Source organism: Phycicoccus sp. CSK15P-2, from assembly GCF_016888005.1.
Taxonomy (GTDB): Bacteria; Actinomycetota; Actinomycetes; order Actinomycetales; family Dermatophilaceae; genus Phycicoccus.
Window position 1 is genome coordinate 1 of sequence record NZ_JAFDVE010000008.1, and the last position, 57,671, is coordinate 57,671.

Sequence of the window (57,671 nt, forward strand, 5' to 3'; positions counted from 1 at the left end):
GGGTCTGCAACGTGCCTTTTTTCGGGGGTCACCGCGGGGGGGCCCCCCCCGAAGTTCGGGGTGCGCCACCGGAGGTTCCGGCACCAGGCGAAAAAGGGGAGGCGGGGGCAGGGGTCAGGGACGGGGCCTGCCGAGCTTCCAGTAGCCGCAGTAGAAGACCATCCGGCGGTCGGTGCCGTGCCGCACGAGGGCGCTGCGGGCGCCGGCGGCCAGCGCAGCCTCCCCGCAGGCCCAGCCGTAGGCCACCGGCGCCCCGCCGCGAGCCAGGTGCCGGTCGAGCGCAGGGACGACGACACCACCGGGGCGTGAGCCGTCGCGTACGTGCACGTGGGCGTGGCCGAGGTCGTAGGCGTCGAGCACGACCGGGTCGGCGACCTCGACGTGGACCTCGACACCACGCTGCTCCGCCGCGGCCGCGCCACCGAGCGAGTCGAGCACCGCCGCGACGGACGGCACGGCGGTCTCGTCGGCCACGAGCACCTGCCGCCCCGGGACCTCCGTCCCGCGGTAGAGCGCGCCGGCGGTCCGGACGCCGACCCGGTCCCCGGGCCGGGCGCGGACCGTCCAGGCCGAGCCCGGGCCGGAGTCCCCGTGGGTGACGATGTCGACGTCGATCCTGGCGGCGGCCCGGTCGTGGGCGCGGATCGTGTACCACCGCAGGTCGGGGCGCACCGAGGCGTCCATCCGTGCCACGGCCGCACGGACGTCCGGGTCCACCGGGTCGGGCAGGACGAGAGGGCGCCCCGGTCGAGGCATGACGAGACCGACGTACTCGTCGGGACCGCGCGGGTGCAGCTCGGCGAGCCCGGGGCCCTCGATGACGACCCGGCGCATCCCGCCGCCGAGGTCGTGGACGTCCGTGACCGTCGCCGGGAGGAGGACGGGATCGTCCTGCAGCGGCGGTGAGACGTCGGGACGCCGTCGGACGCGGTCCAGGACACTCATGTCGATCTCCTTCGGGGGATGACCACCGGGGTGCCGGTGTCGGGGTCGGTGAGGACGTGGGCGCTGACACCGAAGACCTGCTCGACGACCTCGGGGGTGACGACCTCGCCCGGCGGGCCCTCGGCGACGACGCGCCCACCGCGCATCGCGACGAGGTGGTCGGCGTAGCGCGCCGCCATCGCGAGGTCGTGGAGGACCATGACGACGGTCGTGCCGGCGTCGTCGCACAGCCCACGGACGAGGTCGAGGACGTCGAGCTGGTGGGCGAGGTCGAGGAACGAGGTGGGCTCGTCGAGGAGCAGCACCGGCGTCGCCTGGGCCAGGACCATCGCGAGCCACACCCGCTGACGCTGGCCGCCGGAGAGGCTGTCGACCGGGACTCCCGCCAGGTCGACGAGGTCGGTGCGCTCGAGCGCGGCGAGCACCGCCTCCTCGTCGGCCCGTGTCCAGCTGCGGAAGATGCCCTGGTGGGGGTACCGGCCGCGCTCGACGAGCTCGAGGACGCCCACGCCCTCCGGGACGACCGGCTGCTGGGGCAGCAGCCCCAGACGGCGCGCCACCTCGCGGGTCGGCAGCGCCCCGATCTCGTCGCCGTCGAGGAGGACGGTGCCTCCTCGGGGCCGCAGGAGACGACCGAGTCCGCGCAGCAGGGTCGACTTGCCGCACCCGTTGGGACCGACGACGACGGTGGTCCGTCCGGTCGGGACCTCGAGGCTCACGCCGTCGACGACCACCCGGTCGTCGTAGCCCAGGCTGACCGTGTCGGCGACGAGCCGGGCGGGTGGACGGCCGGCGGCCGGCACATCGGCCCGGGCGGCGGGGGCGGTCGCGGTCATCGTGACTCCTGGGTGGAGGAACGGGAACGGAGCATCCAGAGGATGACGGGGGCACCGAGGGCACCGGTGACGACGCCCACCGGGAGGGCCGTGCCGGGCACTGCGGTCGCCGCGGCGTAGTCCGCCGCCACGACGACGACCGCGCCGACGAGCGCCGCGACACCGACGGCCGGGCGGCCCGGCACGAGCCGGCGGGCTATCGGGCCGCTGAGGAACCCGACGAAGGCGACCGGCCCGACCACCGCCGTGGCAGCCGCGACGAGGCCGACGACCGTCACGGTCACCCCCACGCGCAGGCGCAGGACGTGCACCCCGAGGGCTGCGGCGAGGTCGTCGCCCAGCCCGAGGACGGGGAGCCGGCCGGAGAGGACGAGGAGCACGGGCAGGAGGACGGCGTCGACGACGAGCATCCGGAGGATCTCGGCCCAGGTGACCGAGTTGAGGCTGCCGCTCAGCCAGACGAGTGCGTCCTGGGCCTGGTAGATGCTGGCCCGCACGAGGAGCCATTGGATGACGGCGAGCAGGCCGGCGGCGAGGGCCACGCCCACGAGCACCATCCGTCCGGTCGCCGCGCCGTGTCCGCCGGCCTGGCCGAGCAGGAGCGCGGCGACGGCGACCGCGCCGGCCAGGGCCGCGAGGGTCACCGGCGTGCCCCGGAGACCACCGAGCACGAGGGCGGCGACGGCGGCCGCGCTGGCGCCGACGGTGACCCCGAGGATGTCGGGGCTCGCGAGCGGGTTGCGGAGCATGACCTGGAACGCGCCGCCGGCGGCACCGAACGCGGCGCCCGCGAGCACCGCCATGACCGCCCGCGGAAGGGTGGACTCCATGAGGACGAAGGACGCGCCGGGGATGTCGGTGCCGCCGAGGATGCGCACCGCGTCGGGGAAGGAGATGCGGTAGTCCCCGAGCAGTGCTCGGACGAGCACGAGCCCCACGAGGAGGAGGACGAGGACTCCGACGACGAGCGCGCGGCGGCGGCGCGGACCACGGCGGGCCCGGCTCAGGGCCTCCTGCGCCGGGTGCACGTCGGTCCCGGCGGCGGTGGCTCCTGCGGTGGCGAGGCTCATCACATCCCCTTCACCCGGCGCACGACGAGGACGAGGACGGGCGCGCCGAGGACCGCGCAGACGATCCCGGCCTGCACCTCGGACGGGGGCGCGACCACTCGTCCGACGATGTCGGCGAACACCACGAAGGCCGGCCCGACGACGGCCGAGACGACGAGGACCCGCCGGTGGTCCACCCCGAGGAGGGCACGGACCAGGTGGGGGACGACGAGACCCACGAAGGCGATGGGCCCGGCGAGGGCCGTGGCCGTGGCGGCGAGGAGCACGGCCCCACCGGCCGCGAGCCCGCGGTGCAGCACGACGCGCTGGCCGAGGCCGCGCGCGAGGTCGTCCCCGAGCGCGACGGCGTTCAGGGTCGGCCCGGCCGTCAGCGCCAGGACGGCTCCGAGGACGAGGAACGGTGCGACGTCGAGCACCTGCCCGGCGTCCCGCCCGGCGACCGAGCCGACCTGCCAGAACCGGAAGCTGTCGAAGGAGCCTCGGTCGGTGACGAGGACCCCGCCGATGAGGCTCTGGGCGAGGGCCATGACGGCGGCCCCGGCGAGCGCCATGGACACCGGCGCCTCGGACCGCGGTGCCATGAGCGTGAGGGACTGCACCAGGAGGGCGACGACGACGGTCCCCACGAGGGCCGCGACGACGTAGCCCGTCACGGACGTGAGGCCGAGGAAGCGGATCCCGAGGACGACCGCCAGCGCGGCGCCGGAGTTGAGCCCGAGGATGCCTGGCTCGGCGATCGGGTTGCGGGTCAGTCCCTGCAGGACGGCGCCGCTGAGCGCCACCGCACCACCGACCGCGAGACCGATGAGGGTCCGGTCGACGCGCGCCGCGACGACGGCGGCGGCACCCGGGTCGGCCGGCCCACCGGTGACCACGGCGAGGACGACGCCCGGGTCGAGCCGCTGGACCCCGACGAGGAGCGAGGTGAGGACGGCGAGCGCGACGAGGAGCGCGCCGCCTCCCAGTGCGGCGGCCAGGGGCACGCGTCCGGACCCGGGGCCCCCCCCCCGGGGGGGGGGGCGGGGGCGGGCGGGGGGGGGGGGCGGCGGGGGGGGGGGGGCCCGGGGCCGCCCCCGCGCCACGAGGGCTGCGGGCCGGGTCCGGACGGGTGCCGTGGCCGTCACTCGGCGGGCGTCCCGTTCAGCGCGGACACGAGCTTGGGCAGGAAGACGTCCACGGCGGTCGAGACCGACAGCGGGCTCGGCAGGGACATCGACAGTGCCGTCGCGTTGTCGGCGCTCGCGACGTAGTGGTCCTGCTTCAGCGCCGGGATCTGGCCGATGAGGTCGTTCTTCTTGAGCATCTCGGGCCCGGTCTTCTCGTCGGCGTAGAAGACGATGACGTCGGCCTCGAGCTCCGAGGCCTTCTCGGCGGAGAGGTTGACGGAGAAGGCCTCCGGGTCCTTGGCGCTGAGCTCCGCGACAGTCGGGGAGTCCTGGAAGCCGAACTCGCGCAGCATCTGCGGGCGCAGGTCCGAGGTCGTGTACAGCCCCACCGTGGAGAGGTCGGTGGGCGTGAACCACGCCCAGGCGGCGGTCTTGCCCTGGATGTCCGGGTTGGCCTCGACGGCCGCCTGGATCTTGGCCTCGGTGTCGGCGACGAGGCCGGCGGCGTCCTCGGACCGTCCGACGGCCTTCCCGATCGTCGTCACCTGCTCCTGCCAGGGCGTTCCCCAGGGGGCGACGGTGTAGGCGACGGTGGGCGCGATCTTGGTGAGCTTGGTGTAGTCCTCCTCGGAGATGCCGCTGCTCAGCCCGAGGATGAGGTCGGGGGCGGCTGCGGCGATGTCGTCGAAGGGGATGCCCGCGGAGTCGTCGTACCGGGCGACGTCGGCGGGGTCGCCACCGATCGCGGCCAGCTGGGCGTCGAACCAGTCGGTGGACTTGCCCTCGTTGCCGCCCCACGTGATGGCGGGGGCGCCGACGGGCACGATGCCGAGCGCGGCAAGGGTGTCGGCGTCGGCCCATCCGACCGTCGCGACGCGGGTGGGGGCCTGCTCGACGGTCGTCGCGCCGTGCGCGTGGTCGACCGTGACGGGGAAGGAGTCCCGGGAGATCGAGGGCTCGACCGACGACGGGGTGTCGGTGCTCCCCCCGGTGGGACCTGTCGAGCAGGCGGTGGCGGCGAGGATGAGTGCGGCGAGAGGGGCGGCGGCGAGCAGCCGGCGGCGCGATGGCACGATGGACTCCAGTCGATGAGGTCACTTACTTAGGTGAGCCTCACCTTACTCACATGCCGGGCGCCGTCGTCAACCCGCTCCCATCGCGGTCACTCCGGTGCGGACCACGCCTGGCGCAGCGACAGCCGGCCGCCGGTCTGCAGCAGGCTCCGCCGGTAGAGCCGCTGGGCGACACCCACGATGGCGACCGCCGTCGCCATGAGGAGGACCAGCGCCACGACCGCCTCCCACCAGGCCGCCCCGCCCTCGAGCAGCCGGGTCGGCATGAGCACCGCCGAGAACGGTGGGACGAACGACAGGACCGTCCGGGCGGTGCCCTCGACGAGCATCGCGGCGAAGAACACCGCGAGCACGAGCATGAGCAGCGGTGCCGTCGTGCTCTGGATGTCCTCGGTACGCGACGCCAGGGCCCCGGCCGCGGCCCACAGCGCCGCGAGTGCCGCGAAGCCGGCCACGAAGAAGACGAGGTACCAGGCCACCGGGCCGGTCACGACGGTCACGAGCCCGGAGTACTCGGTCAGGGCGATCCCCACGAGCCCGATCCCGGCGTAGAGCACCATCTGGAGGATCGCGATCAGGCTGTTGCCGACGATCTTCCCGGCCAGCAGGTGCCGGACCGGGATGGACGTCGTGATGATCTCGACCACGCGGCTCTGCTTCTCCTCGACGACGCTGTTGGCGATGACGTACCCGAACGACAGCGCCGCGATGTAGAAGAGGAACCCGAAGGCGAAGCCGACGAACTCGGCGAGCCGGCTCTGCCGGGCGTCCCCTCGCAAGAGGCTCGTCGAGACCTCCGAGCCGGCCTCGAGCTCGGCCGTGGTCGTGCCGAGCGCCTCCGCCTGGCGTTCCAGGACGGCCGTCCGCACGACGTCCTGGGTGACCCGGGTCAGGCCGGCGTTCTCGCTGTCCTCGGTCGTCAGCACCCAGCCGTCCTCGCCCAGGTGCAGCCAGGCGTCCGCGTCACCCGCGAGGACGAGGGACCGCGCCGCGGCGTCGTCCGCGGCCGGCTCGACGTCGACGGCCACCGTGTCCTCGGGGGCCTCGGCCGCCACCCGGTCGGCCATCTCCCGGTCCCCCGGCGTGGCGGTGACGGTGTACTCCGAGGTGCGCGAGGCGTCGTAGACCTGCCAGCCGGTGAACCCGCAGATGAGCAGGATCGTGAAGAGCGTCCCGAAGAGGAACGCCTTGTCGGTGAGCCGCACGACGATCTCGCGGCGTGCGACGAGCAGCCACGGGGCCGTCGCGGCCTCGGGGGTCGTGGCGGGCGCGTCGGTCCGGACGGGCCGGGTCGTGGTCGTCATCGGGTGGCCACCTCTCGGTAGATGTCGGCGAGCGCCGGGCGGACGAGGGAGAACTCGTGGACGGCCCCGCGTGCGGTGGCGTCGCGGAGCACGACCTGCTCGGCGCCGTGCTCCACGACCTCGAGCAGCGCGCTACGGCCGTCGAGGTCGACGACGTGCACCCCCCGCACCTCACGCAACCACCCGGTGTCGTGCTCGCACGTCATCCGGTACCGCACCGGCCCCTGGGACCGCAGCTCGTCCGCCCCGCCGGCCGCGACGACCCGTCCGTCCGCGAGGATGACGAGCCGGTCGCACAGCTGCTCGACGAGGTCGAGCTGATGGCTGGAGAACAGGACGGGGACGCCGGTAGCGCACCGTTCGCGCAGCAGGTCGGCCATCGCGTCGACGGCCGTCGGGTCCAGACCCGAGAAGGGCTCGTCGAGGACGAGAGCCGTGGGGCCGTGCAGGAGCGCCGCGACCACCTGGACCCGTTGCTGGTTGCCGAGGCTCAGCTCCTCGACCCGCGAGCGGGCCCGGTCGGCCAGCCCGAAGCGCTCGAGGTGCTCCTCGGCGGTGCGCCCCGCCTCGCCCGCCGACATGCCCTTGAGCTGACCGAGGTACACGAGCTGGTCCAGCACCCGCTGCTTGGGGTACAGGCCGCGCTCCTCGGGCATGTACCCGAAGCGGCGCTGGTCCTGCGGGGTGACCGGGCGCCCGTGCCAGCGCACCTCGCCGGCGTCGATGCCCAGGACGCCCATGACCATCCGCATGGTCGTCGTCTTGCCCGCGCCGTTGCCCCCGACGAACCCGGTGAGAACGCCGCCGAGGACGTCGAACGACACCCCGTCGACGGCCGTGACGTCGCCGAAACGGCGGGTGAGCTCGCTGATCTCCAACATGCTCCCGACGCTAGGGCCCGTCGGTACCCTGCGGGATCCACCCGCAGGTGGGTTCAGCCCTCCGCCGCGGTGATGAGGCCGGCCTCGTGGGCGAGGACGACGGCCTGCACCCGGTCGCGGACCTGGAGCTTGGCGAGGCAGTTCGACACGTGCGTCTTGACGGTCGCCTCGCCGAGGAAGAGCCGGGCGGCGATCTCCCCGTTGCTCAGCCCGCGCCCGACGAGGACGAGGACCTCGCGCTCGCGCTCGGTGAGCCGGTCCAGCCCGGGGGGCGGCGTGCGGGACGGCGCGCCGCGCCCGGACGCCATCCGCTCGATGACCCGGCGGGTCACCTCGGGGGCGAGGATGCCCGAGCCGTTGCCGACGACGCGCACGGCGTCGACGAGCTGCTCGGGCTCGGCGTTCTTCAGGAGGAAGCCGCTGGCGCCGGCGTCGAGGGCGTCGAAGAGGTAGTCGTCACGGTCGAAGGTCGTGAGGATGACGACGCGTCCGAGGTCCTCCGCGACGAGCCGGCGGGTGGCCTCGATGCCGTCGAGCACCGGCATCTGGACGTCCATGAGGACGACGTCCGGACGGGTGCTGCGGGCGACGACGACCGCCTCCGCACCGTTCGCGGCCTCGCCCACGACCTCGACGTCCTCCTCGACCGACAGCATCATCGCGAAGCCGGAGCGGACCATCGCATGGTCGTCGACGAGCAGGACCCGCAGGCGGGCGGGCGTCCCGGCCTGCGCGGGCGCGTCCGGGCCGGCGCTCACCTGGCGCTCCGCAGCGCGTTGCCGCGCACGCGGCCGGTTCCGGGCCGGTCGGACGCATCGTCCGCCACCACGCTCTCGGAACCCCACGGGAAGCGCACCCGGACCCGGTACCCACCCGTCGTACGCGGCCCGATCTCGACGACGCCACGATGGGAGGCGGCACGCTCGCGGATGCCGAGCTGGCCCAGGCCGCTCGACGGCGCCCCGGACCGGGGGCGGCCGTCGTCGACGACCTCGACCTCGACGAACCCGGGAGAGCCCTCCTCGACCCGGACGACGACGGACACCGTGGCCGCGGTCGAGTGCTTCTCGACGTTGGTCAGGGCCTCCTGGACGATGCGGTGCACGGAGTGCGCGAGAGGGCCGGCCACGCGGTCGGCCGCCCCGGGAACGGACTCGACGAGGTCGAAGCCCACCCGGCGCCCGGGGGTGCGGGCCGCCTCGACGAGCACCGGCAGCTGGCCGAGCCCGGGCTGGGGCGTGCGGTCGTGCGGCAGGGCGTCCGCGGGCTCGACCTCCCGCAGCGTGCCGAGCAGTCCGCGCATCGAGGAGACCGCCTCACGCGAGGAGCCCTCGATGCCGGCGAGCGCACGACCGGCCGCCTCCGGGTCGCGGGACATCACCCGCCGGGCCGCGGCCGCCTGGATGCCGATGACCGAGACGTGGTGGGCGACGACGTCGTGCAGCTCGCGGGCGATGCGCAGCCGTTCCTCGGTGACGGCACGGGTGCGCAGCTCGTCGGCCTGCCCCGCGATGGTGCCCGCCTGGTCGACGAGCAGGGCCCGGTCACGAGCGCCGCGCCACTGCATCCGCCCCATGACGACGGCGGCCCCGAAGTAGACCACGTTGATGAGGACCGTGAGGAGGACGGCCGCGGGGACCGGAGGCAGCAGGCCGTACCGTTCGGCGGCGTGGTGCTCGTCGTCGAGGAAGTTCTGGATGGCGCTTCCCACGGCGAACTGGAGGGCGATCCAGGTGAACATGACGACGAGGATCATCCCGACGACGGCGATCATGAGCCGGCGGTCCCGAGCCCAGGCCACCCCGCTCATGATCGCGACGAAGTAGACCACCTGCAGGGTCGCCTGCGCCATGACCATGGGCATCGTCACCCCGACGACGACCATGTGCAGCGACGCCGCCACGGCGACGACCAGGGGCCACCGGCGCCGTCCGACGAGCAGCACGGAGCCGGTGACGACGGCGAGCCACTGGACCCACCAGGGCTGCGTGACGTCCTCGAGGGCACCGGCGCTCCGGACGAGCTCGAGGGCGTCCAGCCCGAAGGCGGCGACGAGCCCCGCCGTCACGACGTCGCGGCGGCCGACCTCGGGACGGGGCCGCTGCCACGGGTCGTCGGTGCCGAACCACCGCCCGACGCGGCCCGCGACCTCGCCCGGTGACACAGCCATGCGGTCAGCCTAGGGTCGGCCCGGACGCGGCGTCCTCCCCCCGACGGCTGAGCCGGGCTCCACCGTGCCGAGGAGGCCGGGCGGTCCCGGGCGTGCTCGCGGCGGCTCGGGAGCCGGGTCAGCGCACGGGGGTGAGGACGTCGAGGCCGACGTACGGGCGCAGCGCCTCGGGCACGACGACCGAGCCGTCCGCCTGCTGGTGGTTCTCGAGGATGGCGACGAGCCATCGGGTCGTGGCCAGCGTGCCGTTGAGCGTGGCGGCGACCTCGTTGCCGGTCTCGCCCTTGAAGCGGGTGTTCAGCCGGCGGGCCTGGAAGGTCGTGCAGTTCGACGTCGAGGTCAGCTCGCGGTACCGGCCCTGGGTGGGCACCCAGCCCTCGCAGTCGTACTTGCGCGCGGCCGGGCCGCCGAGGTCTCCGGCCGCGGTGTCGATGACCCGGAAGGGCACCTCGACGGCCGCGAGCATCTCCTTCTCGAGGCGCAGCAGGTTCTCGTGCTCGGCCTGGGCGTCCTCGGGGCGGCAGTAGACGAACATCTCGATCTTGTTGAACTGGTGCACCCGGATGATGCCGCGGGTGTCCTTGCCGTACGACCCGGCCTCGCGGCGGTAGCACGTGGACTGCCCGGCGTACCGGACCGGGCCGCCGCCGAGGTCGACGACCTCGCCCGCGTGGTAGCCGGCCAGGGCGACCTCGGAGGTGCCGGTGAGGTAGAGGTCGTCGGCCTCGAGCCGGTAGACCTCGTCGGCGTGGTGGTCGAGGAAACCCGCGCCCGCCATGACCTCCGGTGTGACGAGGGTCGGCGTGACGAGGGGGACGAACCCGAGGCCGACGGCCTTCTGCATCGCCATCGTCAGCAGGCCCATCTCGAGGCGCGCACCGGCACCCTTGAGGAAGTAGAACCGGGAGCCGGACACCTTCGCGCCGCGCTCCATGTCGATGGCGTCGAGTGCCTCGGCGAGCGCGAGGTGGTCCTTCGGCTCGAAGCCCTCGCCGGCGAAGTCTCGCGGCGTGCCGACCTCCTCGAGCACGACGTAGTCGTCCTCCCCACCGGCCGGGACCTCGGGCTCGACGACGTTGCCGAGGGTGCGCATCAGCGCGTCGAGCTCGGTCTGCGCGGCGTCGGCGTCGGCCTGGAGGCGCTTGACCTCGGCCGAGAGCTCCTTGGTGCGGGCGAGCAGCGCCTGCTTGTCGTCGCCCTGGGCCCGTGCCACCTGCTTGCCCATCGACTTCTGCTCGGCCCGCAGCCGCTCGAACGCGGTGAGGGAGGAGCGGCGGCGCTCGTCGGCGGCCAGCACGGCGTCGACGACGCCGGCGTCCTCACCCCGGGCGCGCTGGCTGGCACGCACCGTGTCGGGGTCCTCCCGGAGCAGCCTGATGTCGATCACCCGGCGCACTCTACCGACGCCGCGGGGGCCCGCCCGAGCGGATTCGGCCGCACCTCGGCACCGCACGGCACCTCGGCGGAGGACCGGTCAGGAGTTGTCCACAGATGTGCCGGACCCCGTGGTGCGGACGGGCGGGCCCGCGACAGACTTCCCGACCATGAGCACTGGGGACACGACGACGAGCACACCGGCCGGCTGGTACACCGACCCCTCCGACGGCACCCGCTCCCGGCAGTGGGACGGAACGGCCTGGACCGACCTGGTCCGGCCCGGACGGACCGCCTCGGGGCGCCCGGCCCTCACCGACGGGTTCTTCCGGCTCGGCACGACCGTCCAGGTGCTTCTCGTCGTCACCGGGGTCGCGTCCGGCCTGACCGGCATCGTCTCCGTGTGGGCGTACCAGCTGCTCAGCGGCTGGGCCGACGACCCCTCCCGGGTGGACGAGGATCTCGCCGGCCGGCTCGACGTGCTCGTCGCACTCCTGTCGCTGGCCCGGTACGGCCTGTTCGCCGCAACCGGCATCGCGTTCGTCACCTGGCAGTACCGGGCCTACTGCTCGGACCGGGTCGACCCGAGGATGCTGCGCCGGGGCTCCGGGTGGGCGGTCGCCGGGTGGGTCGTCCCGGTCGTCTCCTTCTGGTTCCCGCGCCGGTCGATGCTCGACCTGTGGCGCGGCAGCAGGGCGACGCGCGGCCTCCCGCCGGACGACCTGCCGTACACCCGGTTCGACACGTGGTGGGGGACGTGGCTGACCATGACCGTCCTCGGGTACCTGTCGGACCGTGTCGCCCAGCGCCCCGAGACCCTCGGAACCGTGAGCACCGTGCGTGCCCTGGCCGTGTCCGAGGCCCTCTCGGCCGCGGCCGGAATCGCCGCTGTGGTCGCCGCGGCCCTGGCCGTCGGGGTCGTCCGGGGCATCACCGAGACCCTCCGCCGGCCCGTCACGTCGTCCCCGCTGCCCGCCCTGGACACCACGGGGCAGCACGGGTAGGTCCGGCGTGAGCGGTCAGTCGGGCCGACCGGTGACGAGCAGGCCCGTGCCGAGCCCGACCATCATCAGCCCGCCGGTCCCGCCGACCCGCTCGAGACGGCGTGGCGAGGAGGCGAACCACTCCCGGAAGCGCGAGGCCGCAAGGGCCACCGAGCCGTCCATCACGAGGGCGACGGCGACGAAGACGGCACCGAGCGCCACGAGCTGGGACCACACCGGGCGGGCGGGGTCGACGAACTGCGGGAGCAGCGCCATGAAGAAGACGAGCGACTTCGGGTTCGTCACCCCGACGACGTAGCCCTCGCGCAGGGCGCGCCGCACCCGGGTCGCCGGCAGCCCCTCGGCGAGCGCGGCGGCCAGGCCGCGCCGGTCCCGCAGCGCCTGGACACCGAGCCACACGAGGTAGAGGGCGCCGGCGACCTTGAGGACGGTGTACGCCGTCGCGCTCGACGCGACGACCGGGCCGAGGCCTGCCGCGATCGCGACGATCTGGGTGAGGATGCCGCCGGCGTTGCCGGCGACGGTGAGCAGCGCCGCGCGGCGTCCGGCCGCGAGCGCCCGGCCCACGGTGAAGAGGACCGACGGTCCGGGGATCGCGACGATGACGACGGACGCGAGGAGGAAGCCGAGCAGTGCGGCGGTGGTGGGCACGCCGTCAGTGTGCGCCCGCGCGGTGCGTGCGCGCACCACCGTTCCGCGGAGTGACGCCGCCGGGCCGGCGCGCGGATGACCCACTCCTGGTCAGGAGTTCGCCGTCCCGACCGCGGGAGTTCACCCACGGGAGCCCCTGTGCCGCAAGGGTGTCTGCGGCCCGCTCGATGTCCCCTGCCGCGGGCCACTCCCCGGCCGTCCGCGGCCCCTCCCGTCCAGAGAGAGACTCCATGTCATCGGTCCTGCCCTCCCGGCGCGCGCTGACCGCGCTGCTGGCGACGAGCCTCACCGCCGCCCTGCTCGGCATCGCTCCGGTCACCCCGGCCGACGCCGCCTCCCGCCTCTCCCCGTTCGACGCCGTCGACCAGTTCATCGGCACCGAGCTCGACACGTCGGAGAACAAGAGCAACGACGCGTACGGCAACACCTTCCCCGGCGCGGCGCTGCCGTTCGGGATGGTGCAGCCCAGCCCGACGACGTACAAGACGGACGAGCCGAACGGCCTGGTGCGGGAGAAGGGCGGCTACGAGTACACCGCCGACCAGATCCGCGGGTTCGGGCTGACCAGGTACTCCGGCTCGGGCTGCCACCTGCGCTTCGGCGGCTACGACATCCCGACCATCCCGTACAGCGGCGAGCTCGTGGACGGCACCCTGCCGGTGAGCCCCGACACCGACGTCCGGCGCTACTTCCTGGACTTCGACCACGACGACGAGGTCGCCGAGCCGGGCTACTACGCGGTGCGGACCGTCGACGGGACGAAGACCGAGCTGACCGCGACGACACGCAGCGCGGTCAGCCGCTTCGACTTCGAGGACAACGCGACGCTGATCGTCGACGCCTCCGGGCCGAACAACCGGACGTTCGGGACGCACGTCGACATCGACCCCCGGACCCGCACGGTGAGCGGGTGGACGCACGTCGCCGACATGTGCGACAACGGCAACTCCTACCGCCTCCACTTCTCGACCACCTACGACAAGCCGTTCACGTCCTACGGCACGTGGAACGGCGGGACGATGACCCGCGGGAGCCGCAGCGTCGAGAAGGTCGCCGAGGACACCTCCGTCGACTACCGGCACGACACCGGCGCCTGGCTGACCTTCGCCGACGGCGCCCGGGTCACCGCCCGTACCGGCGTGAGCTTCGTCAGCGTCCGGAACGCCGCCGTCAACCGGGTGGTCGAGTCGCAGCTGCGCAGCTTCGACGGTGTCCGCTGGGCCGCCCGCAAGCACTGGGAGCAGGCGCTCGGCACGGTCGACGCCACGGGCGGGTCGGCCGAGGACCGCACCGAGCTGTACACGGCCGTCTACCACTCTCTGCTGCACCCGAACATCCGCGACGACGTCAACCGCGAGTACCTGGGCTACGACGGGAAGGTGCACCAGGCCGCCTGGGGCCGGCACTTCTACATGAACTTCGCCGGCTCGGGCTGGGACATGTACCGCAGCCAGGCGCAGCTCATCGCCCTGCTGTACCCGGAGGTCGCCGCCGACGTGCTCCAGTCGATGGTCCTGCTGCACGAGCAGACCGGTGGATGGCAGCCCGGGGCGGCGCGGATGCAGGGCGACAACCTGCCCGTGATCATCGCGACGCTCGACGACATGGGTATTCGGGACTACGACCGGAAGGCCGCGCTGAAGGGCATGGTCGAGGCCCAGCAGCTGCCGGCGACGAAGAGCGACCGCTCGGACGCCCTCCAGTACTTCTCCACCGGCTTCGTCGAGAACCGCAAGGGCGACTTCGCGACGAGCCGCGTCCTCGAGTACGCCACCGACGACTTCGCCATCGCGCAGCTGGCCGGGTCCCTCGGGGAGGACGCGACGCACGACCGGTTCATGGAGCGCGCGCAGAGCTGGCTGCAGGTCTTCGACCCGACGACCCGGCACATCCGCCCGCGCTCGCGTAACGGCTTCGACCGGGGGTTCGACCTGCGGGGCCGGGACGGCACCGGCGGCGGGCAGTTCAACCAGTCGACGGGATACCAGTACGGCTGGAACGTTCCGCAGAACATGGCCGAGCTCATCGAGCGCCGCGGGGGCGCCGAGGCCGCCGAGGACCAGCTCGACACCCTGATGGAGGAGCTCGACGCCGGGGCCTACACGAAGACCGGCAACTACCTCTCCAACGAGCCGGCCTTCATGACCCCGTGGGTCTACCACTGGCTCGGGGCGCCGGAGAAGACCGCGGACATCCTGGCCCGGGCCGACGTCGAGCTCTTCGACACGACACCGGCCGGGCTGCCCGGCAACGACGACCAGGGGGCGCTGAGCGCCTGGTACGTCTTCTCCCGGATCGGGATGTTCCCCGCCGTGTACGGCACCGGCGACATGCTGCTCACCGCCCCGGCGTTCGAGCAGGTCGAGATCGACCCGGTGGGCTCGCGCCGGACGATCCGGGTCAGCGCGCCGAAGGTGTCGGACGAGCGCCGGTACGCCACCGGCCTCCGGGTGAACGGGCGGAGGCAGTCGGCGTCCTGGGTGGATGCCGACTTCGTCCGCCGTGGCGGCCGGCTGGACTTCACCGTCTCCGGCACGCCCGGTCGCTGGGGCACCGGCGCCCAGGACCTCCCCCCCTCGTACGGCGAGGGCGTGGACGCCCGCAACAACGTGGGCACCACGCCGGACGGCGTACCGATGATGGGCTCGCTCGACATGAGCGACTGGTCGCTGTCCCGCGAGTCGCTCGCCGCAGCGGGCGCCGGCCCCGGCGACACCCTCGAGTTCCAGGCCGGGCTCACCTTCACCTGGCCCGACGTCGACCCCGGCCGACCCGACAACTGGGTCCCGCACGGCCAGCGCCTCGACGTCGAGGACCAGAAGGCTGCGAGCCTGTCCTTCCTCGGGCTCGCGACGAACGGGCCGTCCACCGGTGACGCGGTGGTCGAGTACACCGACGGCACGACCCAGCGCGTCCCGGTCTCCCTCGCCGACTGGGGTGCGGACGGCCGGGCGCAGGCCAACACCGCCCTCGTCGAGGTGAAGGGACGGAACAACGCGAACGGCAGCTCGGGCGGCGGCACCTTCCGGGTCTTCGCCACGCGCCCCGCAGCGCTGGACGCGACGAGGACGGTGGACGCCGTCGTCCTGCCCCAGGCCTCCTACGACGGGGTCATGCACGTCGTCGACCTCGCGCTCTCCGCCGAGGAGTGGGAGGACCCGGACGCCCCGAAGGGGACGCCGGAGCGGGTCGTGCTGACCCTCCCCGAGGACGCCTCGACGGGCCAGTACGTCACGTGGCGCACCCGCAGCGTGCGGACGCCGGACGGCGTCGTCGAGGTCCGGTCCGCGGGCGGTGGGGCGGTCCGCGTCGTCGACGCCGAGGAGCAGACCGAGCGCACCGTCGGGGGCTACCCCGCACGGAGCCACTCGGCACTGATCGACGGACTGACGCCCGGGACGACCTACGAGTACCGGGTGGGCTCGGCCGCCGCGTGGTCCGACTGGCACTCGTTCACCACGGCCACGGCCGGTGAGGACCCCTTCACGTTCCTGTACTTCGGCGACGCCCAGGAGGGCATCGACGACTCGTGGCGGGAGACCGTCCGGCGCGCCCGCGAGGCCGAGCCGGACGCCGACCTGTCGCTCTTCGCCGGAGACCTCATCAACACCGCGACGGCCGAGAAGGAGTGGAACGACTGGTTCGACGTCCTCACCGACGTCGGGGCCGCCACCGAGCACAACGCGGTCGCCGCGATGGGCAACCACGAGATCGGCGGCGACCCGCTCGCCCCGGTGTACCGGGACAGCTTCGAGTACGCCGCCAACGGCCCCGAGGCCTCGGACGCCGGCGAGTACGAGGCGACCTTCGGGGCGCACCTGGCCGGTGTGATGAAGGACAGCGTGTACTTCACCGACCACCAAGGCGTCCGGTTCGTCACGATGAACGCCAACCGCGACGACATCTGCACGATCGCGAAGCCGGCCGGGATGACCGACTACGACTGCGGCACCGCCCGGACCGCGTGGATGACGATGCAGGCGTCGTGGCTGGACCGCGTGCTCGCCGACAACCCGAACCGGTGGGCGGTCATGCTGACCCACCAGCCGATCTTCTCGACCGGCGTCACCGGTGGCGGGCTGCGCGACGAGGACGACTGGCGGCGGCACATCGGGCCGGTGCTCGAGCGGCGCAACATCGACCTCGTGCTCCAGGGCCACGACCACACCTACGGCCGCGGCCACATGAACCGCAACGAGACGGCGACACCGGGCCTGACCACGGGGCCGGTCTACGTCAACGCCGACGGCGGCTCGAAGATGTACCAGCTGTCACCGGAGGACGACAACGTCTGGACCCGCAACAACGCCGAGGCGGTGCGCCGGGCCCAGGACACCTCCACGTACCAGGCGATCCACGTCGACGGCGACACGTTGCGGTACGAGTCGGTCGTCACCTACGTCCGCCCCGGCGGCGAGGCCTACACCGAGGTCGGTGACGTCCTCGACTCGTTCACGGTCACGAAGTACGACGACGGGGCGAAGTGGGTCGCCGAGGCCGGCGTCGAGGTCCCCGGCGACGAGGTCGCCTCGCAGGTGCGTCCGCAGCCCACCCTGGGGCTGGCCGACACCTTCGACCCCGCGACGTTCGCCCCCGTGGCGCGCGACGACGACTTCTCGGCCGACCCGCTGGGCGGCTACGAGGTCGTCGCCGGCGGCGGGGAGGCCCTGCCCGAGGTCGGGGTGGACACCGGCAAGGGCGTGCTGACGGCCACGGCGTCGACGCGGTCCTGGGCGAACCTCCGCCTGCCCGAGGAGGCCGGGGACCGGTGGGCGCTCGTCGTCGAGCCGACGTCCTTCGCCGGGACCGGTGCGGCCGAGGACAGCCTGTTCCTCGGCTCGGGTCTGGACGGGTCGCACCAGGTGCTGCACTGGTACAACCACACCCGCGGCGAGGCCGGGTTCGACTTCGCGAACGGCTCCGGCAAGACGGTGGGCCGCGGCAACCAGCGGCTCACCTGGCAGGCGGGTGACCGGCTCGCCCTCGTCGCCGAGTACGGCGAGGTCAGCTCGTGGGTCGAGCACGACGGCACGTGGCGCCGGGTGAACCTCGCGCTGCTCGCCTACGGGGTCGACGAGGCGGACCTCGCCTCCTGGCACCCCACCGTCGGGCTGCGGCTCGACCCGGGGTCGATCACCCTCGACCGGGTCACGCTGCTGGCGGGCGAGTAGGACCCGCCCGGCACCCGGCCCGGCCCCGCGACCGCGGGGTCGGGCCGGTCCGCGTGTGGGCGGTCGGGGACGGCCCCGTGCGAGGGGGTCGGCCGCGCGCGCCGGCCACGGGCTCACGCGGCGGACGGGACCCCGCGGCGGGTGTCGAGCCAGCGCATCGCCGGCGTCGCGAGCACGCCGTGCACGAGCACCGAGAGCGCGATCGTGAAGCCGACCGTGGACCACATCCACCGCTCCTCGGTGAACGACGCCGTGCCGGCGGCGAACGCGAGGTAGTAGATGGAACCGATCCCCCGGACCCCGAAGAACCCCACGACGAGGCGCTCCCGGTGGTCGAGCCCGGCCGTGCCCCGCCGGGTGCGGTGGCCGAGGTAGGCGACGTAGCCCGCGACCGGGCGGATGACCGCGACGAGCGCGACCCCGACGACGACCCCGCGCCAGTCGAGGTTCGCGAACAGGCCGTTGGTGAACGCGAAGCCGAGCCCGAGCAGCAGGATGAGGGTGAGCAGGACCTCGAGCCGCTCGACGACCTCGTGCATGTGTCGGTGGTACTCGTGGTGCCGCTCGACGGACCGCAGCGTCACGGCGCAGGTGAAGACGGCGAGGAACCCGTAGCCGTGCACCGCCTCGGCCAGCCCGTAGGCGAGCAGGAGGGCCGCGAGCGAGAGCAGCGGCTGCCCGGTCTCGGCGAGCCGCAGGCGGCGCGCCGGGGCCCGGAACGCCAGCCGGGCCAGCAGCCAGCCGAGCGCGGCGCCGACCACCACCCCGAGGACGACCTTCCCGACGAGCTCCCAGCCGAGCCAGCGCCACACCCCGCCGATCGGGGCCCCGGCCGCGAGGAAGACCGCCGCCCAGACGAAGGGGAACGCGAGACCGTCGTTGAGCCCGGCCTCGCTCGTCAGCGCGAAGCGCACCTCGTCGTCCTCGTCGATGTCGTCCCCGCCGGTGGCGTCCTCGAGGGTCGGGCCCTGGACCTGGACGTCGGAGGCGAGCACCGGGTCGGTCGGGGCGAGCACGGCCCCGAGCAGCACCGCGGCCGGCAGCGCCACGCCGAGCGGTCCCCACGCGAGCAGGGCCACCCCGGCGATGGTGAGCGGCATCGTCACCCCGAGCAGCCGCCAGGTCGGCGACCACGACCCCCACGAGGCACGCAGCCGGGGCCGCAGCGGCCGGTCCAGCGCGAGGCCGACCCCCATGAGCGCGACGAGGACGGCGACCTCGGCCAGGTGCTCGATCCACGGCCGCAGCGCGACCGGGTCGATCGTCACGTTCTCCGTCGCCGGAAGCAGCCCGACGAGCATCCCCCCGACGACGAGCACGATCGGCGCCGACAGCGCCCAGCGGTGGAGCACCTGGGGCAGGGCGGCGGCGAGCAGCAGGGCCGCCCCGAGAAGGACGTAGACGAGCGTCGGGCTCACTGCCGGGCGACTCCGACGTCCCAGAGGTGGTGGGCGAGGTCGTGCATCCCGTACTGGCCCAACGTGCGCACGGTGAACCGCGAGCCGTCGGACCGCCGGCCGGTGCGCTCCCACTGGTCGCCGACCACCCCGACGAGCACCTGGGCCCAGCGGGCCGCGGCGTCGGCGAGCTCGCTGCCCACCACGGCCGGGTCCTGCTCGCCGTAGCGAGCCTCGACGGCGGTCCGGTCCTGGTCCCAGTTGTCGAAGGCGGGGTCGTCCTCGGCCAGCATGAGCCGGAGCCGCTGCTCGAACAGCCGGCACACGTCCCGGACGTGGCAGGCGTACTCGAGCGGCGACCACGTCGCGGGCTCGGGCCGGACGCCTGCGTCCGGACGCTCCAGCACCTCCGGCCACGCGTCGGTGAGCGACAGCACCTCGCCGGCCAGTGCCTCGGCCCGGATCACGGCGCACGCGAAGCCGCACTCGGGACACGGACGCTCCAGCGTCCACGTCCAGTCCTTCGTGTCCGGGACGACGGGGTCGGGCGCGGCGTCGGTCATGGTCCGAGCCTACGGCGGACGAACGGCCTTCACCTGGCCTCCTGTACCTTCTCGACTGTGTCAGGCGAGACGTGGACGTGGATCGGGGTCGGCATCGCCGTCGCGCTCGGGGCCCTCGGGCTGTTCCTGCTGGCCTCCTCCCAGGAGGAGGGACGGCACGCCCGGCCCGGCCGGCCACGCCGTGACGTGTTCCGCCGACACGGTGAGGAGGCGCCGGCCCGCAAGCGTGTGGCGGTCGTCGTCAACCCCGTGAAGTTCGAGGACCTCGACGCCGTCCGCGAGACCCTCGCGAAGGTCTGCGACGAGCACGGCTGGGACGAGCCCCTCGTCCTCGAGACGACCGAGCACGACGTCGGCTTCGGCCAGACGCGCGAGGCCCTCGAGCAGGGGGTCGACCTCGTCTGCGCGCTCGGCGGTGACGGCACGGTCCGGGCGGTGGGTGAGGAGCTCGTGGGCTCCGGCACCCCCTTCGGCCTCCTGCCCGGCGGCACCGGCAACCTCCTCGCCCGCAACCTCGAGCTGCCCGTCGACGACATCGGCAAGGCCCTCGCCGTGGCCCTCACCGGGCGCAACCGGCACATGGACGCCGCGTGGATGACCCTCGACCCCGAGGACCTCGACCTCGAGGACGGCGCCGGCGAGAACTCGACGTCCGGGGAGCGGCGGCACGCGTTCTTCGTCATGGCCGGGGTGGGTCTCGACGCCGCGATCATGGACAGCACGAGCGAGCAGCTGAAGAAGCGCATCGGCTGGACCGCCTACGTCCCGGCCGGGCTGAAGAACATGTTCGCCGACCGGTTCACCGCGACCCTGACCGTCGACGACGGCACCCCCGAGAAGAAGCGCTCGCGGATGGTCGTCATCGGCAACTGCGGGCGGATCACCGGAGGCATCGACCTCATGCCGGAGGCCGAGCCGGACGACGGCACGCTCGACGTCATCGTCCTCGGGCCGCGCGGGCCCGGGGCCTGGGCGTCCGTCGTGGCGCGGGTCGTGACGAAGCACAACGGCACCGACAAGGCCCTGGAGCGATACCGCTGCCAGTCGGTCGGCGTCGAGGTCGACGAGCGTCAGCGCGTGCAGGTCGACGGCGACATCATCGGCGAGGCGAGCCGGCTGCGGGTCGAGATCGAGCCGCGCTCGCTCATCGTCCGCACCGCGAGCGGCCGCGCGGCGGGCTGAGGCGGGGCGGGAGCGCACCGCGCCCGACCGTCCCGGAGCCGGCGGTGGCCGGCGTCGGTCAGGGCTTCTTCTCGCGCCACTTCCGCTCGAACGGCAGGCGCCAGGTGAACGGCGCGATGAGCTGGTGGATCTGGTTCGGCCCGTACGTGCCCTGCGCGTACGGATGCACCGGCGGCGGGTTGTCGATGAACGGCTGGCTGATCTCCCACAGCCGCTCGATGCCGGTGGCGGACGTGAAGAGCGTGCGGTCGCCGCGGGCGGCGTCGTAGATGAGCCGCTCGTAGGCCTCGAGGACCGAGCCGGCCCAGTCGGTCTCGTGCATCGCGAACTGCATCGAGAGCTTGTCGAGCCGGAAGCCGGGCCCGGGCCGCTTGCCGTAGAACGACAGCGACATCCGGGACTTGTCGGCGAGGTCGAAGGTCAGGTGGTCCGGACCCTGGTCGCCGACGCCGGACCCCTTGGGGAACATCGACTGCGGCGGCTCCTTGAAGGCGATCGAGATGATCCGGGCACCCTCGGCCATCCGCTTGCCGGTCCGCAGGTAGAAGGGCACGCCGGCCCAGCGCCAGTTGTCGACGAAGCACTTGAGGGCGACGAACGTCTCGGTCTCGGAGTCCTCCGCGACGCCCGGCTCGTCGTGGTAGCCGGTGTACTGCCCGCGCACGACGTCCGGGGGCTGGATCGGCTGCATCGAGCGGAACACCTTGTTCTTCTCACGGCTGATCGCGTACGGCTCGAGCGCGGTGGGGGGCTCCATCGCCGTGAAGGCGAGGATCTGGAACAGGTGCGTCACGACCATGTCGCGGTACGCGCCGGTCGTCTCGTAGAAGTCGGCCCGCTGGGCGAGGCCGAGCGTCTCGGGGACGTCGATCTGGACGTGCGAGATGTTGTTCCGGTGCCAGATCGGCTCGAAGAGCCCGTTGGCGAACCGGAAGGCGAGGATGTTCTGGGCCGGCTCCTTGCCGAGGAAGTGGTCGATCCGGAAGATCTGCTCCTCGTCGAAGACCTCGTGCAGCTCGGCGTTCAGCGCCACCGCGGAGGCGTGGTCGTGGCCGAAGGGCTTCTCCATGACGACCCGGGAACGTTCTGCGAGCCCGGCGTCCCCGATGGTGCGGACGGCCGCGAGCGCCGCCTTGGGCGGCACCGCGAGGTAGTGCAGCCGCAGCTCGACGTCCCCCGGCAGCTGCTCCTCGGCACGCTGCACGGCCTCGCCGAGCTTCTCGGGTCCGGCGGACAGGGGGACGTAGTCGAGCCGCTGGGCGAACTCGCGCCAGTCGGTGTCGCCGATGTCACGGGTGCTGAACTCGCGCACGGCACTCATCGCGAGGTCGCGGAAGTCGTCCGCCGACATGTCGTCGAGCGAGGTGCCGACGACCCGGAGGTCGTCGAGGAGCCGGGACTGGAAGAGGTGCAGCAGCCCGGGGATCAGCTTGCGCTTCGCGAGGTCGCCGGTGGCGCCGAACAGGGTCACGGTCGTGGGCGCGGTCATGGGACCACCCTGGCGCGCCCGGACCGGATCCCGCTACCCCCTGCCCGGCCGAGGCCGCCGGCCGCGGCTCAGGCGCCGAAGAGCTGGGTGCCCCAGTCCTCCACGTCGCCGAGGCCGGGCGGGCAGGCGAACACCGCCGAGCCGGTGTGCTCGACGTACTCGTTCATCAGGTCGGAGCGGGCCAGCGCCTGCTGCATCGGGACGAACTGGGTGTGGGCGTCCCGCATGAACGCGATGAAGAACAGCCCGGCGTCCAGGTGTCCCTGGCCGTCCGTGCCGTCCGTGAAGTTGTAGCCCCGGCGCAGGATGCGTACTCCGCCGAGCGTCGACTCGTGGGCGAGCCGGACGTGCGACTGCACCGGGATGAGCGGTTCGCCGTCGGCGCCGGTGTCGTCGAGGGGCAGGTCGGCGAACTCGTCGGTCCGGCCGATGGGCGCCCCGATCTTCTTGTCCCGCCCGAAGATCTGCTCCTGCTCCTGCAGCGGCGTGCGATCCCAGATCTCGATGTGCATCCGGATCCGGCGCGCCACGAGGTAGGAGCCGCCGGCCATCCAGCCCGCCTCCCCGGGGACGTCGTCGGGGGCGACCCAGACGTGGTCGTCGAGAGCCGCGGTGTCCTCGGCCTTGATGTTGGCCGTGCCGTCCTTGAACCCGAAGAGGTTGCGCGGGGTCTGCTGGGCCGTGGACGTCGAGGACGTCCGGCCGAAGCCGAGCTGGCTCCACCGGACGGCGACGACGCCGAAGCCCATCCGGACGAGGTTGCGCACGGCGTGCACCGCGACCTGTGGGTCGTCCGAGCAGGCCTGGATGCACAGGTCGCCGCCGGAGCGCGCGGGGTCGAGGTCGTCACCGGGGAAGGCGGGGAGGTCGTGCAGGGCCTCCGGCCTGCGGCCCGCCAGCCCGAACCGGCCGTCGAAGAGGGACGGGCCGTAGCCGACGGTGACGGTGAGGTGTCCCGCGGGCAGGTCGAGCGCCTCACCGGTGTCCTCGGGGGCGCGGTACGGCCCGCCGCCTACCGTTCCGCCCGGCGCGGCCTCGGCGCCGAAGCTCATCCGCTCGGCCGCGCGGGTCCACGCGGTGAGGAGCTCGCGCAGCTCGTCGGCGTCGTCGGTGACGACGTCGAGGGCGACGAAGTGCAGCCGGTCCTGGGCCGGCGTGACGATGCCCGCCTGGTGCGCGCCGCGGAACGGCACGGTCATCGCGTCGGCGGCCGGCGCGGACGCCGCCGCGGCGGACCCCGGGCGGGACGCCCAGGACAGGCCCGCCGCGGCACCGGCGACGGCCGTCCCCGCGCCCACCGCGAGCACGGTGCGGCGGGTCGAGCCGGGCGGCGGGTCGGTCATCCGGCGACCACGCCCGCGACGGTGGAGACGGGCTCGGCGAAGGCGTCGAGGGCCTCGCTCAGCTTCTTGACCTCGGCGTCCGTGAGCGCGGTGTAGAGGACGAAACCGTCACCCTCCCGGTGCGTCTCGAGGAGCGAGCCGAGCGCCTCACCGCGCTCGTCGATCGTCGCGACGAGCTCGGGGTCCTGCTCCTGGAGGTAGGGCCGCAGCGCCTGGATCGCGGCCTTGGAGCCCTCGAAGTTGGCCTCGAAGTCCCAGAGGTCGGTGTGGCTGTAACGCTCCTCCTCACCGGTGATCTTGCCCGTGGCGATCTCGTCGAGGAGCGCCTTGGAGCCGTTGGCCAGCTGGAGCGGGTTGAGCTCGACGCTCTTGGCCTTGCCGACGAGCTCGGTGACATCGGTGAGCAGCTGGTCGGCGACCGCGGACGAGTCGTCCTGCAGGCCGTCCTCCCAGAGGTCCTTCTCGAGGCGGTGGTATCCGGTGAACTCCATCCCCTCGTCGATGACGTCCTCGCGGCCGTCGATCTTCGGGTCGAGGTCGCCGAAGGACTCGGCGACGGGCTCGATGCGCTCCCAGTACGAGCGGGCGACGGGGTAGAGCGCCTTGGCCTCCTCGACCTTGCCGTCCTTGACGAGCCCGACGAACTCGGTGGTGCGGTCGAGGAACGCGTCGGACTGGCTGGCGACGTAGCGCTGGTACTCGGTGACCGCGTTCTGCAGGTTCTCGTCGTCGGTCTTCGGCGCGGCGGACTCGCCGGTCACGGTGAAGGTGGATCGGATGCCGTCCCCGACCATCCCCGGCTTGCAGGCGGTCTCGTACTCACCCGGCTCGGCGAGCTCGACGAGGAAGCTGCGGGTGAGACCCGGGCCGATGTTCTCGACCTCGCCCATGATCCGGTCGCCCTCGGCGTAGACGTAGAACTCGTTGACCTTCGAGCCCTGGTTCGTCACGGAGAACTCGACGGTGCCCGCCGGGGCCTCGCTGCGCTCGACGTCGCAGGCGGAGTCGGACGCGGCGACCGTGATGGGTCCCTCCCCGGAGGCCGACCCGTCGTCGGCCGGCTGCGAGCACGCCGTGAGGGCGAGCGCGAGCGGGAGGGCGGCGAGAGCGGTGCCGGCGCGCGGCGGTCGGGGCATGACGGAACTCCTGGGGTCGTGCGGTGGTGGTGGTCGGGTGTGGTGCGACGGTCAGGCCGCGGCGGTCTCCCGCGACGGTGCGGGCCGCTCCGGCGCGGCGGCGGTGGTGCCGCGCGTGGGGCGGAGGAAGAGGAAGAGGACGGTGCCGACGTACGCCACCCAGGCGATGGCCTGGAGGACGGTGGTCTGCGGGGTGAAGTTGAAGATGCCCTTGAGCAGGGCGCCGTACCAGGAGCCGGCGTCGACGGTGCCCGAGACGTCGAACGCCAGGGTGTTCAGACCGGGGAGGACGGCCGCCTCCTGGAGGTCGTGGATGCCGTAGGCGAGGATGCCACCCGCGACGACGACGAGCGGGATGCCGGTGTACCGGAAGAACTTCGTGAGGTTGATCCTCAGCGCGCCCCGGTACATGAGCCAGCCGAGGAGGACGGCCCCGCCGAGGCCGAGGGCCCAGCCGAGCAGCGGCACGTTGTTGCCCGCTCCGGCGGCCTGTGCGGTGGCGTAGAAGAAGATCGCGGTCTCGAGGCCCTCACGACCGACGCCGAGGAAGCCGACGAGGGCGACCGCGAGGGGGCCGAGGTCGAGGGCGCGGTCGAGGCGGCCCTTGAGCTCGCCGCTGATCGTGCGCGCGGCGGACTTCATCCAGAAGACCATCGCGGTGACGAACCCGACGGCGACGATGCTCGCCGTGCCACCCACGGTCTCCTGTGCCTCGAACGACAGGCTGCGGGTGCCGAACGTGAGCACGGCGCCGAGCACGACGGAGAGCGCGACCGCCGTGGCGACACCGGCCCAGACGTACCGCACGCCCCACGTGCGCTGCGTCTTGACGAGGAAGGCCAGGAGGATGACGACGACGAGCGCCGCCTCGAGACCTTCGCGCAGCCCGATGAGGGCGTTGCTCACGAACATCCGGGGCTCCTGGAATTAGGCAGACCTTACCCAACTGAGGTAACCCTAAACTCGTCCCGCGAGTCAAGTCGGTGTCACGGGTGGCGACGCCGCCGGGACCGGGGCGTCGCGAGCGCGATCTCGGCCTCCGTCGGGACGCGTTCCACGCGCGCCTCCGGCGGCAGGAGCCCGACGATCGCCGCCATGATCCGCTGGGTGTCGGCCACCGGCGAGGCGCCGTCGAGCCGGAGCGGCGGGCCGACCCGCACCCGGACGGTGGGCGGACGGGACAGCCGGTGCATCCGGGGCAGCCGGCTGCTGCGCGGCCAGACCTGCTCGCTGCCCCAGATGCCGAAGGGGACGACGGGTGCGCCCGTGGCGGCGGCCAGGCGGGCGGCGCCGGTCCGTCCCTTGAGGAGGGGGTCGAAGAACCGCTCGCCGCGCGGGATCGTTCCCTGCGGCAGCAGGCAGACGATCTCGCCGCGCTCGAGCGCACGGGTCGCGGCGTCGAGGGACTCGACACTGCCGGAGGCACGGTCGACGGGGATGCCGCCGAGGGCGTGCGCGGCCCGGCCGATGACGGGGAGGTCGAAGAGCTCTCGCTTCGCGAGGATGCGGCCGGTGCGCGAGGTGTGCCGCATCATCTGGATCATCGTGGGGATGTCGAAGTAGCTGCGGTGGTTGCCGGCGAGGACGGCCGGGCCGGTCGCGGGGATGTGCTCGGCACCGGTGACCTCGAAGCGGGCGTAGGGCCACACGGCCGGCGGGCAGAGGGCGAAGAGGGCCCGTTGCGGGCGCAGGACCACCGGCCGCCCCGAGGCGGGGTGGGGGTCTGCGGCGGTCACAGCACGACTCCGTGCATGAGCGCAGGGTAGCGGGCGGCATCATGGGGGCATGGCCGACGCGAGCGGGAGGACGGCGTTCGTCCTCGGCGGTGGCGGGGTGCTCGGCGCCACCCAGGTGGGGATGGCGCGGGCGCTCGCCGAGGCGGGCATCCGTCCGGACCTCGTCGTGGGGACGAGCATCGGGGCGCTCAACGGGGCGTTCGTGGCGGCCGACCCCGGCGTCGGCGGGGCGGCCCGGCTGGCGAAGGTGTGGGATGCGGTGGTGCGGGACCGGGTGTTCGTCGAGAACCCGGTGCGGCAGGTGGCGCGGGCGGCGCGGTCCCGCACCCACCTGCTGGGGAACGGACCGCTGCGGCACGTGCTCGAGGAGTACCTGCCCGTCGACCGGTTCGAGGACCTGGCGGTGCCGTTCCAGTGCGTCGCGGCGCGGATCGAGGACTCGGGGGCGTGCTGGTTCGACTCCGGGGGTCTCGTCGCACCGGTCGTGGCGTCCTGCTCGGTGCCGGGGCTGTTCCCTCCCGTGGAGATCGGGGGCGCGCACTTCCTCGACGGCGGGCTCGTCCATTCGATCCCGGTTGGGCGGGCGGTCGAGCTCGGGGCGACCCGGGTGTTCGTCCTCCAGGTGGGTCGGGTGGAGCAGCCGCTCCGGCCGCCGCGTCTGCCGTGGGAGGTGGGGATGGTGGCCTTCGAGATCGCCCGGCGGCACCGTTTCGTCCACGAGATGGCGGCGATGCCGGCGGAGGTGGAGACCCACGTGCTGCCGAGCGGGTCGTCGTCGAGCCCCAACGTCCCCGTGCGGCAGATGACCCGCGCCCGCCTGCGTCGCCGCGCCGAGCAGGCCCACGAAGCGAGCACGGAGTACCTCGCCGGCCTCTGAGCGGCAGCGGGTGGGGTGTGCGCGGACGGCGCGGACCGCCACCGGCCGGACCCGGGCGGAGACACCCTCGGTCCACGGACGTCCACGTGCTCCCGTATCCGAACCACCCCCCGACTCGACTCCAACCGTCCTGACACCCCGAGCTCTCCCGACCCTCCCCGTTTCCCGACGTCCACGTGCTCCCGCACCCGAACCACCCCCCGACTGCCTCACCTCCCGGAGCACATGTACGTCTGCTCCGGAAGGCCGACGATGCACACGCCACACGCCACCGGGACCAGGACGGAACCGGCCCTCGTCTCGGAGCACATGTACGTCTGCTCCGGATGGTGGGTGGTCGGGGGGGTTACAGGGTTCTTCGCGCGGCCGGGTGCGCCCGGGTCGGGCGACCGGACGTGGCCCGAATACGGGAGCATCTGGACGTCACCCCACCGACCCCATCTCGGGACAGCCCGGGGTCCGTGAACGCCTGGTCAGCCCTTGCACCCGGCACCCGGCACCCGGCCACGGCCCACAGACCTCGGCACCCGGACCCCGGACCCCGGACCCCGGACCCCGGACCCCGAGGCCGTGCCGAGAGCGCAGACCCACCCCGGCAGCCACACCCCGAGGCGCTCACCATGACACGCTCACCACGACACGCCCACCGCGCGAAGCTCGGCGACCACCACCCTCCGCCACCACACCGTCCCTAGGCTTCCCGCATGGGCGCGACGAGCATCCCCCCGCCACCACCGGCGGTGCGCCGGGTGTTGCACCTCGCCTGGCCACTCGTCGGCGTGGCCGTCACCGGCCTGCTCGTCCCGGTCGTCGTCGCCGGCGCGTTCCACGCGCTCGTCGACCGCCGCGCCCGGGTCTTCCGGGTCGCCTGCCTCGCCGTCATCCTCGTGTGGCTCGACATCCGCATCCTCGTCCAGTGCTGGGTCATCTCCGCCGGCCACCCGGACGAACGGTCCGAGGAGTGGCGCGCCGCCCACGAGGACCTCCTCGAGGCTGCCTTCGACTCCCTCATGTACTACGCCCGCCGCTGGCTCGGCCTCGAGATCCGCCTCACCGACCGGATGCACTTCGGCAGCCGGGACGAGCCGCTCCTCGCCCTCGCCCGGCACGCCGGCCCGTTCGACTCGCTCGCCGTCGCCTGGCTCATGGCCCGAACCGCGGACCGCGTGCCCCGCATCGTGCTCGCCGAGGCGCTGCGCTGGGACCCCGCGCTCGACACCATCCTCACCCGGCTCGACTCCTACTTCGTCCCGGCCCGTGGCGGCAGCGACCGGCTCGAAGGCGTCCGCGCGATGGCGGCGACGATGGACCGCGACGACGTCCTCGTCCTCTTCCCCGAGGGAGAGAACTGGACGCCCTCGCGACGCACCCGGCTCATCGACCGCCTCCGGGCCAGTGGCGACGTCCGGCGCGCCGACCGGGCCGAACGCCTCCTCCACGTCCTGCCCCCCAAGACCCGCGGCGCGTGGGCGGCCCGCAGCGCGAGCCCCCGCGCGGACGTCATGGTGGTCGCCCACGTCGGCTTCGGCGAGCTCTCCTCGGCCCGGATGGTCTGGGACGCGATGCCGTTCTTCGACCGGCCGATGCTCGTCCGCACCTGGACCTACCGCGCCGCGGACGTGCCCGACGAGCCCGTCGCGTTCGCCGCGTGGCTCGACGAGCGGTGGAGCGAGGTGGACTCCTGGGTCACCGCCCGGCTCGAGTCCGGAGCGGAGCGTCCGGACGAGGCCTAGCCCGACCCGTCGCGGATGGACCCGAGCCAGTCCCGCGCCGCCGCGAAGTCGGCGTCGGCCGCCCGGGGGGCGATCGTCGCGGCCCGACCGTCCGCGCGTGGGTAGGAGCCCAGGAAGCGCACCTCGGCGCAGATCCGCTTGAGCCCCATGAGCGCCTCGCCGAGCCGCTCGTCCCGCACGTGACCCTCGACGTCGACGGAGAAGCAGTACGAGCCCATCGACGCCTTCGTGGGCCGCGACTCCAACCGGGTCATGTTGATGCCCCGCGCCGCGAACTGCTCGAGCAGCGCGAGGAGACCACCAGCGTGGTCCTCACGCTGGAAGAGGACGACGGTCGTCTTGTCCGCGCCGGTCGGCACGGGCATCCACCCCGGACGGGACACGAGGACGAACCGCGTGACCGCCGCCTGCATGTCGCCGATGCCCTCGGCGAGCACCTCGAGCCCGTGCAGACGCGCGGCCGCCGGGGCGCACACGGCGGCGTCGAAGGGCTGGTCACCGTCCGCGAGGTCGGACGCGGCGGCCGCGGTGGACAGCGTGGGCACGTACGCCGCGTCCGGGAGCCGCCGCCCCATCCACCCGCGGACCTGGGCCCACGCGTGCGAGTGCGTCCCCACGGCCCGGACGTCCTCCAGCGCGGTGCCCGGAGGGGCGGCGAGGACGAAGGTGATGGGGACGATGACCTCACCGGTGACGAGGAGCGGGTCACCGCTGGCCAGGGCGTCGAGCGTGGCCGACACCCCGCCCTCGACGGAGTTCTCGATGGGCACCATCGCGCCGTCGACGTCACCGCAGCGCACCGCCGCGAGCGCGGCGTCGACCGAGCCGAACGCCACCCGCCGGGCCCGCTCGGCCGGACGCCACTGGTCGAGGGCCATCGACGTGAAGGTGCCGTCGGGGCCCAGATAGCCGATCCGGGTGCTCATCGGGAGTCCTGTCCGGTGCGGTCCGCCGCGAGGTCCATGCGGTTCAGGCTAGGCGGGCGGGCTCGGCGGCGGAGGTGTGTCCCATCTCCGGCGCGGCGGCCTCCGGCTCGGCCCGGACGACCCACCAGAGCAGCCACAGCGCGGCCAGCCCGCCGAACACGTCGGCGTTCTGCAGGACCCGCCCCGGCCACTCCGGCCAGTCGGTGGCGAGCCAGTCGATGCCCCACCACGGCAGCCGCATGAGGAAGAACGCCGTCACGCCGAGCCCGGCCCACAGGCGGCGCCGGTCCCGCCAGGGCTCGGCACCGAGCAGCGCGAGTGCGACGACGACCACCCAGTGGAAGTGGTGCACCCAGGCCACCGGGGACAGCAGGCAGGCCAGCAGCCCCACGACGGCGACCTCGCCCATCGGGTCGGCGCGCCGGTACATCCGCCGCGCGAGGCCGAACCCTGCGACGGCGACGACCGCGACGAGAACGAGCCAGAGCACGGTGCCACCGAGGCCGTCGAGGCCCATCCGCAGAAGGAAGCCGCGCATCGACTGGTTCGCCGTCCCCGCGTTCGGGCCGAGCCGGTCGCTGTCCTGCAAGGCGCCGAGCCAGAACGCCCACGAGGCCGACGGCAGCGCCACCGCCGCCAGAACGGTGACAGCCGCGGCCGTGCCGACCGCCGTCGCGGCCTCGCGCCAGCAACGGGTGACGAGGAAGTGCACGACGAAGACACCGGGCGTGAGCTTGACGGCCATCGCCAGGCCGATGAGCACGCCCTGCGGGACCCGGCGCAGCAACCGCGGCCGCGGCCGGACGAGGTCGAGGACGACAGCGAGCACGAGGAAGGCGTTGACCTGGCCGAAGCGGATGCCGTCGCTGACCGGGTGCAGCCAGATCATCGGCGCGGCCACCGTCGCGAGCGCCACCGGTGTCCAGGTCCCGGCCCGTTGCAGCATCGGCCGCGCGGCCAGCCACACGACGAGGGTCGTCGCGGCCACCTGGCCGGCCGTCCACAGCCATCCGACGACCCCGAAGGGCAGCAGCGCGAGCGGCACGGCGAGGAACGCCGCGAAGGGCGGGTAGGTGAACGGCAGCAGCTGCGGCGGCTCGGTGAGCGTGCCGTACACCGGCCGCCCGGTGAGCAGCGAGACCCCGGCCGACCGGTAGACGTCGACGTCGACCTGCCACTGGTCGAGCGGCCAGAAGACGAGGTAGCGCAGCGCGGCCGGCGTCGCCGCCAGGGCGACGAGCACGACGAGCAGCCCCCAGCGCCAGCGCGGCACCGGTGGGGCGTCGGTCACGCTCCGGGGATCCACCCATCCATTGTGACGTCGTTGCGTACCCTGTCCGGCGTGACCCGCAGAGCCCTCGCCCTGGCGCTGGCCCTCGTGGCAGTGCTCGCCGGTCTCGGGGTCACCGCCGCCTCCTCGGGCGCCACCCCCCGGGCCGCGGCGGAACCGGCCGGAGCGGTCGTCCTCATCGGCACCGGTGGCATCAGCTGGTCCGACATCGACGAGGAGAGCACGCCCAACCTCTGGCTCCTCCTGCGGGACGGCTCGTCCGCCGCGCTGGCCGCCCGGTCCGTCTACTCCAACACCTGCCCCGTCGACGGCTGGCTCGGGCTGTCCGCAGGCACTCGCGCGGCCGCCCCGCGCGAGGGCGACACCGACGACGCGGCCGACCGCGCGTGCACCGGCCCGCCGAGCGTCGTCTCCGGCCAAGTCGCCGAGTGGGGCGAGTACGAGCGGGCCGCCCGCGCCACGAGCTTCGACGCCCCCCTCGGGCTGCTCGCCGAGCAGGCCGAGGACGCCGGGGTGTGCGTCCGGTCCGTGGGGCGGTACGCCGCGGCCGGTGGTGCACTGCCGGACGGCTCGATCGCGCGCTGGAGCGACTTCGACCCCGACTCGCTCCTCGTCGACCTCAACGCCTGCCCCGTGACACTCGTCGACGTCGGCGTCGTCCGCGACTCGGAGGACCTGCCCGAGGGCGAGTTCGCCGAGCAGACACGCGCCGAGCAGGTGCGCACCATCGACAGCCGGATCGGTGCGGTGGTCGAGGCGGGCCCGAACGGAGCCGACTTCGTCGTCGCGAGCCTGGCCGACGCCGGCCGCTCCGAGCGGCTGCGGCTCGTCGTCGCCCGCGGTCCGCACTTCGGCCCCGGCACGCTCGTGTCGCGGTCGACGCGTCAGGTCGGGCTCGCCCAGTCGCCCGACCTCACGGCGACCGTGCTGCAGGGGGTCGGTCTGGACGTCCCCGACTCGGTCGCGGGCGCCGCCCTCACGAGCAACCCCGCCCCGGACAACTCGGAGCGGCGCGCGGCCTCGCGCCTGCAGACGCTGCGCGACTTCGACGAGTCGAGCCACGACGTCCACGACCTCGTCGAGCCGTTCTTCCAGGTCTTCGCGTACGGCCAGCTCGTCGTCTACCTCCTCGTGCTCCTCGTGTGGAAGGGTCGGATCGGCTCGGAACGGACCCGCACCGCCGTGCTGTCCCGGGTACGCACGCTCTCGGTCGCGGCGGCCGCCGTCCCCGTGTCGACCTTCCTCGCCAACCTCGCGCCCTGGTGGCGTTTCCCCGTCGAGATGGTCGCCCTCGTCGCCGTCGTGGGGGCGTTCGTCGCCGTCATCGCGACCGCGGCGCTCAAGGGGCCGTGGCGGTACTGGGCGCTCGGCCCGATGGCGTTCGTCGCGGCTGTCACGATGGCGGTCCTCGTCGTCGACATCGTCACCGGCTCACGGCTCCAGCTGTCCTCGCTCATGGGCCTGCAGCCCGTCGTCGCCGGCCGCTTCTACGGGATCGGCAACCCCACGTTCGCGCTCTTCGCCACGGCCTCGATCCTCCTCGCGACCGCGGTGTCGTCGGCGCTGGTCCTCGGCGGCCGGCGGAAGGCGGCGGCGATCGCGGTCACCGTCATCGGGCTCGTCGCGCTCGCCATCGACGCCGCCCCCGTCTGGGGCGCCGACGGAGGAGGCCCGCCGGCGCTCGTCCCGGGGATCGTCTCGCTGCTCCTCGCCGTCCTCGGGATGCAGATGACCTTCCGCCGCGCCCTGGCCGTGGCCCTCGGCGTCGTCCTGCTGTTCTTCGCGGTCGCGGGTCTGGACTGGCTGCGCGACCCGGCCGACCGCACGCACCTCGGACGGTTCATCCAGGCGATGATCGACGGCACGGCCACGGACATCGTCCTGCGCAAGGGCGAGCAGAACCTCGAGCTCATCCGGGAGACGGCCCCGCTCAGCTACCTCGTGCCGGTCGCCATCCTCGTCCTCGCGGTCGTCCTCGCGCGGCCGACCTCCTGGGGGTCGCGCGCGCTGCGACGCTCGGCCGAGCAGGGGCCGACGCTGCGAGCGGGTCTCGTGGCGCTGCTCCTCACGCTGACGATCGGGTTCGCGGTCAACGACTCGGGCATCGCCATCCCCGCGGTGGGCGCGGCCCTGGCCGTCCCGCTCATCGTGTCGGTGACGGCGGCGACCCTGCTCGACGAGGCACGAGAGGTCTCCCCGACCCGCGCCGGGCGACGCCGGCGCTGAGCACCAGGGCCAGCACCCACACCGCGAGGACGAGCCACGGCGCCGCCGAGCGACGGAACCCGAGGGTCAGCTCCTCGACGGCGGGTGTCATCCCGAGCACCCGGCCCGGGACGTAGGCGAGGGCTGCGACGGTGGTCCGTGCCAGGGCGACGAGGTCGGCCCCGCCCGCGAGCGCCGCGGGGAGCGCCGCCCACACGAGGATGTCGTACCAGGGCAGCGAGTAGGAGGCGGCGAGCACGTAGGCGAGCTCCAGCGCGGCGAGGGCCGGGAGGGTGACGAGGGCGAGGGAGGCCTCGGCCGTCGTGTCGGTCGGGTCCGACGGGGCAGCAGCGTCCGACGGGGCGGAGGGGTGCAGCAGCCGCCACAGGGCCACGAGGAGGACGACGGCGAGCAGCGCCGCACCGGCCGAGATGAGCGTGCGGGTCGAGAAGGGGCCGACCGTCCCGCCGAGTCCTTCGAGCAGTGGCCTCCACGGCGTCGCGAGCGACACCGCCTGGCGCGACCGGCCGAGCTGGTCGTAGACGTGCGTCCCGGCCCACAGATGGAGCGGGACCGCCGCCAGAGCCATCCCGACGACGACCGTGAGGAGGCGGTGGGCGGCCGTCCGCGGCCCGGCAAGCAGCCACCAGGCCGCGGCGAGAGCGAGCGCCGCGACCGCGTACGTCGCCTTCGCCGAGCCGGCGAGCCCGACGAGCGCCCCGGCCCCGAGCGCACCCGAGGCCTCGGGCAGGCGGACCGCCACGACGACCGCCGCGAGGACGAGTGCTGCGGCGACGACGTCCACGTGCGCCCCGAGGACGCCGACGCCGAGCACGAGCGGGTTGAGGGTCCACAGGACGTCGACCCGGGCGTGCCGCTCCACGGGGAGGACGGAGCGCAGTGCGGCGCGCACCGCGAGCCAGGACAGCACGACGAGCACCTGCCACATCCACACGCCCTCGCGGAGCGAGTCCCCGCCCACCCAGGCCGAGAGTGCGTGCAGCAGCGTGGCGAACGGGCCGTAGACGCTCGGCTCCTCCGTCCACGGCGCCTCGACGCGGCTCGTCACGGGGTCGGCACCACCGGCCCAGGCAGCGGGCGCCTCGACCCAGGGGTCCCCGCCCGTGACGAGGATGCGTCCGTAGGCGAGGTAGCTGATGTGGTCGGCGGAGCCGAACGGTGCGGTGAGCAGGGCGAGCACGCCGACGGCGCCGGGGACCCGCCATCCGCGCAACGCGGGGGCCGGCCCGCGCAGGCCGAGGTACACGGCCGCGGCCCCGGCGAGGTAGGCGGCCCACAGGACGGCCGTGACGACGCCGGGGCCGAGGTCGACCGGGACGAGCGGCCCGGGCGCCCAGCCGCGCGGGAGGAGGTCGGGCTGGGCCGCGTTGGGGCGGCTCGCGCCGACGAGGAGCAGCAGCCCCAGCGAGACGACGAGCAGGGCCCGGCGCACGCCGTCGGTGCGCCCGGGCGGACGCGGTGCGCTCAGGCCCGGTGCCACGGGCGCCACCCGCGCCGGACGAGGGCCAGCCACACGTCGCGGTACTGCGCGGCGCGGTGCAGCTGCCCGCGCCAGTCCGCGCCGCTGACCCGGTGCTGCAGCTCGCACGGCACCTCGAGGACGGTCAGCCCGGCCCGCAGGACGTCGACCGTGAGGGCCGTCTCGACCCCCCAGCCGCGGGCGAGCGGCGCCGCGGCGGTGGCGGCCTGCGGGGACAGGCATCGCATGCCCGACAGGGGCTGGACGGGCCGGAAGCCGGTGAGCCGCTCGATGCCGTCGCGGGCCAGCCGGACGACGAGGCCCCGCCCGCCACCGGCCGTGATCTGGGCCGGGAGCGTGGCGATCGTCATCGCGGCCTCTCCGGCCAGGACGGCGTCGGCGAGGACTCCGAGGTTCGCGGCGGTGTCCTGCAGGTCGCCGTCGACGAAGAGCAGCGCCGCGGGCTCCTCGCCGGCGTCCCCCTCGAGTGCGCGCAGGTGGGCGATGCCGGTCTCCAGGGCGGCGGCCTTGCCCCGGTTGCGCTCGTGCCGCACGACGTCCGCCCCGGCTTCCCGCGCGACCCGGGAGGTGTCGTCGGTGCTGCCGTCGTCGACGACCACGACCCGCCCGACACCGGTGAGGGCCGCCACGGCCTGCACGGTCGCGGCGATCCGGTCGGCCTCGTCCTTGCACGGGACGACGGCCGCGACCCGGGCGGGGGCCATCAGCGGAGCGTGACCTGACGGCTGAGGAGACCGGACCGGGCGCGGCGCTCCTCCGGGGTGAGGGCGGAGTCGGTGAGGGCGGCCCGGTAGCGCTCGACCCAGGCGGCGACGGCGTCCTCGTGGTCGGCGGCCTCGAGCGCGGGGTCGAGGTCCCAGACGGGGACGAGCAGCCCGCCGGCACGGAACGCGCCGAGCAGGCGGGTGTCGCCGCCGAGGGTGTCGTCGCCCGCCGCATGGAGCCGGGCGAGGGCGTCGGTGGCGGGGTCCTCGTCGTCGGGCAGCACGAGGCGGATGTGGGTGCGCTCACCGATCCGGACCCAGTACGCCGACGGCGCGGACGTCATCGCGACGGTGGGGACCAGGGTGGCGTTGGCCCGCTCGAGGGAGTCCTTGGCCTCTCCCTCGAGCTCCTGGTCCGCGACCCAGAAGTCGAAGCCCTCGTGGACGGTGACCTCGAAGGCGGAGTCGTCGGTCAGGAGGTCCTGCAGGCGGGGGCTGTCGGCGGTGACCTGCGGCACGGTGGTCACCGGGTGGCCCTCCTCGGCCGCGAGCGCCGCGAGGAGCTGGGCCGCGAGGTCACGGGAGGCGTCCCCGCTGGAGTTGCCGGCCTGGGTGCCGATGAGGACGGTGCCGTCGGCGCGGTGCAGCCCGGGCCAGGCGAGCGGCAGGACCGTGGCGACGGTGACCTCCTGCGGGGCGCCGTCCGGCACGTGCTCCAGCCGGACCGTGACGACGGCGGTCGCCGCGGGGAGGATCTCGCGCATCGCGACCCAGTCGGTCTCGTTCGGCAGGCCCGCGAACGGACGCGGCTCGAACGGCGCCGGCTTCGGACGTGCGGGACGGGAGGCGCGGTCGCTACCGCGCTGACGACGAGATGCCTTGCCCATGCGCGCCACCCTAGTGGGACCGCAGGAGGGCACGAGACCCCGGTTCGTCGACGAAACCCCGCATCGGAACCCGGGTCCGAGGCACATCTCGGGGTGGCCCCGAGGGGTACGCAGGGGTGGGTCAGGTGGCCCGGCGGCGGCTGGGACCGCCGAGCGTGGCCCACACGACGTTGCCCGTGCGGTCCTCGGTGACGCCCCACTCGTGGGCGAGGGAGCGGACGATCCGCAGCCCGCGGCCCGAGGAGAGCCACACGGTGCGCGGTGCCGGCTTCGGGACGGTGGCCCCGCCGCCGTCGGTGACCTCGACCTCGACGACGTCGCCCCGGATCTTCCAGCGCACCCGGACGCTGCCGTCGGAGAGCGGTCTGGCGTGCCGGACGGCGTTGGTCAGGAGCTCTGAGGCGACGATCTCGGCCTCTCCCACGAGGTCCTCGGGCAGGTCCCGGGTCTCGAGGTCGGCCACGATCTCGCGGCGCACCTGGCTCACCGAGGCCGGCGTGTGCCCGACCCGGACGGTGCAGATGATGCTGTCCGCGCCCGGACCCGAGGTCTCGACGACCTCCAGGCCGGGGTCGACGACGCTCGGCGCAGGGGCGGCATCGTGCGTGGTCACGACGTCCAAGTTACCCGCTCGACGCCACGCGTGTGACCACCTCGCGAGGACGGTTGGTGATGATCACGTCGACGTCCAGCTCGACGCACAGGTCGACGTCGTCGAGGTCGTCGACCGTCCACACGTACACCTCGTGCCCGTTGCGGTGGTAGCGCTCGACGATCCCCGGCTTGCGGCGCACGGTCGCGACGGGAAGCCCGACCGCCCGCACCCCCGTCGAGAGCGACCCGTCCAGGGCCGCGGCCGGGATGATCGCCTCGACGAGCTGGACCAGGGCCACCTTCGGCGAGATCCTGTGGACCCGCTGCAGGGCACGGCCCGAGAACGACATGACCCGCACGTGCGGCCGTCCGGGCTCGTCCCCGCCGTCGAGGTCGAAGGCCCGGAGCACCTGGACGAGCGTCTTCTCGACGTCGTCGCCGTGCCGGGTGGGGTGCTTGGTCTCGACGAGGGTCAGGACCTCGTCCCCCTGCTCGACGAGGTCGTCGAGCAGACGCCGCAGGGTGAGCAGGCGGCCGCGTTCCGGGTCGGCGTCCGGCCCCTCCGCCGCGTCCTCGTCGGTGCGCCAGGACGCCCAGTCGAGCTCCTCGAGGCGGGCGAGCTCGAGGGCCGAGACCCGTCCCGAGCCGTCCGAGGTGCGGTCGACCCGGCGGTCGTGGACGCAGACGAGGTGGTGGTCGGCCGTGAGCCGGACGTCGCACTCGACGCCGTCCGCACCGTGCCCGAGCGCGAGCCGGTAGGCGGGGAGGGTGTGCTCCGCCTCCTCGGCGCTCGCGCCCCGGTGCGCGATGACGAGGGGCCGGCGGGCGGACGCGTACTGCTCGTCGGTCACCCGCCCGATCCTCCCCGAGAGGCGTCGCACCGGCGAGACGGACACGCGCCGCAGGGGCCGATCGGACCCGCAGGGGTCGGCGGTCCGGCCACGGGGGAGCAGGACGACCGGTCGACCCGCCCGTGCGGCACCCGAAGCCCCCGACGTCCGGCGGACAACTCACATCCGTGGGGGCCGTAGCGTTCCACCATCGTGAGCCTGCCGCCCTTCCAGCACCTCGTCGACGCGCACTGGCGCGACGTCGCCCGTCTCGCGCACGGCCTCGTCGGACCAGTGCACGCCGACGACGTGGCCCAGCAGGCGTGGACGCAGGCGCTCGCGGCCTACCCGCGGGTGCGCTCGGCGCGCAACCTGCGGTCGTGGCTGCTGACCATCACCCACCGCTGCGCGATGGACCACCACCGGGCGGGCCGCCGGAGCACGGCGCACGACGACCCCGCGTCGCTCGCCGAGGCGCCGGTCGCCGCACCCCCGCCGGAGCCACCGGACGCCGGGCTCTGGGCGCGGGTCGCCTCGCTGCCCGACCGGCAGCGCGACGCCGTCGTCCTGCGCTTCGTCGGCGACCTCGACCACCGGGCGGTCGCGGCGGCGCTCGGGACCACGCCCGGGATGAGCCGTCGCCTCGTGAGCGACGCGCTCGCCACACTCCGCCTCGACCTCACCGACCCGGAGGACCTCCGATGACCGACCCCTTCGCCACCTTCGACCCGCCGCTCGCCGGGCCGCCCGTCCTCGCCCCGACCGACGTCTCCTACGTCCTCGAGGACACCGCCGTCGGCCGGATGCTCGTCGCGGTGCGCGACGGCGGCCGGGTGCTCGCCACCGCTTACGCGCCGGACGACGCCGCCGAGGAGCACTGGCTCGCCCGGGTGGCCGCCCGGGTGAGCCCGCGGGTGCTGCGGCATCCGGCCCCGACGGACGCCCCTCGGCGCGCACTGGCCGCCTTCCTCGACGGGAGGGCGACACGGGTCGACGTCGAGCCGGACCTCGCACTCGCCTCGGACTTCCAGCGGGAGGTCCTCACCGGCCTCATGTCGGTCGGGTACGGCGAGCGCACGACGTACGCCACGCTCGCCGAGCGGGTCGGGCACCCGCGGGCGGCTCGTGCGGTCGGCACCGCCCTCGGGGGGAACCCCCTGTGCGTGACGCTGCCCTGTCACCGGGTCCTCCCCGCGGCGGGCGGCGTCGGTGGCTACGCGGGCGGCCCCGCGGCCAAGGAGCACCTCCTCGCCCTCGAGGCCCGTGGCGGGAGGACATCCGGTGGTCCCGGGCCGAGAACGAGGTCGGACCGGATTTCCTGAGAGATCTTCGGGATGATCACTCAGCAATTCCCCAAGACTCCGCCGTAGGGACTGTCGACGCTGAGACGTCAGCTGTCCCTGCCAGAGGAGCTCAAGGATGAAGACGAGGATGAAGCCCCTGACGCCCAGCACTACATCGTGGCGTCCCCGACGAATGCTGTGGGCCGCGATGGTCACCACAGCCTTGGTGCTCAGCGGAGCAGGTGGTGCCGTGGTGGCCTCCGCCGACCCGGTCGGGGTACCACCCTCCGGTGCCGGTGGAGAGGTGCTCGCCTGGGGCGAGAACAGCGCAAGGCAGGGCAACGTGCCGGACTCGCTGAAGGACAAGACCGTCACCGCGGTCGCCGGCGGCTTCTCCCACTCCCTGGCCCTGACCTCCGAGGGCAAGATCACCGCCTGGGGCAGCAACGAGTACCACCAGACCGACCTGCCCACCTCGCTGAACGGCAAGACCGTCACCGCCATCGCCGCCGGCAGCATCCACTCACTCGCGCTCACCTCCGACGGCAAAGTCACCGCCTGGGGCGACAACGAGTACCACCAGAGCAGCGTGCCGACCTCGCTGAACGGCAAGACCATCACCGCCATCGCCGCCGGCGGTGGACACTCGCTCGCCCTGACCTCCGACGGCAAGGTCACCGCCTGGGGCCGCGACAACCGCGATCAGTCCAGCGTCCCGGCCACCCTGGCCGGCAAGACCGTCACCGCCATCGCCGCCGGCGCGCAGCACTCCCTGGCCCTGACCTCCGACGGCACCGTCACCGGATGGGGCTACGACGTCTACAAGCAGTCCAGCCCCCCGGCCACCCTGGCCGGCAAGACCGTCACCGCCATCGCCGCCGGAGGGCTGCACTCCCTGGCCCTGACCTCCGACGGCACCGTCACCGGATGGGGCTACGACGTCTACAAGCAGTCCAGCCCCCCGGCCACCCTGGCTGGCGAGACAGTCACCGCCATCGCCGCCGGTTACTACCACTCGATGGCCACGACCGCCGACGGCACCGTCACCGCGTGGGGCAACAACGGCAACCGGCAGACCACACGCCCGGCCTCACTGACCGGGCGGCACGCGACCGCCGTCGCTGCCGGCTTCTACCACTCGATGGCCATCGTGACCGTCCCCCGGATCGCCGCGTGGGGATGGAACAGCAACCACCAGACCGACATGCCCGCCTCGCTCACCGGAAAGGTCGTCACCGCCATCGCCGCCGGCGGGCTGCACTCCCTGGCCCTGACCTCCGACGGCACCGTCACCGCGTGGGGTGACAACGACTACAAGCAGAGCGACGTGCCGGACTCGCTGGACGGCAAGACCGTCACCGCCATCGCTGCCGGCTCAGGTCACTCTCTGGCCCTGACCTCCGACGGCACCGTCACCGCGTGGGGTAACAACTGGCGCCACATCAGCGATGTGCCCGAGTCCCTGGACGGCAAGACCGTCACCGCCATCGCCGCCGACGGGAACCACTCGCTCGCGCTCACCTCCGACGGGAAAGTCACCGCCTGGGGCGACAACCAGTACCGCCAGTGCGACGCGCCGGACTCGCTGGACGGCAAGACCGTCACCGCCATCGCCGCCGGCGGTGGACACTCGCTCGCGCTCACCTCCGATGGAACAATCACAGCCTGGGGTCACAACAACGGTGGCCAGTCCGTCGTCCCGGCATCGTTGGACGGCAAGACCGTCACCGCCATCGCCGGCGGCCGGTGGCGGTCGCTGGCGGTGACCTCGGACGGGAAGGTCACCACCTGGGGCAGCGACCAGCTCCACCCCATCGATGTACCCGCGTCCCTGGACGGCAAGATCGTCACCGCCATCGCCGCGCACAACGAACACGCACTCGCGCTGACCACCGACGGCACCATCACCGCCTGGGGCAGCAACCGAGAAGGGCAGACCGACGTGCCCATGTCCCTCGAAGGCAAGACGGTCACCGCCATCGCCGCCGGGGGTGGGCACGCGATGGCGATCTACGAACGGTGACCGACCACCCGAGCAGACACCCCACCCCGCGCACCGCCTGACCCACCAGGGCCTGACCCGGTAGCCCACGCAGAGCTACCGGGTCAGGCTCTGCCTGTATCCCGGTTCCTGTGAAGCGGTCGACCCCCACGAACGACCCTCCGGCGCGCCACCCACTACACCGAGCGGGCGTCCCCGGCGCTCTCTGATGGTCTCGAACCGGCCACAGTTCTGAGGAGTGTGTGTGGAAGGGATCCTCAGTATTTCCCCAAGACTTCAGTGCAGGGAATTGCCGATGATGGCGGGCGATGTTCTGAAGGAGAGGAGTGTGGGGGTGACCACCACCGTGGAGTTGTCAGGTCATGACGCCGTGTCGCGGCGTGCGGGAGGAACGGCGCGGCCCGCCGTGGTCATGGGGGCCGGTGCACCGACGGTGACCAGCGCCGCCGCGCTCACCGAGCCGGTGTTCGAGCGCGTGCCCGCGCCGCGGGCGGGTGGCGAGGTGGCCTCCTGGGGCGCCGAGTCCCTGGGCGAGTCGGTCGTTCCGGCCTCGCTGACGGACGCGACGATCACCGCGGTCGCGGGCGGGAGGTCGCACTCCGTCGCGCTGACCGCCGACGGCGAGGTCGTTGCCTGGGGGGACGACAGCGAGGGACAGACCGATGTCCCGGCCGCCCTCGCGGGGGAGACGGTCACGGCCGTCGCCGCCGGCTGTGTCCACTCGCTGGCCCTGACCGCCGACGGCGAGGTCGTCGCCTGGGGCGGCGACAACCGGGGGCAGTCGAGCGTCCCCGCCTCGCTGCGGGGCCGGACGGTGACCGCGGTCGCCGCCGGCGGATGGCACTCGCTGGCCCTGACCGCCGACGGCGAGGTCGTCGCCTGGGGGGACGAGAGCAAGGGGCGGACCGAGGTGCCGCAGTCGCTGCACGGCAAGACCGTCGTCGCGATCGCCGCCGGAGGCCTGCACTCGCTCGCCCTGACCTCGAACGGCACGGTCATCGGATGGGGCTACGACGCGCACGGGCAGTCGACGACGCCGTCGTCGCTGTGGGGGCAGCACGTCACGGCCATCGCGGCCGGGGGGCTGCACTCGCTGGCCCTGGGCGCCGACGGCACCGTCACCGCGTGGGGCTGCGGCACCTACGGACAGGTCGACGTGCCGGCGGCGTTGGCGGGGAAGAAGGTCACCGCCATCGCCGCCGGCTACTACCACTCGGTGGCCTCGACCTCCGACGGCACCGTCAGGGCGTGGGGGAACAACAGCGACGGACAGACCCGGGCTCCCGCGTCGGTGAGAGGGCGGCGCGTGACCGCGGTCGCCGCCGGCTTCTACCACTCCCTGGTCGTCCTGGCCCGGCCGACGGTCGCCACGTGGGGCTGGAGCCCCTGCCAGGACACGGAGCTCCCGACGTCGGTGGCGGGCAAGGCGGTCACCGCGGTCGCAGGAGGCCGGTCCCACTGCATGATGCTGACCTCCGACGGCCGGGTCACGGTCCGCAGCGACGACCCCGCCTACGACGTGCCGGCGTCGTTGTCCGGCAAGCGGGTGACCGCCATCGCCGCGGGCTGGTCCCACGCCCTGGCGCTGACCGACGACGGCGAGGTCGCCGCCTGGGGGTACGGCGACAACGGGCAGATCGACGTCCCGGCCGCGCTGACGGGGAAGAAGGTCACGGCCATCGCCGGTGGGTACTTCCACTCGCTCGCGCTGACGGCCGACGGCGAGGTGACCGTCTGGGGCGACGACCTCTACGCACAGACGGAGGTCCCGTCCTCGCTGGCCGGCCGGACGGTCACGGCCATCGCCGCCGGTGAGCTCCACTCCCTGGCGTTCACCGCGGACGGCACGGTCATGGTCTGGGGCAGCAACGACTACGAACAGGCGGATGCGCCGCTGTCGTAGGGGTGGTGCAGCGTCGCCGGAGGGGTCCGCTCACCCACGGGTCGACGACGCCGGAGACCGGGGACACCCCGGTGAGCGACCTGCGCCGTTCATCGAGGACCGTGCGCGGAGGGCGCCCTCAGCAGCTCCCGGGACTCCGGGCAGCCATGTGCGGGGATGGCGCCCGACATCGACCGAGAGGAGTGTTGAGGTGAGTACGACGATGGACCTGACGGGTTCCGATGCCGTGTCCTGGCGTCGCCTGCGAGGAACGGTCCGGCCTGCGGTGGCCGCGGCGGCCGGTGTGCTGAGGAGAGGCGCGGCTGGTTCCTCGCCCTCTCTGGCGACCCCGCTGGGGGCGCCTCCGTCGGGCGTCGGTGGCGAGGTCGTGGCGTGGGGGTCCGACGCCGACGGGCAGTCGAGCGTGCCGGCGTCGCTCGAGGGCCGGACGGTCGTCGCCGTCGCCGGTGGGAGCTCCCACTCCGTGGCGCTGACCGCCGACGGCGCGGTGACCGCCTGGGGTGATGCCAGCGAGGGACAGACCCACGTGCCGAGGTCGCTGGCGGGCCGGAAGGTCACCGCCATCGCAGCCGGCAGCGTCCACTCGCTGGCGCTCGCCTCCGACGGCAGGGTCGCGGCCTGGGGCCATGACAGCCGGGGGCAGTCGAGCGTGCCGGAGTCCCTGGAGGGCCGGACGGTCGTCGCGGTCGCGGCGGGCGGATGGCACTCCGTTGCGCTGACCGCGGACGGCACGGTCACCGCGTGGGGCGACAACAGCGAAGGGCAGTGCGACCTCCCCGCCTCGCTGCGAGGGCGGACGGTCACCGCGATCGCCGCCGGTGGGCTGCACTCGCTCGCGCTGACCTCCGACGGCACGGTCGTCGGATGGGGGTACGACGTCTGCTGGCAAGCCAGCACCCCGGCCTCCCTGTGGGGCCGGCCGGTCGCGACCGTCGCGGGCGGCGGCCTCCATTCGCTCGCGCTGACCGCGGACGGCAGGGTCACGGCCTGGGGCTACGGAGACCACCGTCAGGTCGACGTGCCGACGTCACTCGTCGGCCGGACCGTCACGGCGGTCGCCGCCGGCTACTACCACTCCCTCGTGTCGACCTCCGACGGCTCGGTCATGGCCTGGGGCAACGGCACCGACGGACAGACGCGGGCTCCCGCGTCGGTGAGAGGGCGGCGCGTGACCGCGGTCGCTGCCGGCTTCCACCACTCGCTGGCCATCGTGACGCCCCCGACCGCCGCCGGGCCGCGGCGCAGCGGACCGGGGGAGAGAAGCGCGGCGGCGTCGTAGCACCCGACGTCGCCGCGAGGGGGGAACCCGACCCGGTGGCCCCGGGCGCCTGAGCTGACACTCTCGCCTCAGCTCAGGCGCCCGGGTCACCGGGTCGGGCCTCGCGCGGTCGGTCCTCGACGTCTCCCTCGTCGAGGAAGGCATGGAGCTCGGTGACGAACGCCGACCAGGCCGGCTCGTCGGGCATGAGCAGGTGGTTACGACCGTCGAACAGGACGAGCCTGCTGTTCGGGACGAGATCGGCGAGCTCCGTCGCTTGGGAGAACGGGACTCGTCGGTCGTCCCGGGAGTGCATGACGAGGGTGGGGCAGGTGATCCGGGAGGCCAGCTCGGTGACGTCGAGGCGGCTCATCTCCGTCATGAACCGGGTCCTGTTCTCCGCGCTGGTCGTCTGCCGGGTGTACTCCGCGAACTCGTCCCACCGGGAGGGGGAGCTGTCGGCATAGTGCTGCGACGCCCAGAACCACAGGTAGCTCCGGTCCCCCTCCTGCCATCCGGAGAGGGCGAGGTTCAGGTCCAGGGCCGCCTGGTCGCGTTCGGTGTCGTCACGTGCTCTGGCGGCGGGGCCCCGGATGAAGCCGGCGTGCACGGCCAGCCGGCTGACCCGCTCGGGTCTGAGCGCGGCGTAGGCCACGGCCAGGGGGGCGCCCACGGAGACGCCGAGCAGCGGGAAGCGGTCGAGCCCGGCGGCGTCGACCACCGCGTCGAGGTCCGCCATCCACTCCTCGAGGGTGAAGCCGGAGCTCTGCTCGGAGAGACCGCAGCCGCGCTCGTCGTAGCGGATCAGCTGTCGGCCTCGAGCCAGGCCGTCGAACCAGTGCCGGAACAGGGGCGACTCGCGTTCGAGGTCGAGCCGGCTCAACCAGTTGGCGGTCTTGACCAGTGGCGGTCCGCTACCCACGGCGGCCCAGGCGATGCGCGCACCGTCGGTCGTCCGGCAGAACCGGATGACGTCGCGCACCCCGGCGTCCGTGCCGGTCCCCCGCGTGCCGTGGGTGATGGCGGGTGCCGTCGTCACGGGCTCGGCGGCCGGGACGGCCTCGGCCGTGAGCAGCGAGTCGAGGTCGGCGGTGACGACCGATGTCGGGGCGACGAACTGGTAGCCGAGGCCTCGGAGGGTGCGGACGAGGTGCTGGGTGCTCCCGGTGTCGCCGAGCGCGGCACGAACCGCGCTCAGGGCGGTCGGGAGGACGGAGCCGGTGACCGGCGCGTCGCCCCACACCTCGAGCAGCAGCTCGCGGCGCGGAACCACGCGGCCGCGGTGCTCCACCAGGTAGCAGAGCAGGTCGAAGGCGCGCGGCTCGAGGTGGACCGGCCGCTGGTCCGCGCAGAGCAGGCGGCGCGTCCGGCACAGGGTGAACCGCCCGAAGCGGTGGACGAGGGTACTCACGGCCGTGGCCTGTCGTCGTCCGTCGTGGTGCACTGCGGCGGAGCGGCGCCGGCCGCCCGCCGCCGGCGGGGGTCGCATGACGGGATGGGGGCTGTGGGACGGATGGCGCGTCCCTCCGTTCTGCCTAGGTGCCGTTCACGTGGTCCGGGAAACTCGTCTGCACCCCTGCCGCCCCGACGACGAGTACACGCGACCGGAACGTTCGGAGGAGACGATGCCATGGAACGGTGCCGTGCGGGCTGTTCATCGCATTCCGGACACTCCGTGTCACCGCCGTCCGGGTGCCGAAACCCCACGTCCACAGGGGTTTTTCCGATACGCTTCACACCGAGGCCTAGCACCGATGGCTGCCGCCGTGAGCTGGAAGGCGAGCTGTACATGGCCGGGGAGACATACCGGTTCGACGACTACGAGCTGATCTCCGCACGCTTCGAGCTGCGGCGGTCAGGACACTCGGTCCGTGTCGAGCCCCTCGCGCTCGACCTCCTGCACTACCTCCTCGCGCAGCGGGACCGCGTCGTGCCGAAGAACGAGCTGCTCGACTCGGTGTGGGGCAACCGCTTCGTCAGCGAGGCCGCGCTCACCACGGCCCTGCGCAGCGCACGTCTGGCCGTCGGCGACTCGGGCCGTGACCAGCGGCTCATCCGGACGGTCCACGGCCGGGGCTACCAGTTCGTGGCGCCCGTCACCGTCGTCGGCGGGAGGCCGGCCGGGCATGCTGCCACGCCGGCCGTGGCCGCTCGCACCGGTGGCGACGGTCAGACGATCCGCTACTGCCACGCCGCCGACGGCACCCGGATCGCCTACGCCACGGTGGGGTCGGGGCCGCCGCTGCTCAAGGCCGCGAACTGGATGACCCACCTCGACCTCGAGTGGCGGACGCCGGTGTGGTCGCATTGGCTGGAGGGGCTGGCGCGCCGGCGCCGGCTCATCCGCTACGACGAGCGCGGGTGCGGCATGTCGGACTGGGAGGTCCCCAGCTTCACCTTCGAGGACTGGGTCGACGACCTGGAGACCGTCGTCGACGCTGTGGGGCCGGAGCGGTTCCCCCTCCTCGGGGTCTCGCAGGGTGGAGCGGTGGCGATCGCGTACGCGGTCCGGCATCCCGAGCGGGTCAGCAAGCTCGTGCTCGCGGGCGCCTACGCCCGGGGACGGTCCGTCCGGGCGAACAGCGAGGCCCAGCGTGACGCCGCGGCTCTCGACCTCGAGCTCGCGCGGGTCGGCTGGAGCCGCGAGGATGCCAGCTATCTGCGGGTCTTCGCCTCGCAGTTCCTCCCGGACGGGACCGCCGAGGAGTGGGCGGACTTCATCGGCTTCCAGCGCAAGACGACGTCCCCGGTGAACGCGCTCCGCTTCCTGGACCAGTTCGCCCGGATCGACGTCTCGGACATCGCCCATCTCGTCCAGTGCCCGACGCTGATCCTGCATTCCCGCGACGACGTGCGTGTCCCGGCGTCGCAGGCCACCGAGCTCGCCGCACTCATCCCCGACAGCACCCTCATCATGCTCTCGAGCGGCAACCACCTGCTGAGCGCCAAGGAACCGGCCTGGGACGAGTTCCTGACCCACGTCGACGAGTTCCTGTCGGTGTGACCTCCGCTGGTTGGGCCTCCCGTCGAGAGGCACGCCCGCGACGGCCGACGCGCTCGGGACTCCGCGCCGGCTACCGAGAGGACGCGGCCTGTTCGACGATCTCGGTCAGGTGCGTGTGAACCGCAGACGCGTCGATCGTGGACACGTTGGGCGCTTCTTGGGCCACTCCGATGACGACGAAGCCGACATCCGGGAACTGCGCCGCAGTTGCGTCGACGGTCTCCCGGGGCAGGTCTCCGGCGGCGTAGATCCGGGTGCAGTCGGCCTGGGCCAGACTGGCCAGGAACGTCGCGGCGTTCTCGACCGTCTGGTCGCCGGCCACCGCCAGGTAGCGCACCCTGGTACCGGTCGCCTCCGAGGCCTCCTGCATACCGGCCCACACCGCGGCCGCCTCGGGGTCCGCGAGCCCGCGGTCGGCGGTGAGCAGGCACGCGGTGACGTCGAGGTACTCCCGAGCTCGCGGCTCGCGGTCTCGGGTCCCGAGCAGTAGCACGGCCGCGACGAAGCCGAGGGCGACCAGCACCCCGGCGGCCACGTACCAGCCCCGGCTTCCCAGCAGGAACATCGAGGTCCTCGATCGGGTCATGCGATCACCACGTAAGCCCGAACCGCACGGTCCGGCACGTGGCCGTCTTCGCATCCGACGCGGAGGGCGGTCCTGCTGATACCGGTCATCTATGGGTCTCGAACGACTTCAGTGATCGGCGTTCCCTCCGGAAGGCCCCTCACCTGCCGTCTCAGTTGCCCCATGATCGTCCAGTACACGTCGAGGTCCGAGAGCTCCACGTTGGCGACGACGTCTTGCCCTCCCAAGAACAGGGGCCGCTTGTATCCCACACACTCCGCCACTGTCGGGACTGACCCACCCGAGTGCCGCCACTGATCGAAGAAGGTCCGGGCCAACGCCTCCTCGGTGTAGTCGACCAGCTCCTCGTCGTGGAACCGTGAGAAGGGAACCGGAATCTCGAGCGCTTCTCCGGTCCCCGGTTCGAACAGCATGACCTCAGGGTCGCCATCCGACCCACGCGCTGCGTCCGTCGCGAACTGTCGGCCGAGCCAGTCGTAGCCGAAGCACGTCAACCGCCCTGCGAACTCAGGAAATCCTGCACGCACCAGAGCGTCCGAGCTGCGCGCCGAAGCCCTCGTGTGGACGCGGTACAGGCCATCCCCGAAGGTTCTCCCGCCAGCCGCGTCCAACCATGCCCCCACGGTGCCGTCCACGGACTGAGTCACGAGGCTCGGCCCGTCGCTGACGGCGAACGTGGCAAGGAAACGCTCGAACATCATGGTCGTCTCGGACAGATCGACACGCGGCAAACGAGGGTCCCTGGGAGCAATTTGCGTTTGCGGGTTTGTCCGCTGATCTGAGCGCCCAAACTTCGGTTCACCGAACTGTCCAACGGCTTCATGTTCATGAGATCGTCCGCGCCACCCAACTGAAGATCGATGACGTGATCTACGTCCGACCCTGGCGGTATGCTATGTCCAGCAGCACGATACCGCTGAGAAGCCGTAGGGCCAGAACGTTTCTTGACCTGAGTGACCACCAGCCTGTCAGCGGCGTTCAGTGCGGCAACCTTCTCGTCCGCTGCCTGCTTCTGAGCATGAGACCAGCCCTCCTTGTACTTCAAGGTCAACGAGACCCCATCGGCTGGACGAGTTGCGGCTTCTTGGCCTGCTGCTTCGCCGCCGCAGTTGTGGACGAGAACCGGGGTGTCGTCCGCCAGCACGTAGTAGGTGTGCACGCCGGCGACGGTCAGGTCGTTCATGAGTTCCGGACCGGGCCGGACCTTCACACTACTCACCTGCTGGGTCCCGCGGCCGTCGGACCCGCGGAGGACGTCACCGGGCTCGAGATCCTCGGCGTCGGTCCACCGCCCGGTGGTGGCGTTCCAGAAGGGGTGGTGGGCGGTCGTGCGCACCTCCGTCCACTCCCCGGTAGCGGTGTCGGTGACCGTGACGTCGACCAGGTCGCGGTCGTCGTTGCGGTGCAGGACCCGTACCGGCTGAGCGCTGGTCTCGCCCGTCTCCGGGTCGGTGGCCAGGACCTCGTCGTCCAGCTTCACCTCGGAGATCTTCTGGGTGGTGCCGTCGGCCATCTGCACACGGGTGTCGGGGTCGAAGCTGTGCCGCACACAGGCCCGGGCCGTGTCGGCGACATCGTCGGAACGGCTACCTCCGGAACGCACGGCGTCGTCGACGTAGCCGTCCCCGGCGGCGACGGCCTCGTCGGCACGGCCCCCGACGCGGCTGGTGCCGCGCGCGGCGTCGTCGGCGTGCTCGGCCAGCTCGCGGGTGGCGCGGCCGGCACCTCGCGCCGCACGCCGCCCGGCCGTGACGACCTTGCCCGCGCGACCGGCGACGGCCTTGGCGACCGGTGCCGCAGCCTTGCTCACGGCCTTGGCCGCGGCGGCGCCCATCATCGGCAGGGCCGCGCCGAGCCCGCCGGCGAGCCCGCCCATGGCGGCGTCATGGAGCAGCTCCAGGCCGGTGTGGCCCTCCATGGCGCCGGTGACCAGGCCGCCGAGGGCTCCGGCGGCCATCCCGCAGGCGGCCACGCCGACCCCTGTCCATCCGACCGCGAGCAGACAGGCGGCCTCCACGATCATGCCCACGATGGCACCGACGATCTCGGCCTTGTGCTCGACGATCCAGTCACGTGCGGTGTGTGCCCACTGCGAGACACGCTCGGCGGCGGCCAGCAGTCCCGTCCCGATCGCCGTGATCTTCTCGTAGGCCCGGGTCACCGACTGCCTGACCTCGTCGACTCGGTCCTTGGCGTAGTCCACGGCGCTCCGGCCGAGGTCCCGCACACGCCTGCCGGCATCTCGGAACCCCTCCCGGATCTTCTTGCCGGCGTTCTTGACCCTGTCCAGGAACTTGCCTCGGTGGCCGGAGGGGTCGGTGACGACCAGCGGGTTGCCGTCGCCGTACTGGTACCGGTTGGCCGCGATGGAGTCCGGGACCGGCGAGTTGGTGAGGCCGTCGCGGGTGCCGAACTGGGCGGTGCCCGGGTCGTACCAGCGGGCGTGCATGTTGACGCGACCGGTGGCCGGGTCGGTCCATTCCGACTGGTAGCCCAGGCTGCCGAGCATGTCCTTCTCGCTGGTCACCTCTCCCAGCGGGCTGTAGCTGCGGCTGGCCGTCACCTCCGCACCGTTGGTGTCGAGCTGCGCCACCACGTCGTCGTGGAGGTCGGTCCACACCAGCCGGCTGGTGCTCCCGGTGGTCACCGCGGTCACGTCGCCGTCCGGATCGCGCAGGTAGCCGGTGCCGCCGTCGGTGGCCAGGTCGTTCTGCAGGCCGGAGTAGGCGAACCCGTCGCGCAGCACGCGGCCGAGCGCGTCGTACCCGTAGGACCGGGTGGCCCCGGCCGAGGCCTGGGTGACGACCTGGTCGAACGCGTCCGCGACGGTCGTGATGCTGGTGCCGGCGCCCGACTCCGAGGCCCGTGTGCCCCGCGCGGTGTAGGTGAAGCCACGCCCCTCGGTGTCGGAGACCAGCCGGTTGCGCTGGTCGTAGACGTAGTCGACGTCCCCCACTCCGGTCCGGTTGCCGGAGGCGTCGTAGCGGTAGCCGACGGTGGTGGCACCGTCGTCCCACGAGGTGAGCCGATTGGCCAGGTCGTAGGTGTAGGAGTCGGTGGTGGTGGCGCCGTCGAGGGTGACGACCTTGGACGTCTCGTTGCCGGAGGCGTCCCAGCCGTAGGCGATCGAGGCGATGGTGTCCCCGTCGGCGTCGGCCAGCGTGTCGCTCGTGAGCCGGTGGAGGTCGTCGTAGCCGAAGACCCGCCGGTTGCCGGAGTCGCCGAAGGTCATCGACGCCACCTCCGACATCGCCGTGTAGGTGTACCCGATCGAGACCCCGGCCTCGGTGTTCTTGACCGACGCCAGCCGGGCCGCGTCGTCGTAGCCGTAGCTGGTGGTGCCGGCCACGTCGGTGCGCGAGGCCATCAGCCCGTCGGGGGTGTAGGTGAAGGACGCGTCACCGGACGGGCCGCTCAGCGAGACGGGCAGGCCCCGGTCGTCGTAGGCGACCGTGTTGGTGCCGCCCGGGGCCGAGAACTGGGTCAGCCGGCCAGCGGCGTCGTAGCCGAAGTCACGGTCGGCCGTCTCCGCCTCGGCGCCCGACCCGGCCTGCCGGGTCAGCCGGCCGGCCTCGTCGTAGGCGAAGGTGCGGGTGACCCCGCCCGGCACCCTCTGCGACACCGCCTGCCCGGCCGCGTCGTACACCGTGGTGAAGGTCCGGTCGGCAGGGTCCGGGTGGGCCTCGGTGGCGGGCTCGATCCGCGACTGCACCAGGTCCCACGGAGTGTAGGTGGTGGTGAACGCGTTGCCCCGTCCGTCGGTGAACCGGGTCGGGTTGCCGGCCAGGTCGTAGCCGAACGACGTGTCGATACTCGTGTCGGCGTCGACCGGCTGCGACTCGGTGGCCATCCGCCCGGCCGCGTCGTAGCCGAACCGGGTCGTGGCTCCCCGCGCGTCGGTGACTGCCACGGCGTTACCGGCGGCGTCGTAGCCCCAGGAGGTGGTAGCCAGTGCGGGACCGCCATCCTCCGAGTACGCCGCCGAGGAGGTCGGCCGGGAGAGCATGTCGAAGTCCGTGACGGTGTAGCCGCCGTCGGGGTCGACCTGCTTGACCGCCCGGCCCAGCACGTCGTAGACCACGCTGGTGGTCTCGCCGGCTCCGTCGACCATGCTGGTCACCTGGCCGAGCGCGTCGTAGCCGTAGGTGGCGCTCACCCCGGCCGGGGTGGTCACCATGGCCAGCCGCCCCGCGTCGTCGTAGGTGCCGGTGGTGGTGTAGACCTCCTCGGCCTGCCGGACCGCCTCGTCGACGCTGGTCAGGTTGCCGAGCAGGTCGTAGGCGAACCCGGTGACCGCCTCGTTCGGGTCGGTCACCGACAGCACGTTGCCCAGCAGGTCGTAGCGCGTCGTCGTGGTGCCGCCGTCGGGCGCGACCTCGGTGACCGGCCGGCCCAGCTGGTCGTAGGCGAGCGTGGTCGTACGCCCGAGGGGGTCGGTGTGCGAGACGAGCTGACCCATCGGGTCGTACTCCAGCACCGTCCGGGCGTTGATCGGCGCCGATGTACCCGGTGGGGTGTAGCCGGGCAGACGGACGGCCTGCTGCCGGCCTGCCTGGTCGATCTCGTAGGTGGTGACGTGACCGTTCGGGTCGGACTCCTCGACGACGTCACCGAACGCGTTGTACCCGATCGTCGTCACCGCCCGGGCGGTCACCGCCGGTCCGTCACCGGGCTCCGCCTGCACCGGTGGCCCGACCGTCATGACCGGCCGGTCCGCCTCGTCGTGGGACACGTGCGTGGTGTTGCCCCGCGCGTCCACCACCGCCGTCGCCAGACCGCCGGTGTCGAGCACGCTGGAGGTGCGGGAGACGCCGGTCGCAGCGCCGGGAACGGTGCCATCGGCCACGCCGACGGCCCAGTCGTCGTCGTACGACACCTGCTGGTACATCTGCAGGTCCGAGATCGCGCCGCGGAACATCCGCGACGCGGAGCCGCCGACCCGCACACCCCCTACGGCAACGCTGTGCGTCTCGGCACCGCCGAAGCTGCCGACCTTGACCCCGTCGAGGAAGATCGTCCACAACTTGGACTGTGGGCTCACTCCCACGGCCACGTGCTGCCAGGCACCGGCCCTCACCGAGCCCTGCCCGACGATCCTGGAGCTGACGGCGACCTCGCCGTCGGCCCCGTGGCCGGCAGTCTCTGCACGCCATCCCTTGGCTGCGGCGTCGAAGGACAGCCGGAACGCCGGGTGCGTGTCCGACACGCCGGGGATCTCGAGCACGGTGGCGTCCGATCGGATCCTGTCGGCCCGCAGCCAGGCCGCCACCGTGTACCCGTTGGTGGTGTCCACCACCGGCCCCGCGGTGGTGATCTGTGACGTGTTGCGGTCGAACACCGCCACCGGGCCTCGCTGCGGGTCGTCCTTCCACCGCACGCCGGTGGCCGTACCGGGGGTGTTGCCGGCCGTGTCGGCGGCCGTGGATCCCTCGATCTCGTCCAGCCGCCACCGGGCCACCGGCGTCGTCGCCGGGTCGCCACCGAAGCGGGTCTCCGACACCGATCGCCCCAGCACGTCGTAGGCGTAGTCGATGGCCTCCAGCAGGTTGCCGGAAGAGTCCCGGGTGACCTGCGAGATCACCTGGTCGTCGGGTGCCAGTTTCAGGAAGGTGTTGCGGGCGATCCCGCTCGGGTCCTGCACGATGCGGATCTGCCGGCCCGCCGCGTCGTACCCGAACCTCGTGACCGTCCTGCCGTTGGCGCTGCGCTGCTCCTTCAGGTTCCCGGCCGCGTCGTAGCTGTTGCGTTCCAGCACGAACGAGGTGTCGCCGTCCGAGCGGGTGACGGTGGCGGTCCGGCCGTCGTCGGTGTACGTGTAGTCGACCGTGTAGCCCATCGCGTCGGTGCTCGACGCCATCCGGCCCGCCGGGTCGTAGGTGGCCGACTCGACCACCAGGTCCTCCGGCTCCTGAGGGTCGTTCGGGTCCCCGGTGTAGTCCTCGATCGTGCGGGACAGCTGGTTGCCGTTCGCGTCCACGGCGTAGGTGCTGACCGTCCCGTCCGGGTCGGACTGCTTCACCAGATGTCCGTAGACGTCGTACTCGTACGACGTCCGGTCTCCGGTCGCGGCCGTCTCGGAGGCCCGGCGGCCGTGCTCGTCGTACGTCCATTCGGTCACCCGCTCCGGGTCGCCGCCGGTGAGGTCGCTGACGACCTGCCCGGCCAACAGGTCACCGTCGGGACCGTCGAACAGGTTCCTCATCTGCGGGGTGTGGACCGCACCGGTCACCCGGTTGGTCACCGCCGGGTCCGTCTGGGTCACCACGCGACCCACCGCGTCGTAGGTGTACGTCGTGGTCCGCCCCTCGGGGAACGTCGAGGTCGACACCGTCTCGGTGAGCTGGCGGCCCTGCGCGTCGTACTCGTAGGTGGTCTTCGCGCCCGCCGGGTCGACCACCGTCGCCAGGTCACCCGCGGCGGTGTAGGTCATGGTGCGCAACCCGCCGGAGGCGTCCACCACCTTCCACGGCAGGCCCCTCGGTGCCTGGCCACCGCCCGAGGCCGGCACACTGGTGCCGTCGGTATAGGTGATCGTCGTCGTCCGGCCCACGGGGTCGGTCGTCGTCAGCAGGTTCCCGGCCGCGTCGTAGGTGTACGACGTCAGGTACGTGTCGTCCTCCGGCCCCGCCGAGCCCGGCCCGCGCTCCGCGAGGAGCTTGCCGTTGCGCGGGTCGGCCCGGTCGTCGTCGTTCCAGTAGTAGTCGTAGTAGCTGCTGGAGCACTTCTTCTCGGCCTGGTCCTGGCAGGTCACCCGCTGGATGGTGTGGCCCCGCTCGTCCTGCACGGACCGGGTCACGATGCCGTTCGGGTCGATCTCGAGGCTGGTGAAGCCGCCGCTGTCCCGCCCGTACAGGGTGGTGTTGCCCAGCGCGTCGGTGTGCGCCGCCCGCTGCCCGGTCACGAGGTCGAACGTGTCGGTCACCCGGTGCCCGCCCGGGTCGGTCACCGAGACCACCTTCACGGGGTTGGAGACCGCCGTGATCCCATCGACCTGCGCTGAGTGGTCGACCGCGGTCACACCCGGCGTCAACGCTTGCGCGGGAAGCGACCCTGCCGCCGTGTCGGCCAAGCGCCGACCCGAGACGTCACCGGCCGTGACTACCAGGGGCGCAGTCCTGCCCGCCGACTGGTAGTGAGCAGTCACATCGTCCGCGTTCAGCGCACGGTCGTAGAAGGCGGCCTCCGCCAACCGCCCGTGGTAGTACGAGGTCGAGTCAGGGGGGAGTCCCGACCAGCCATTGCCGGCGTCGCCGGCGCCGAGGTATCCGTAGTCGGCGTCCGCCCACAACGGCAGCGCTCCGGTGGTGGACTGCACTTTCACCCCGTCCAGATACAGCGTCTGGGTGGTGCTGAGCAGTGGGGCCTCACGCGTGAGCACCGCGTGATGCCACGTGTTGTCGTCCACCCGGTCCGGCGACACGAGCGACATCGCCCACTGTTGGCGCGCCGCGTTCGTACACGTCCGAATGGTCAGCTGAACGCCATCGGCACCCGAGCCGGCGTCAAGGCACCGACCGGAGGCGACGTGGCGCCAGCGGCCGCCCGAAGCCATGGGCTCCCACTGTTCAGCCGCGACACCGCGACAGGCCTGTGCCTTCACCTTCGTCCCGTTGGCCGATCCGGAGCCCACGGGGATCAGACACGAGCCCCCCCGCTTCAACTGCGTTCCGCTGTGCTGCCAGCTCTGGAGCGTCGAGCCGTCACACATGGCCACCCGCACAGCACCGGAGTCTCCGGAGCTGGCCTGCATGCACTTGCCCGCGAACCCCGATGTCAGCGGCCCGGTCGGTGTTGCAGCCGCCGACAGTCCTCGCAGTCTGCCGTTGTCGTCGATCCACAGCATCGGCCACGCACCGGACGGGGAGTCTTTCAGCGGGGCACTCTGCGCCGACAGCAAGACCGATCCTGGCGCACCGGTCTTGAACCACAGCTCCTGCGTGCTGGCCCCGCCCGGTGCCACCGCGCCGCCGGGTAGGTCAACGGTCCACCCGGAGCTGGGATTCGTGAAAGGGGGGGTGAAGCTCACCGCGGTCCCATCGGCGAACGGCCCCCCGGCCCTCAGCGGGGCCCAGATCGTCGCTGCGTCGGCGCCGGTCTCGTTGAGCCCGAGGACGCCGCTCGTCTCGCGCAGTCGCCAGTAGTCGGTGGGCCTCGAGGCCCGGACCGCGTCCGCATAGATGTCGCTCGTCCCGGCCACCTGGGGTGCGCCCATCGTCCACGTGCCACCGTCGCTGTCGGTCATCGACGACAGCCGCCCGGTGACGGCGTCCATCGACAGCGACGCCACGGTGCGGCCCGAGTCCTTGGCCACCTTGGACAGCTGCCAGCTCTGGTTCACCGCCGCGGCGTGCATCTCGGCCACGTCCGATGCGCTCAGCGCATGGTCGAAGAACGCCACGTCCGCGATCTGCCCGGCGAAGAAGGTCCGCTGTTGGGTGTCGTACGGCTGGTCCGGCCACTCGAGGCCCAGGAACCCTGCGCCGATGTACTGGTACCGCGTGCCCCAGTAGTCCCAGCCGTCGGCCACCCCGCTGGTGCTCGCCTGCCGCTCCCCGTCGAGGTAGAGCACCTCACCGCCGTCCGTGTCGACCAGCGCCGCGTGATGCCACTCCCCGTCCGTCACCGATTCCGGTGTGGACATGGTGCTGCTATGGGACGCGGCGCGGATCTTCGTGTACAGCTTCCCGCTGGACCCGATGTACATCATCGGCATGATGGGATGCTCCGTCGTCGAGGCGGTGATCGGGTCGCTCTGGTACGAGAGCAGCACTCGCCCGGGCGTGGTCGTCTTGAACCACAGGCTCACCGTTCGCGAGCCATCGTTCGCTCCCCTGGCGGGCATCCGCACCCGCGAGGAGGAGCCGGTGAAGGACGTCGAGCCCGACGTGGAGCCCGGCCATGGCGACGGCGTGGACCCCGCCGTCGTGTTCTCGTGGAAGGCCATGTCGCTGCCGCCGCTGCCCAGCACTGAGCTCGAAGCCACCGTGCTTCCGGTCGGCTCGTTCAGCCGCCAGAACACGCTCGGTGCCTGGTCGAGCGCCGCGTTCGCCCCCTGGTTGGCCGAGTTGTCCCACGTGTAGGTGGTGCAGGAGCCCGCCGGCGGGCACACCTTCGTGAGCCTGTCGTGCTCGGCGTAGGTGTACTCCCACGACTGGTCTGCACCGTCGATCTGTCCGCTCGGCGTGACCCGGGTGACGTGCGGCTCGCCCGCGGCGCTGTCCCAGGTCAGGTCCAGCGACCGCCCCGAGGCGCTGGTCATGCGCGACACGCGCCCGGACCCGTCGTAGGTGAACGTCAAGGAGAGTCCGTTGCCGTCCTCCACCGAGGTGGGGCGAAACTCCCGGCCTCCGACCGGGCGGGCGAACACGAAGGTCTCCTGCGTGGTGCGCAGCCGGTATCCCGTGACCGACCCTCCGGACCTGACGGCCGTCAGCACGTCGGTCCGGCCCGCCGGCGCCTCGAACTTCCCGTCGGGATACGGGCCGAAGCCCCCCGCTGATCCGTCCGGGTAGGTCACCACGACGCTGCGCAGGTCACCGGCCTCGTCGACCCTCTCGGCCACCCGCGCGTCCAGCAGGCTCGACCAGCCGCGCCCGAAGGCGCCCGAGTGTCGCGTGTCGAGACTGTTGTACGACCGGCTGATCTCCAGCGCGGGT

Annotated in this window: 41 protein-coding genes (1 of these 41 running past the window's edge); 12 read left to right on the plus strand and 29 right to left on the minus strand. The window is 73.0% G+C overall.

Going from position 1 to position 57,671, the window contains the following annotated elements; genetic code table 11:
- Positions 1–114 precede the first annotated feature (114 nt).
- From JQN72_RS03990 to serS, 10 genes are all read right to left on the minus strand, one after another.
- Entirely contained in the window at positions 115–945 is an 831-nt protein-coding gene (locus JQN72_RS03990) for a siderophore-interacting protein (protein WP_204133875.1), read from the minus strand.
- Positions 942–1,781, minus strand: coding sequence for an ABC transporter ATP-binding protein (locus JQN72_RS03995; RefSeq protein WP_204133876.1), 840 nt, complete (start codon positions 1,779–1,781; stop codon positions 942–944). Before JQN72_RS03995 ends, JQN72_RS03990 begins: the two co-directional genes overlap by 4 nt.
- Complete coding sequence (locus JQN72_RS04000; protein ID WP_204133877.1) at positions 1,778–2,851, minus strand: iron chelate uptake ABC transporter family permease subunit; 1,074 nt, start codon at positions 2,849–2,851, stop codon at positions 1,778–1,780. Before JQN72_RS04000 ends, JQN72_RS03995 begins: the two co-directional genes overlap by 4 nt.
- Positions 2,851–3,834 carry an iron ABC transporter permease gene (locus tag JQN72_RS04005; RefSeq protein WP_307812409.1) on the minus strand — a complete coding sequence of 328 codons (984 nt, stop codon included), beginning with the start codon at positions 3,832–3,834 and terminating at the stop codon, positions 2,851–2,853. Before JQN72_RS04005 ends, JQN72_RS04000 begins: the two co-directional genes overlap by 1 nt.
- Positions 3,835–3,971: 137 nt before the next feature.
- Positions 3,972–5,030, minus strand: a complete 1,059-nt coding sequence (locus tag JQN72_RS04010; RefSeq protein ID WP_204133878.1) for an iron-siderophore ABC transporter substrate-binding protein — start codon at positions 5,028–5,030, stop codon at positions 3,972–3,974.
- Positions 5,031–5,119: 89 nt separating this feature from the next.
- Positions 5,120–6,334 (minus strand): ABC transporter permease, encoded by a 1,215-nt coding sequence (locus JQN72_RS04015; protein WP_204133879.1) that lies wholly within the window; start codon positions 6,332–6,334, stop codon positions 5,120–5,122.
- A complete protein-coding gene (locus JQN72_RS04020; RefSeq protein ID WP_204133880.1) occupies positions 6,331–7,215 on the minus strand; it encodes an ABC transporter ATP-binding protein in 885 nt (294 codons plus the stop codon). The genes JQN72_RS04015 and JQN72_RS04020 overlap by 4 nt, the downstream gene beginning before the upstream one ends.
- Before the next feature lie 53 nt (positions 7,216–7,268).
- Positions 7,269–7,895, minus strand: coding sequence for a response regulator transcription factor (locus JQN72_RS04025; protein ID WP_204134034.1), 627 nt, complete (start codon positions 7,893–7,895; stop codon positions 7,269–7,271).
- A 74-nt stretch (positions 7,896–7,969) separates the two neighbouring features.
- Complete coding sequence (locus JQN72_RS04030) at positions 7,970–9,385, minus strand: histidine kinase (RefSeq protein WP_204133881.1); 1,416 nt, start codon at positions 9,383–9,385, stop codon at positions 7,970–7,972.
- A 118-nt stretch (positions 9,386–9,503) separates the two neighbouring features.
- On the minus strand, positions 9,504–10,772 hold the full coding sequence (gene serS / locus JQN72_RS04035; RefSeq protein ID WP_204133882.1) for a serine--tRNA ligase: 1,269 nt from the start codon (positions 10,770–10,772) through the stop codon (positions 9,504–9,506).
- 157 nt (positions 10,773–10,929) lie between these two features.
- Here serS and JQN72_RS04040 point away from each other — a divergent pair, with 157 nt between their 5' ends.
- Positions 10,930–11,763, plus strand: a complete 834-nt coding sequence (locus JQN72_RS04040) for a DUF4328 domain-containing protein (RefSeq protein WP_204133883.1) — start codon at positions 10,930–10,932, stop codon at positions 11,761–11,763.
- 15 nt (positions 11,764–11,778) lie between these two features.
- On the opposite strand, the gene JQN72_RS04045 is transcribed toward JQN72_RS04040, so the two are convergent.
- Positions 11,779–12,414 carry a LysE family translocator gene (locus JQN72_RS04045; protein WP_204133884.1) on the minus strand — a complete coding sequence of 212 codons (636 nt, stop codon included), beginning with the start codon at positions 12,412–12,414 and terminating at the stop codon, positions 11,779–11,781.
- Between the two features lie 230 nt (positions 12,415–12,644).
- Between JQN72_RS04045 and JQN72_RS04050 the strand changes: the two genes are divergently transcribed.
- On the plus strand, positions 12,645–17,585 hold the full coding sequence (locus JQN72_RS04050; protein ID WP_204133885.1) for a GH92 family glycosyl hydrolase: 4,941 nt from the start codon (positions 12,645–12,647) through the stop codon (positions 17,583–17,585).
- A gap of 113 nt (positions 17,586–17,698) precedes the next feature.
- Here JQN72_RS04050 and JQN72_RS04055 read toward each other — a convergent pair whose 3' ends face one another.
- Positions 17,699–19,003, minus strand: a complete 1,305-nt coding sequence (locus JQN72_RS04055; RefSeq protein WP_204133886.1) for a cation:proton antiporter — start codon at positions 19,001–19,003, stop codon at positions 17,699–17,701.
- Entirely contained in the window at positions 19,000–19,545 is a 546-nt protein-coding gene (locus JQN72_RS04060; RefSeq protein ID WP_204133887.1) for a DinB family protein, read from the minus strand. Before JQN72_RS04060 ends, JQN72_RS04055 begins: the two co-directional genes overlap by 4 nt.
- Before the next feature lie 57 nt (positions 19,546–19,602).
- Between JQN72_RS04060 and JQN72_RS04065 the strand changes: the two genes are divergently transcribed.
- Positions 19,603–20,727, plus strand: coding sequence for a diacylglycerol kinase family protein (locus JQN72_RS04065; protein WP_204133888.1), 1,125 nt, complete (start codon positions 19,603–19,605; stop codon positions 20,725–20,727).
- A 58-nt stretch (positions 20,728–20,785) separates the two neighbouring features.
- On the opposite strand, the gene zwf is transcribed toward JQN72_RS04065, so the two are convergent.
- From zwf to JQN72_RS04090, 5 genes are all read right to left on the minus strand, one after another.
- Complete coding sequence (gene zwf / locus JQN72_RS04070; RefSeq protein ID WP_204133889.1) at positions 20,786–22,216, minus strand: glucose-6-phosphate dehydrogenase; 1,431 nt, start codon at positions 22,214–22,216, stop codon at positions 20,786–20,788.
- A 68-nt stretch (positions 22,217–22,284) separates the two neighbouring features.
- Positions 22,285–23,559, minus strand: a complete 1,275-nt coding sequence (gene efeB, locus JQN72_RS04075; RefSeq protein WP_204133890.1) for an iron uptake transporter deferrochelatase/peroxidase subunit — start codon at positions 23,557–23,559, stop codon at positions 22,285–22,287.
- Positions 23,556–24,695, minus strand: coding sequence for an iron uptake system protein EfeO (gene efeO / locus JQN72_RS04080; RefSeq protein ID WP_204133891.1), 1,140 nt, complete (start codon positions 24,693–24,695; stop codon positions 23,556–23,558). The genes efeB and efeO overlap by 4 nt, the downstream gene beginning before the upstream one ends.
- Before the next feature lie 51 nt (positions 24,696–24,746).
- On the minus strand, positions 24,747–25,607 hold the full coding sequence (gene efeU / locus JQN72_RS04085; protein ID WP_204133892.1) for an iron uptake transporter permease EfeU: 861 nt from the start codon (positions 25,605–25,607) through the stop codon (positions 24,747–24,749).
- A 74-nt stretch (positions 25,608–25,681) separates the two neighbouring features.
- Positions 25,682–26,431 carry a 1-acyl-sn-glycerol-3-phosphate acyltransferase gene (locus tag JQN72_RS04090; RefSeq protein WP_204133893.1) on the minus strand — a complete coding sequence of 250 codons (750 nt, stop codon included), beginning with the start codon at positions 26,429–26,431 and terminating at the stop codon, positions 25,682–25,684.
- 49 nt (positions 26,432–26,480) lie between these two features.
- On the opposite strand from JQN72_RS04090, the gene JQN72_RS04095 reads away from it, so the two are divergent.
- On the plus strand, positions 26,481–27,308 hold the full coding sequence (locus JQN72_RS04095; RefSeq protein ID WP_204133894.1) for a patatin-like phospholipase family protein: 828 nt from the start codon (positions 26,481–26,483) through the stop codon (positions 27,306–27,308).
- Positions 27,309–28,012: 704 nt separating this feature from the next.
- Positions 28,013–29,041, plus strand: coding sequence for a 1-acyl-sn-glycerol-3-phosphate acyltransferase (locus JQN72_RS04100; protein WP_204133895.1), 1,029 nt, complete (start codon positions 28,013–28,015; stop codon positions 29,039–29,041).
- Here JQN72_RS04100 and pheA read toward each other — a convergent pair.
- Together pheA and JQN72_RS04110 are read right to left on the minus strand one after the other, a co-directional pair.
- Complete coding sequence (gene pheA, locus JQN72_RS04105) at positions 29,038–29,967, minus strand: prephenate dehydratase (protein WP_204133896.1); 930 nt, start codon at positions 29,965–29,967, stop codon at positions 29,038–29,040. The two genes, JQN72_RS04100 and pheA, sit on opposite strands and share 4 nt — an antisense overlap.
- Positions 29,968–30,010: 43 nt before the next feature.
- A complete protein-coding gene (locus JQN72_RS04110; protein ID WP_307812412.1) occupies positions 30,011–31,273 on the minus strand; it encodes a glycosyltransferase 87 family protein in 1,263 nt (420 codons plus the stop codon).
- A 36-nt stretch (positions 31,274–31,309) separates the two neighbouring features.
- Here JQN72_RS04110 and JQN72_RS04115 point away from each other — a divergent pair, with 36 nt between their 5' ends.
- Positions 31,310–33,484 carry a hypothetical protein gene (locus JQN72_RS04115; protein ID WP_204133897.1) on the plus strand — a complete coding sequence of 725 codons (2,175 nt, stop codon included), beginning with the start codon at positions 31,310–31,312 and terminating at the stop codon, positions 33,482–33,484.
- Here the strand turns inward: JQN72_RS04115 and mptB are convergent.
- The 5 genes from mptB to JQN72_RS04140 all read right to left on the minus strand — a co-directional run bounded on the left by mptB (position 33,402) and on the right by JQN72_RS04140 (position 38,000).
- The gene (gene mptB, locus JQN72_RS04120) at positions 33,402–34,964 is read right to left on the minus strand and encodes a polyprenol phosphomannose-dependent alpha 1,6 mannosyltransferase MptB (RefSeq protein WP_204133898.1); all 1,563 of its coding nucleotides are present in this window, start codon (positions 34,962–34,964) and stop codon (positions 33,402–33,404) included. The two genes, JQN72_RS04115 and mptB, sit on opposite strands and share 83 nt — an antisense overlap.
- Positions 34,949–35,668: a glycosyltransferase gene (locus tag JQN72_RS04125; protein WP_204133899.1), complete on the minus strand. Its 720-nt coding sequence runs from the start codon at positions 35,666–35,668 to the stop codon at positions 34,949–34,951. Before JQN72_RS04125 ends, mptB begins: the two co-directional genes overlap by 16 nt.
- The gene (locus JQN72_RS04130; RefSeq protein WP_204133900.1) at positions 35,668–36,555 is read right to left on the minus strand and encodes a DUF5926 family protein; all 888 of its coding nucleotides are present in this window, start codon (positions 36,553–36,555) and stop codon (positions 35,668–35,670) included. The genes JQN72_RS04125 and JQN72_RS04130 overlap by 1 nt, the downstream gene beginning before the upstream one ends.
- A gap of 121 nt (positions 36,556–36,676) precedes the next feature.
- Positions 36,677–37,168 carry an ATP-binding protein gene (locus tag JQN72_RS04135; protein ID WP_307812413.1) on the minus strand — a complete coding sequence of 164 codons (492 nt, stop codon included), beginning with the start codon at positions 37,166–37,168 and terminating at the stop codon, positions 36,677–36,679.
- Between the two features lie 10 nt (positions 37,169–37,178).
- Positions 37,179–38,000: a glycerophosphodiester phosphodiesterase family protein gene (locus JQN72_RS04140; RefSeq protein WP_204133901.1), complete on the minus strand. Its 822-nt coding sequence runs from the start codon at positions 37,998–38,000 to the stop codon at positions 37,179–37,181.
- A gap of 192 nt (positions 38,001–38,192) precedes the next feature.
- Here JQN72_RS04140 and JQN72_RS04145 point away from each other — a divergent pair, with 192 nt between their 5' ends.
- The 5 genes from JQN72_RS04145 (at position 38,193) to JQN72_RS04165 (ending at position 44,446) form a co-directional block, all read left to right on the plus strand.
- Entirely contained in the window at positions 38,193–38,684 is a 492-nt protein-coding gene (locus JQN72_RS04145; protein WP_204133902.1) for an RNA polymerase sigma factor, read from the plus strand.
- A complete protein-coding gene (locus JQN72_RS04150; protein ID WP_204133903.1) occupies positions 38,681–39,301 on the plus strand; it encodes a methylated-DNA--[protein]-cysteine S-methyltransferase in 621 nt (206 codons plus the stop codon). The genes JQN72_RS04145 and JQN72_RS04150 overlap by 4 nt, the downstream gene beginning before the upstream one ends.
- Positions 39,302–39,470: 169 nt before the next feature.
- Positions 39,471–41,285, plus strand: coding sequence for a hypothetical protein (locus JQN72_RS18780; protein ID WP_204133904.1), 1,815 nt, complete (start codon positions 39,471–39,473; stop codon positions 41,283–41,285).
- A gap of 313 nt (positions 41,286–41,598) precedes the next feature.
- Positions 41,599–43,167, plus strand: coding sequence for a hypothetical protein (locus JQN72_RS04160; protein WP_204133905.1), 1,569 nt, complete (start codon positions 41,599–41,601; stop codon positions 43,165–43,167).
- A gap of 190 nt (positions 43,168–43,357) precedes the next feature.
- A complete protein-coding gene (locus tag JQN72_RS04165) occupies positions 43,358–44,446 on the plus strand; it encodes an RCC1 domain-containing protein (RefSeq protein WP_204133906.1) in 1,089 nt (362 codons plus the stop codon).
- A gap of 73 nt (positions 44,447–44,519) precedes the next feature.
- Here the strand turns inward: JQN72_RS04165 and JQN72_RS04170 are convergent, their stop codons facing one another.
- Positions 44,520–45,836: an alpha/beta fold hydrolase gene (locus JQN72_RS04170; RefSeq protein ID WP_204133907.1), complete on the minus strand. Its 1,317-nt coding sequence runs from the start codon at positions 45,834–45,836 to the stop codon at positions 44,520–44,522.
- 378 nt (positions 45,837–46,214) lie between these two features.
- Here JQN72_RS04170 and JQN72_RS04175 point away from each other — a divergent pair, with 378 nt between their 5' ends.
- On the plus strand, positions 46,215–47,429 hold the full coding sequence (locus JQN72_RS04175) for an alpha/beta fold hydrolase (RefSeq protein WP_204133908.1): 1,215 nt from the start codon (positions 46,215–46,217) through the stop codon (positions 47,427–47,429).
- A gap of 70 nt (positions 47,430–47,499) precedes the next feature.
- On the opposite strand, the gene JQN72_RS04180 is transcribed toward JQN72_RS04175, so the two are convergent.
- The 3 genes from JQN72_RS04180 to JQN72_RS04190 form a co-directional block, all read right to left on the minus strand.
- Positions 47,500–48,015 carry a hypothetical protein gene (locus JQN72_RS04180; protein WP_204133909.1) on the minus strand — a complete coding sequence of 172 codons (516 nt, stop codon included), beginning with the start codon at positions 48,013–48,015 and terminating at the stop codon, positions 47,500–47,502.
- Positions 48,016–48,104: 89 nt separating this feature from the next.
- The gene (locus JQN72_RS04185; protein ID WP_204133910.1) at positions 48,105–48,716 is read right to left on the minus strand and encodes a T6SS immunity protein Tdi1 domain-containing protein; all 612 of its coding nucleotides are present in this window, start codon (positions 48,714–48,716) and stop codon (positions 48,105–48,107) included.
- Positions 48,713–57,671 carry the 3' portion of a LamG-like jellyroll fold domain-containing protein gene (locus JQN72_RS04190; protein WP_204133911.1) on the minus strand. Its footprint extends 1,433 nt past the window's final position, so 8,959 of the gene's 10,392 nt are visible here — the last part of the coding sequence; its start codon lies beyond the right edge, outside the window; it ends in the stop codon at positions 48,713–48,715. The genes JQN72_RS04185 and JQN72_RS04190 overlap by 4 nt, the downstream gene beginning before the upstream one ends.

Bases quoted from the DNA above. Each gene is read 5' to 3' on its own strand.
- JQN72_RS03995 (WP_204133876.1), bottom strand. From the start codon at position 1,781: ATGACCGCGACCGCCCCCGCCGCCCGGGCCGATGTGCCGGCCGCCGGC.
- JQN72_RS04125 (WP_204133899.1), bottom strand. From the start codon at position 35,668: ATGGCCCCCGCCCGGGTCGCGGCCGTCGTCCCGTGCAAGGACGAGGCC.
- JQN72_RS18780 (WP_204133904.1), top strand. From the start codon at position 39,471: ATGGTCACCACAGCCTTGGTGCTCAGCGGAGCAGGTGGTGCCGTGGTG.
- JQN72_RS04095 (WP_204133894.1), top strand. From the start codon at position 26,481: ATGGCCGACGCGAGCGGGAGGACGGCGTTCGTCCTCGGCGGTGGCGGG.
- JQN72_RS04050 (WP_204133885.1), top strand. From the start codon at position 12,645: ATGTCATCGGTCCTGCCCTCCCGGCGCGCGCTGACCGCGCTGCTGGCG.
- JQN72_RS04015 (WP_204133879.1), bottom strand. From the start codon at position 6,334: ATGACGACCACGACCCGGCCCGTCCGGACCGACGCGCCCGCCACGACC.
- JQN72_RS04100 (WP_204133895.1), top strand. From the start codon at position 28,013: ATGGGCGCGACGAGCATCCCCCCGCCACCACCGGCGGTGCGCCGGGTG.
- JQN72_RS04175 (WP_204133908.1), top strand. From the start codon at position 46,215: ATGGCCGGGGAGACATACCGGTTCGACGACTACGAGCTGATCTCCGCA.
- JQN72_RS04040 (WP_204133883.1), top strand. From the start codon at position 10,930: ATGAGCACTGGGGACACGACGACGAGCACACCGGCCGGCTGGTACACC.
- JQN72_RS04030 (WP_204133881.1), bottom strand. From the start codon at position 9,385: ATGGCTGTGTCACCGGGCGAGGTCGCGGGCCGCGTCGGGCGGTGGTTC.
- JQN72_RS03990 (WP_204133875.1), bottom strand. From the start codon at position 945: ATGAGTGTCCTGGACCGCGTCCGACGGCGTCCCGACGTCTCACCGCCG.
- efeO (WP_204133891.1), bottom strand. From the start codon at position 24,695: ATGCCCCGACCGCCGCGCGCCGGCACCGCTCTCGCCGCCCTCCCGCTC.
- JQN72_RS04060 (WP_204133887.1), bottom strand. From the start codon at position 19,545: ATGACCGACGCCGCGCCCGACCCCGTCGTCCCGGACACGAAGGACTGG.
- pheA (WP_204133896.1), bottom strand. From the start codon at position 29,967: ATGAGCACCCGGATCGGCTATCTGGGCCCCGACGGCACCTTCACGTCG.
- efeU (WP_204133892.1), bottom strand. From the start codon at position 25,607: ATGTTCGTGAGCAACGCCCTCATCGGGCTGCGCGAAGGTCTCGAGGCG.
- JQN72_RS04180 (WP_204133909.1), bottom strand. From the start codon at position 48,015: ATGACCCGATCGAGGACCTCGATGTTCCTGCTGGGAAGCCGGGGCTGG.
- efeB (WP_204133890.1), bottom strand. From the start codon at position 23,559: ATGACCGACCCGCCGCCCGGCTCGACCCGCCGCACCGTGCTCGCGGTG.
- JQN72_RS04025 (WP_204134034.1), bottom strand. From the start codon at position 7,895: ATGGTCCGCTCCGGCTTCGCGATGATGCTGTCGGTCGAGGAGGACGTC.
- JQN72_RS04185 (WP_204133910.1), bottom strand. From the start codon at position 48,716: ATGATGTTCGAGCGTTTCCTTGCCACGTTCGCCGTCAGCGACGGGCCG.
- JQN72_RS04000 (WP_204133877.1), bottom strand. From the start codon at position 2,851: ATGAGCCTCGCCACCGCAGGAGCCACCGCCGCCGGGACCGACGTGCAC.
- JQN72_RS04150 (WP_204133903.1), top strand. From the start codon at position 38,681: ATGACCGACCCCTTCGCCACCTTCGACCCGCCGCTCGCCGGGCCGCCC.
- JQN72_RS04020 (WP_204133880.1), bottom strand. From the start codon at position 7,215: ATGTTGGAGATCAGCGAGCTCACCCGCCGTTTCGGCGACGTCACGGCC.
- zwf (WP_204133889.1), bottom strand. From the start codon at position 22,216: ATGACCGCGCCCACGACCGTGACCCTGTTCGGCGCCACCGGCGACCTC.
- JQN72_RS04130 (WP_204133900.1), bottom strand. From the start codon at position 36,555: ATGGGCAAGGCATCTCGTCGTCAGCGCGGTAGCGACCGCGCCTCCCGT.